The following is a 55,135-nucleotide window of genomic DNA, read 5'->3' as shown; positions in this document are numbered from 1 at the left end:
GCAGGATGTTGTGCTTGTCGCAGATCTCGCGCAGGCGCTTCAGATAGCCCTTGGGCGGCGGCAGCACGCCGGTGGAGCCGGCCATGGGCTCGACGATGACGGCCGCGATGGTCGAGGCGTCGTGCAGGGCGACGATGCGCTCCAGCTCGTCGGCGAGATGCGCGCCCCACCCCGGCTCGCCGCGCGAGAAGGCCTGCTCCTCGCGGTTGTAGGTGTGCGGCAGGTGATCGACGCCCGTCAGCAGCGAGCCGAAGAACTTGCGGTTCGGCACGATGCCGCCGACCGAGATGCCGCCGAAGCCGACGCCGTGATAGCCGCGCTCGCGGCCGATGAGGCGCGTCTTGGAGCCCTTGCCGGTGATGTTCCAGTAGGCGAGCGCGATCTTGAGGGCGCTGTCCACCGCCTCCGAGCCGGAATTGGCGAAGAAGACGTGGTCGAGGTCACCCGGCGCCAACGCGGCGATGCGGGCCGCGAGCGCGAAGGCCTTGGGCTGGCCGAACTGGAAGGCCGGCGCATAGTCGAGCTCGCCGGCCTGGGCCTGGATGGCCGAGACGATCGGGTCGCGGTTATGGCCGGCGTTGCAGCACCACAGCCCCGCCGCGCCGTCGACCACCTTGCGGCCCTCGGCCGTCAGGTAGTGCATGTCCTTGGCGCCGGTCACCATGCGCGGCTTCTTCTTGAAGGCGCGGTTGGCCGTGAAGGGCATCCAGAACGCTTCGAGGTCGTTCGGCGCGAGCGCGTGGTCGTGGGCGGCAGAGGCGGACATCGTGGCTCCCGTTCGGTTTGGGCCGCGGGAGACAGGGATCCCGGGCCAGTATTGCGCCAAGCTATCAAGAGCCGCGCCGAAGAGGAACAATCGAACCGGTTGCCCGCCATGCGACATATGCTGCGCCGGACGCCCCGGCCGCGCTTGACACGGCCGCCTCACGGCATTAGCGCCGGAGCCTCCGCCTCGCTCCCCATGGGTGGCCCCTCGACGGAACCGCCCCGGGGAGCTCTCTCGAACATGAAGCTCTCTCGCACATGACCGACCGGCCCGCTTCCCCGCCTCCGATCATCCAGGGACTTCGGACGATCGCCGATCGCTACGACGTCATCCTGTGCGACATCTGGGGCGTGCTGCACAACGGGCTCGAGGCCTTCGCCCCGGCCGGCGAAGCCCTCCAGCAGTTCCGCCAGCGCGGCGGCCAGGTCGTGCTCGTCTCCAACGCCCCCCGCCCGAACGGGGACGTCCTGACGCTGCTCGACGGTTTCGGCGTGAAGCGCGAGGCCTATGACGCGGCCGTCACCTCCGGCGACGTTACGCGCAGCCAGATTGCGGCCAGGCCGGGCGAGCCCCTCCTCCACATCGGGCCGGACCGCGACCTGCCGCTGTTCGACGGCCTCGACGCCCCCCTGACGGCGGCGGCCGAGGCCCGTTATGCGGTCTGCACCGGCCTCGTCGACGACGAGCGCGAGACACCGGACGACTATGCGGGCCTCCTCGCCGAGATGCATGCCGGCGGTGTGCCGATGATCTGCGCCAATCCCGATCTCGTCGTGGAGCGCGGCACGGCGCTGATCTATTGCGCCGGTGCCCTCGCCGCCGCCTATGAGGAGATCGGCGGGACGGTGACCTATGCGGGCAAGCCGCACAAGCCGATCTACGAGCGCGCCCTCGGCGAGGCGGAGCGCATCCGCGGCGCACACGTGCCGGTGTCGCGCGTGCTCGCCATCGGCGACGCGATCCGCACCGACGTCGCCGGCGCCCACAGCATCGGGGCCGATGCGCTGCTCGTCACGCGCGGCATCCACGCCGCCGAGATCAGCCCGCTCGGCGGCAGCCTCGACGAGATCGCCCTCGCCGCATGGCTCGAGGACGCGACGCATCGCCCGCAGGCCATCATCGAGAGCCTCGTCTGGTAACCGCGTCGCTATCGCTCGAGCGCGCGTCGCACCGCCTTCAGGCGATCACCGACACGCTGATCCGGTAGCGGCGTCGCTCAGACGCCGCAGACCGATTCGATCTTTGCCTTCAGCGTCTGGGCGTTGAACGGCTTCACGATGTAGTTGTTCACGCCCGCCTTCTTCGCCGCGATGACGTTCTCCGTCTTCGATTCGGCCGTGACCATGATGAAGGGAATGGAGCGCCAGGCCTCCTCGGCGCGCACCTCGCGCAGGAGGTCGTAGCCCGACATGGGCTCCATGTTCCAGTCGGAGATGACGAGCGCGTAGGTCTTCTCGCGCATCTTGGCGAGCGCGCTCGGACCGTCCGGCGCCTCGTCGACATCCTCGAAGCCGAGTTGGTGCAGCAGATTGCGGATGATGCGGACCATCGCCTGATAGTCATCGACGATCAGGATCGGCATCGAGAGATCAAGGGCCATGGTCTGCTCCGGTCAACGGCAACGGCACGTATGCCCGCCACGGCGTCCTGACCCGGCTGGCTGAGAAGAAACGGTTGTCGTCATGCCCCTACCTTAGAATGCCCCTGTTGCGATCAGGTTAATTACATCAGATCCGGTGAAATTTGGCATCAACCTTTGCGCATGCAGGTGGCCGAAAGTCGCATGGCATGGTGCGGCGCAATAAGTAGTATGATGCAGTGCCGCATCGAGAGGCGACACCTTAGCACCGCCGCACGGATTTGCCGCATCGGCCGCAACAGCGGGAAGGCATCATGTTGGAGGTCATGCGCAGCTTCTATTTCGAGGACCTCAGCATCGGCATGCGCGAGCGGCTGATGCGCACGGTCATGGAAGAGGACGTCACGGGCTTCGCCAGCGTGACGGGGGACCGCAACCCGATCCACATCGACGAGGCCTATGCGGCGCAGACCCGCTTCGGCCAGCGCATCGCCCACGGCATGTTCACGGCGAGCCTCATCTCCGCCGTCCTCGGCACGCGCCTCCCCGGCCCGGGCGCGGTCTATCTCTCACAGACGCTGCAATTCCTGGCGCCCGTGCGCATCGGCGACGTCGTCACTGCGACGGTCGAGGTGGCCGAGCTCGTGCCGGAGCGGCGGCGGGTGCGCCTGTTCTGCGACTGCGTCTGCGACGGCAAGGCCGTGCTCGAGGGCGAGGCCTGGGTGGCCGTGCCCTCGCGCGCCGGCCTCTGATCGGCGCTTGACCAGCCGCCTGTGTTCTTGGCAGGGTCCGCCGCGCCCGCAACCGGGCGCATGTGCCCCGACCCGCGAGAGCCGATGCCCTCGACCATCCCGCCCGATTCGCCGTTCTCCGCCCGTAACGAGGCCTTCGTGCACTGGCGCGGCGAGGGTGACGTGCCCGCGGCACTGCGGGGCGCGGTGGTCGCCATCGGCAATTTCGACGGGCTGCACCGTGGGCACCGCTCCATCGTCGCGGCGACCGTCGCCCTGGCGGGCGAGCACGCCGCGCCGGCGGCGCTCCTGACCTTCGAGCCCCATCCGAGACGCTTCTTCGCGCCCGACAAGCCGCTCTTCCGCATCACGCCGCCGGACGTGAAGGCGATGGTGGCGGCCCGGCTCGGCCTTGCAGGCATGATCGAGCTGCACTTCGATGCCGCGCTCGCGGCGACGAGCGCGCACGACTTCCTCGAGAAGCTGCTCGTCGAGCGGCTCGGCGCCAGGGGCGTGGTCGTCGGGCACGACTTCCATTTCGGCAAGGGCCGGCAGGGCACGCCTGACTTCCTCAGCGAGCACGGCGCCGCGCTCGGCCTTGCCGTGCGCATCCTGCCCCCGGTCACGGAGGCCGGCGAGGCCGTGTCGTCGAGCGCCATCCGCGCGAGCCTCGCGGCGGGCGACATCGCCCGGGCAAACCATCTCCTCGGCTATCGCTGGCTGGTGCGGGCCACCGTGCGCCACGGCGACAAGCGCGGCCGCGATCTCGGCTACCCGACCGCCAATCTGGCGCTCGCCCCCGATTGCGGGCTGCGCCACGGCATCTATGCGGTGCGGGCCGCCGTGGACGGCACTGTCCACGCGGGGGTCGCGAGCTTCGGCCGGCGGCCGACCTTCGACAACGGCGCGCCGCTGCTCGAGGTGCACCTGTTCGATTTCCGCGGCGATCTCTACGGGCGCACGATGGATGTGGAATTCGTCGCCTTCCTGCGCCCGGAGGAACGTTTCGCCACGGTCGAGGCTCTCATCGCGCAGATGGACAAGGACAGCGCCGAGGCCCGCCGCCTGCTGAACCATCCCGCCGCCGGCGTGCCGTCGCTGCTTTCTCCCCAGCAATCCTGATCCGAAAAGGACTTTGTTCCACCAATCCTTAACCCGTCTCGGCAAGGATCGCCGCATTCCGATCCGCTCATTGCCAAGACGATGCCCAAAATGCCGTTTTCTCAGATTGCCGTAGAAAAACATTCTTCCCTGTTCTTGCGCGCCGGGGGTTTTTTCCTCGGCACCGTCGCCATTCTCGCGGTCCAGCAGGCCGTGGCCATGGAAAGCGACGAGCATTTCCTGCTTTTTCTTCTCGCAGCTGCCGTTCTCATCACGCTCGTCGCGGTCGGTTTCGCGCCGCGCCCGCCGCGTTCCCGCACGGTCCTCGACGACAGCCTCGCCCGGCTTGCCGAGGGAAGGCTCGACATCCTCGTGCCCCACACTGGCGACGACGGCCCCACGGGCCGGCTCGCGCGCGCGGTCGAGGAGCTGCGCCGGCGGCTCATCATCGCCCGCGAACAGGAGGGCGAGCTCGCGGCCCTGCGGCGCGAGCTCCTCACGCTGCGCGACGCCCGGGACCGCGCCCGCGACATGGACCGCGCGCATCTGGCCGAGGCGCTCGGCCTCATCAACGGCCGGGCGGGCCAGCTCGCCACCGAGCTCGAGACGCTGCGGCACCAGTTCACGATTTCGTTCGAAGAGACGCGCCGTCTGCCTCGCCGGCCGCTGAACGGCGGCGTCCAGACGGCCGCCGCCGCCGCCGTCGAGCTGACGAGCTCCATCTCGGAGATCGGCCGCCAGCTGCAGCAGGGCTCCGGCATCGCGGCGCGGGCCGTGCGCGAGGTGCGCGCGACGAGCGATCTCGTCAAGGCGCTCGACAAGTCGAGCGCCAAGATCGGCGAGGTCATCACCCTCATCACCGCGATTGCCGAGCAGACGAACCTCCTCGCGCTCAACGCCACCATCGAGGCGGCCCGTGCGGGCGAGGCCGGCCGGGGCTTCGCCGTCGTCGCCCAGGAGGTCAAGGCGCTCGCCAACCAGACCGCCCGTGCCACCGACGAGATCCGCGGCCAGATCGCCGCCATGCAGACGGCGACGGCCCAGGCGGTCGAGGCCATCGACACGATCTCGGGCACCATCACCTCGATCGATTCCATGACGATGACCATCGCCGAGGCGGTCAACCAGCAGAGCAGCGCCACCCAGGAGATCGCCCGCTCGATCGAGGCGGTGGCCGCAGCCGGCCGGCGGGGAGAGCCTCAGGATGCGCCGGCGGGCGCGGCCGAACGCGACCTTCTCGGCTGCATCGAGCGGCTCGACGACCTCATCCGCGACCTCGGCGCCCAGGCGCAGGCGCTCGCGGGCGAGCCCGAGGCCGGCGAAAGGCCCCTGCGCGTCGCCTGACGCCGCCCCGGGGGGCCGCGGGCCGACGGGCCGGCTTGTGCCGACGGCGGTTTTGTTCGAAAACCGGTGGCCTCTTTGTGGAAAGATGCGTAGAAGACGGCCATGACCGAGCCTCGATTCAAGCTGCGAATTAACGGCCCGGCCTTCGCCTGAGGCACCCGAGAGCGGGTACCCGCGAAGGTCCGGGGTCACGCGGGCCCATGCGGGCCCCTCAAACGCTTGCTGCAACATCCCGGGCGCCGCACGGGCGCTGCGCCTACCCGAATCGGCCGATCCATGAACGCTCCCTCCCCCACCGCTCGCGATTATTCCGAAACGCTGTTCCTGCCGCAGACATCGTTCCCGATGCGCGCGGGCCTGCCCGAGCGCGAGCCCGACATCCTCGCCCACTGGCAGCGCGTCGGCCTCTACGAGGGCCTGCGCGAGGCCGGCAAGGGCCGCCCGCGCTTCGTGCTGCACGACGGCCCGCCCTACGCCAACGGCCACATCCACATCGGCCATGCGCTCAACAAGGTGCTGAAGGACCTCGTCGTGCGCTCGCAGACCATGCTCGGCCACGACGCCAACTACGTCCCCGGCTGGGACTGCCACGGCCTGCCGATCGAGTGGAAGATCGAGGAGGAATACCGCGCCAAGGGCCGCAACAAGGACGAGGTGCCGGTCGTCGAGTTCCGCCGCGAGTGCCGCGCCTTCGCGCAGAAGTGGATCGACGTGCAGCGAGAGGAGTTCAAGCGCCTCGGCATCGAGGGCGACTGGGCCCATCCCTATCTCACCATGGCCTATCCGGCCGAGGCGCAGATCGCCCGCGAGCTGATGAAGTTCGCGGCGAGCGGCCAGCTCTATCGCGGCTCCAAGCCCGTCATGTGGTCGATCGTCGAGCGTACGGCGCTCGCCGAGGCGGAGGTGGAGTACCAGGAGCACACCTCGCCGACGATCTACGTGAAGTTCCCGGTCAGGGCCCGCTCGGGCACGCCGCTCGACGGGGCCGCCGTCATCATCTGGACGACGACGCCCTGGACCATCCCGGGCAACCGCGCCATCGCCTATGCCGACGACATCGCCTACGGCCTCTACGAGGTCAGCGATGCGCCGGCCGGCAACTGGGCGATGAAGGGCGAGCGCTACGTGCTCGCCGACAAGCTCGCCGACGAGGTGATGAAGGCCGCCCGCGTGGAGCGCTGGCATCGCATCGCCGCCGTCGCGCCGAAGGACCTTGCCGGCCTCCTGTGCGCCCATCCGCTCGCGGGCCAGGGCTACGACTTCGGCGTGCCGCTCCTTGCCGGCGACTTCGTCACCGACGACGCGGGCACGGGCTTCGTCCACACTGCCCCCGGGCACGGCGCCGACGACTACAACCTCTGGGCGACGCACAAGGCCGCCTTCGCCGCCGCCGGCACGCCGGACGTGCCGCATACGGTCGGGCCCGACGGCGCCTATTATCCGCACGTGCCGCTCTTCGCCGACGCTCGGGTGCTCGACGACAAGGGTCGCGAGGGCGACGCCAACGAGCGCGTCATCAAGGCCCTGATCGAGGCCGGCAGGCTCGCCGCGCGCGGCCGGATGAAGCACCAGTATCCGCATTCCTGGCGCTCCAAGGCCCCGCTCATCTTCCGCAACACGCCGCAGTGGTTCATCGCCATGGACAAGCCGCTCGGCGGGCCGGGCGACACGCTGCGCGCGCGGGCGCTGAAGGCCATCGCCGCGACGCAGTGGGTGCCGCAGGCGGGCGAGAACCGCATCAACGGCATGATCGAGAACCGGCCCGACTGGGTTATCTCGCGCCAGCGCGCCTGGGGCGTGCCGATCACCGTCTTCGTGCGCGAGGACGAGAGTGGCAGCGTCGTCGAGCTCGCCCCCGGTCCCGATTTCGCCGCGAGCGAGGAACTGTCTTCCCGCATCGCCGCCGCCTTCGAGGCGGAGGGGGCGGACGCCTGGTTCAGCGCCGACCCGCGCCGCTTCCTCGACGGCCTCGTCGACGATCCGTCCGCCTGGACGCCGGTGATGGACATCCTCGACGTGTGGTTCGATTCCGGCTCCACCCACGCCTTCACGCTCGAGGTGCGGCCGGACCTCAAGACCAGGCGCCGCGTCGACGGCGGGCATGACCGGGTGATGTATCTCGAAGGCTCGGACCAGCATCGCGGCTGGTTCCACTCCTCGCTGCTCGAGAGCTGCGGCACGCGCGGGCGTGCGCCCTACGACGTCGTCGTCACGCACGGCTTCACGCTCGACGAGCAGGGCCGCAAGATGTCGAAGTCGCTCGGCAACACGGTCGCCCCGCAGGACGTCATCAAGCAGTTCGGCGCCGACATCCTGCGCTTGTGGACCGCTTCGGTCGATTATTGGGACGACCAGCGCATCGGGCCGGAGATCCTGAAGAGCGTCGTCGACCAGTACCGCAAGCTGCGCAACACCATCCGCTGGATGCTCGGCACGCTGCACCATTTCGACGCGCGCGAGCTCGTGACGACGAACCGCATGCCGGAGCTGGAGCGGCTGATGCTGCACCGGCTCTGCGAGCTCGACGGCGAGGTGCGCAAGGCCTATGCCGCCTACGACTACAAGCGCGTCGTCGCCCTGCTCGCGGCCTTCATGACGTCGGACCTGTCCGCCTTCTATTTCGACGTGCGCAAGGACGCGCTCTATTGCGACCCGGCGTCGAGCCTGACGCGCCGCAGCGCGCTGACGGTCATCGACCAGCTCTTCCGCTGCGTCGTGACCTGGCTGGCGCCGGTCCTCGTCTTCACGGCGGAGGAGGCCTGGCTCGCCCGTTTCGGCAGCGACGCGGGCTCGGTGCACCTGGAGCAGTTCCCGATCATCCCGCCCGAGTGGCGCAACGACGAGCTCGCCGCCCGCTGGGCGAGGATCCGGCGCGTGCGCCGCGTCGTCACCGGCGCGCTCGAGATCGAGCGGGCGCAGAAGCGCATCGGCTCGAGCCTCGAGGCGGCGCCCGTCGTGCACGTGGCGGATCCCGAGCTGCGCCGGCTGCTGGCGGATGTCGACTTCGCCGAGATCTGCATCACCTCCGCCATCACCGTCACCGACGGCGAGGGCCCGGCGGAGGCCTTCCGGCTCGACGACGTGCCCGGCGTCGCCGTGGTGCCGGCGAAGGCCGAAGGGCGCAAGTGCGCCCGCTCGTGGAAGATCTCGCCCGACATCGGCAAGGATGCCGACTATCCGGACGTGACGCCGCGCGATGCCGCGGCGCTGCGCGAGTGGGACGCCCGCCACAAGGCCGCCTGACGCATGACGCCCGCCCGGCTCGGCTTCCTCATCGCGCTCATCACGCTCGCGCTCGATCAGGCGACGAAGCTCTGGCTCTATTTCGTCGCCGAGATCACGACGTGGACCGAGCCGGTCGTGCTCGCCCCCTTCGTGTCGCTGACGCTCGTCTGGAACCGGGGCATCTCCTACGGCCTCTTGCAGCAGTCGAGCGAGGCCGGCCGCTGGGCGTTGATCGTCGTGTCCTTCGCGGCGGCGATCGGCCTGTCGGTCTGGCTCACGCGCGGCGTGCACCGGGCGGTGGCCATCGGGCTCGGCCTCCTCATCGGCGGGGCGGTCGGCAATGCCATCGACCGGCTGATCTACGGCGCGGTGCTCGATTTCGTGCATCTGCACGCCGGCTCCTTCAGCTGGTACGTGTTCAATGTCGCCGACGCGGCCATCGTTGCGGGCGTGATCCTCCTTCTGTATGACTCCTTCTTCCTCGAGCGCAGGCGCTCGGCCGCGCCGCGCGGCTGAGGGCCTGCCTCGCGTCGGCCGCGGCGCCTCACTCTCGCCGCACCGATCGTCGAAACGTGGCGTGCCGGCATGAGGAAGCCGGTTGTAGTTGATGGGATAGGATCATGACGCGAAACGACGTGACGTCCGGCCTCGTAAAGCCCGGCCTCATGAAGGCGGGGCTTCTGGCCGCCATCGCCGCATTCGCGTTTGCCCTTGCCCACCCCGGGCCGGCGCAGGCGCAGGATGAAAGCGGCGTGTTCATGAAGAACCTGCTCGGCTCGCTCGGCATCATCGAAGGCGAAAAAGACGCCATCATCTATCGCGAGCGCGCGCCCCTCGTCGTGCCCCCGTCGACGAACGCCCTGCCCCCGCCGCGCGATGGCGAGCGGCTGACCGCCAATCCCGCCTGGCCGAAGGATCCCGACGTCTCGAAGGCGCGCGAGGCGGCCGCCGCCGCGCGCCGGCCGGTGCCCGTGCGCAACGAGCAGATGGTGTCGCAGGGCGCACGCCTTTCGGGGCAGGAGCTGCTCTCCGTGCGCGGCACGGGACCGAACAGCGCACCCCAGCCGATCGCCAACCCCTGCTACGGCGACAACTGCCGCGAGACCCACTGGGTCAATCCGAACCAGCTGCGCCACTCCAACGGCAGCAACCCCGACGCGCCGCCGATCGCCTACGGCCAGGAGCCGCAGCGCCAGGCGCTGACGGAGCCGCCGGCCGGCTACCGCCTGCCCTCGGCCGACGCCCCCATCGGCAAGGGCCAGCGCGCTCCCGCGACCTCCGCGCCCGAGGACGGGGACCCGCGCGGCTTCATCAATCAGGAAGCGCGCCGCAACCGGTGACAAGCGCGACCCTGCAACCTATCTCCTAGGGCGAAGGCCGCGCGCGGCCGGCGCCCGGATCGTCCGGATACCCGGTCTTGCCGCGCCGGCTGTCGCATGCAGCCGGCGCGTTTTGTTTCCCGCGTCCCGTCCGTTCCAGCCGTTTTTCGACCGGAAAGCACCATGACAGACACCGCTCCCGCCGATCTCACGCCCACCGCAACCCGGCACCAGGCGCCGGAGGGCGCGGCGGCTCAGACCCACACGTTCCGGCTCGACAACGGCCTCGACGTCGTCGTCATCCCCGACCGGCGGGTGCCCGTCGTCACCCACATGGTCTGGTATCGCAACGGCTCGGCGGACGACCCGGCCGGCAAGTCCGGCATCGCCCATTTCCTCGAGCACCTGATGTTCAAGGGCACGGCGAAACATCCGGCCGGGGAATTCTCCAAGGTCGTCTCCGCCCTCGGCGGCCAGGAGAACGCCTTCACCTCCTACGACTACACGGCTTATTTCCAGCGCGTCGCCAAGGAGCACCTCGGCACGATGATGGAATTCGAGGCCGATCGCATGACCGGGCTCGTGCTCAGCGACGACGTCGTCAACCCCGAGCGCGACGTGGTGCTGGAGGAGCGGCGGATGCGCGTCGAGACCGACCCTTCCGCCCAGCTCGGCGAGGCGATGGAGGCGGCGCTCTACGTGCACCACCCCTACGGCACGCCCATCATCGGCTGGATGCACGAGATCGAGGGCCTGAACCGCGCCGATGCGCTCGCCTATTACGAGCGCTTCTACACGCCCGAGAACGCCATCCTCGTCGTCGCCGGCGATGTCGAGGCGGAGGAGGTGCGCGCGCTCGCCGACAAGACCTACGGCAAGGTCAAGCCGCGCGGCGCCCGGCCCGAGCGGCAGCGCACGCGCGAGCCGGAGCCGCGCGCCCTGCGCAAGGTGACGGTGGCCGATCCCAAGGTCGAGCAGCCCTACGTGCAGCGCGCCTATCTCGTGCCCTCAGCCCGCACGCAGACGGGCAGCGAGGCCTATGCGCTCGACGTGCTCGCCGAGATCCTCGGCGGCGGTGCGACCTCGGTGCTCTACCGCGAGCTCGTGATGAAGCGGGACATCGCAGTGTCGGCCGGGGCCTACTACCTGTCCGGAATGCTGGATGACAGCCGCTTTCTCGTCTATGCGGTGCCCAAGCCCGATATCTCCCTCGATGCCCTCGACGAGGCGCTCGACGGCGTCATCGCCGATTTCGTCGCCCGCGGCGTCGAGCCGGCGGAGCTCGCGAGCGCCAAGACGCGTCTCATCGCCGAGATGGTCTATGCGGCCGACAACCAGGCCCATCTCGCCCGCATCTACGGAGCGGCCCTCGCCGTCGGCGAGACGGTGGAGGAGGTCGACGCCTGGCCGGCCCGCATCGAGGCGGTGACGGCCGAGGAGGTGGTGGAAGCGGCCCGCCGCTTCCTCGTCGCGCGCCGCGCCGTCATCGGCCACCTCGCCCACGCCGATTGATTCATCGTATCCCGCTCCCTGTTTTTCGACTGGATCCGCCATGACAACGAGTGCCGTCACAAAGACCGCCGAACAGCCCTCCCGGGCGACGCATCGCGTGCAGCGCGTGGTATCGCCGGGCGGGATCGAGGCCTGGCTGGTCGAGGAGCATGCCGTGCCGCTGGTGGCGCTGGAATTCGCCTTCCTCGGCGGCACGGCGCAGGACGGCGCCGGCAAGGGCGGCACGGCGACGATGCTCGCCGGCCTGCTCGACGAGGGCGCCGGCCCGTACGATTCCGCCGCCTTCCAGCAGATGCTCGCGGACCGGGCCATCGAGCTGCGCTTCTATGCCGACCGCGACACCCTGCGCGGCTCGCTCAAGTCCCTGCGCCGCAATGCGGACGAGGCCTTCGACCTGCTCAGGCTCGCCGTCTGCGAGCCGCGCTTCGACGCCGACGCCATCGCCCGCGTCAGGGCCCAGGTCGAGGCCGGCCTGCGCCACGTCCTGAAGGACCCGGACGCCGTCTCGCAGGAGCAGTTCTTCCGCCATGCCTTCCCGGGCCATCCCTACGGGCGCCCGCCGCAGGGCACGCTCGCCGAGGTGCCGGCGATCACGCGCGAGGATATTGCCGGCATGCGCAGCGCGACCGTGGCGCGGTCCAACCTCTTCGTCACGGCCGTCGGCGCCATCGACGCGGAGACGCTCGCTGCGCGGCTCGACGAGATTTTCGGCGCATTGCCGGCGACCGCCGAGGTCGCGCCGCCGGCCGATATCGTGCCTGCGACCGCGACGGCGCCCGTGGTCGTCGACATCGACGTGCCCCAGTCGGTGATCCGCTTCGGCGGCCCGGGCGTCGCCCGCCGCGATGCGGATTATCTGCCCGCCTATGTCCTCAACCACATCCTCGGCGGCGGCGCCTTCACCTCGCGCCTGTTCCAGGAGGTGCGCGAGAAGCGCGGCCTCGCCTATGGCGTCCACACGGCCTTGCTGCCGCTGCGCAACAGCGCCCTCTTCACCGGCTCGACGGCGACCAAGAACGAGCGCGCCGCCGAATCGCTCTCGGTGATCCGCGCCGAGATCGCGGATCTGCTCGCCAAGGGGCCGGGCGAAGACGAACTGGAGAAGGCCAGGCAGTTCCTCATCGGCTCCTATGCGCTGCATTTCGACACCTCGACGAAGATCGCGCGGCAGTTGCTGCAGATCGCCATCGACGGGCTCGGCATCGACTATATCGACCGGCGCAACGCCCTCGTCGCCGCCGTGACGATAGCCGACGTGCGCCGGGCGGCGGAGCGGTTGTTCGCGGGCGGCGAGATGCTGGTCGTCGCGGTGGGCCGGCCCGAGGGGCTGTGAGCGGCCGCGCGCCTTGCGCGGGACGGCCCTGCGCGGTTCTGCCGCCGAAGGTGCCATGCACCGGTAGCCCCGCGCCGCCTGGCACATTATCGTCGCCTTCATGCTTGATGAGTCTCGCCGGGCGCCGAGCGTCCGGACGACCCGTCCCGAGAGCCGTGTCATGAGAGGCCTCCGATGACCTTCACGCAGTCGATCGATCTTGCCCGCGCCGCCACCGTCGGCGGCAACGGCCTGCCGGATACCGCCATCGATGCGGCGCTCGCCGCCGTCGAGACCGCCGCCGGCCGGCTCGCCAGCGAGCACCGGGCGGGCACGCTGCCGCTCCTTTCCGTGCCGGGCGAGACCGGCGACCTCGCCGCCATCCGCGCGGCCGGCGCCCGGCTCGCGGACGGGGCGAGCGACGTCGTCATCCTGGGCACCGGCGGCTCGAGCCTCGGCGGGCAGACGCTCGCCCAGCTCGCCGACTACGCCGTGCCGGGCCTCGGCCGCTTCGCCGACAAGCCGCGCATCCACTTCCTCGACAATCTCGATCCGCTCACCTTCGGCAGCCTTGTCGAGCGCCTGCCGCTCGCGACGACGCGCTTTGCCGCCGTCTCCAAGTCCGGCGGCACGGGCGAGACGCTGCTGCAGACCATGGCCGTGCTCTCGGCGCTCGACCGCGCGGGGCTGCGCTCGCGGGCCGGATCGCTCTTCGTCGGCCTGTCGGAGCCGCAGGTGGACGGCGGCAAGCGCAATGCCCTGCGCGCCCTGCTGGAGCCGGAGGGCGCGCCCTTCCTCGACCATCACACCGGCGTCGGCGGGCGCTATTCGGTGCTGACCAATGTCGGCCTCCTGCCGGCGGCCGCCCTCGGCCTCGACATCGCCGCGATCCGCGCGGGCGCGGCCGAGGTGGTGGCGCCCTTCATCTCGGGCGGGGACGTGCGCGAGGCGCCGAGCGCCATCGGCGCCGCGCTCAACGTGGCGGCGACGCTCGAGGGCAAGGCCATCTCCGTCTTCATGGGCTATGCGGACCGGCTCGAGCGCTTCGCCCGCTGGTGGGTGCAGCTGTGGGCCGAAAGCCTCGGCAAGGACGGCAAGGGCACGCAGCCGGTCGCTGCGCTCGGGCCCGTCGACCAGCACAGCCAGCAGCAGCTCTACCTCGCCGGCCCCAAGGACAAGCTCTTCACCGTCGTCACCACGGCCGCGCGCGGCCGGGGACCGGCCATCGACGCCGGGCTCGCCGAACGCGCCGGCCAGGCGGATTTCGCCGGCAAGACCATCGGCGACCTCGTGGCGGCGCAGGGCATCGCCATGATCGACACCTTCGTGCGCAACGGCTGCCCCGTCCGCCACATCCATGTCGACCGCATCGACGAGCGCACCATGGGCGCGCTGCTCATGCACTTCATGCTGGAGACGATCCTGACCGGCTTCGCGCTGGGCATCGACCCCTTCGACCAGCCGGCGGTGGAGGAGGCGAAGCTCCTCGCCAAGCGCTATCTCGCCGAAGGGCGCGGCTGAGCATCGGAATCCCCTCCCCCTTGCGGGGAGGGACAGGGGTGGGGGTGGCGCCGCCCGGACCTGCCACCGCCCTCCCTCGTCACGGCCCCCACCCCCAACCCCTCCCCGCAAGGGGGAGGGGAGAACCGTACCTCGTCGATGGACCAGGAGCGCAACGAAAGATCCCCCATGGCGGTGCGCCGTCTCGACCCCATCCTGATCGACCGCATCGCCGCCGGCGAGGTGATCGAGCGGCCGGCTGCGGCCGTGAAGGAGCTCGTCGAGAACGCGCTCGATGCCGGGGCCGCGACGGTCGAGGTGGTGATCGAGGCCGGTGGGCGGCGCCTCATCCGCGTCAGCGACGACGGCGCGGGCATGACGCGCGAGGACCTCATTCTCGCCGTCGAGCGCCACGCCACCTCCAAGCTGCCGACCGGCGACCTCTTCGCCATCGCGACCCTCGGCTTCCGGGGCGAGGCGCTGCCGTCCATCGGCGCCGTCGCCCGCCTGTCGATCACGACGCGCCACCGGGACGAGCCGCACGGCTGGGAGATCGTGGTCGATGCCGGCGTCAAGCACGAGCCGCGGCCCGCCGCCGCCGTGGGCGGCACGCGCATCGAGGTCACGGACCTCTTCGCGGCCACGCCGGCCCGCCTCAAGTTCCTGAAGACCGACAGGGCGGAGGCCCAGGCCGTCGCCGAGACGGTGAAGCGCCTCGCCATGGCGCACCCCAACGTGCGCTTCGTGCTCGCCGGCGACAATCTCTCGCCGCTCGACCTGCCGGCGGAGGGGGATGACGAGGAGGCACGCCTCAGGCGCATCACGCGCCTCATCGGCCCCGATTTCGCGCCCAACGCCCTGCCCGTCTCGGCGAGCCGCGAGGGCATCGACCTCGAGGGCTTCGTCAGCCTGCCGACCTACCACCGCGGCACGGCGGCGCATGTCCACACCACGGTCAACGGCCGGCCGGTGCGCGACAAGCTCATCCTCGGCGCCATCCGCGGGGCCTACATGGATTTCCTGCCGCGCGACCGGCACCCGGCGCTGGCGCTCGCCATCACCTGCGATCCGCGCGTCGTCGACGTCAATGTGCACCCCGCCAAGACGGAGGTGCGCTTCCGCGACAGTGGCCTCGTGCGCGGCCTCGTCGTCGGCGCCTTGAAGGAGGCGCTCACGCGCGCCGGCCATCGGGCGACGACCACGGGCGGCCTGCGGACGCTGGAAGCGGTGCGGCCCGCCCTCGGCCCATCGCCTGCGGCCGTAATGCCGCGCGCTGTCCCCTCCCCCGTGCTGCAGCAGCGCGAGCCGGCCCCCGCCGCCTGGCGCGGCTGGCAGGCCCCGCTCGCCGGGCTCGACGAACCGGGACAGCCGACGCTGGGCGACCTCGCCGGGCCGTCCGCCGATGCGCGGGCGGATGCCATGGCGCCGGAGGCGGAAGCGTTGGCGCAGCCGCTCGGCGCCGCCCGGGCGCAACTGCACGAGAACTACATCATCGCGCAGACCCAGGACGGCGTCGTCATCGTCGACCAGCACGCGGCGCACGAGCGGCTCGTCTACGAGCGGCTGAAGCGCGAGCGCGCCGCCACGGGCATCACGCGGCAATTGCTCCTCATTCCCGAGATCGTCGAGCTCGACCCGGTCGAGGCCGACAGGCTCATCGCCCATGCCGAGACGCTGGAGGCGCTCGGCCTCGTCGTCGAGGGCTTCGGGCACGGCGCCGTCGCCGTCCGCGAGGTGCCCGCGGCGCTCGCCGGCGGGGCGGTCAAGCCGCTCGTCCGCGATGTCGCCGACGCCCTGACCGAATGGGGCGACGCGCGCGCGCTCGAAGAGCGCCTCGACCATGTGCTCGCCACCATGGCCTGCCACGGCTCGGTGCGCTCCGGCCGCAGGCTGCGCGCGGAGGAGATGAACGCCCTCCTGCGCGAGATGGAGGCGACCCCGCATTCCGGCCAGTGCAACCACGGCCGGCCGACCTATGTCGAGCTCAAGCTGGCCGATATCGAGCGCCTCTTCGGCCGCCGCTGAGCTCAATCGACTTCGATCGCAGTGATGGCGCCGGCCCCATGCCGGGGCCTGCCGTCGGTCCCCGCCTCGGCGGCGGGGGCGACGCCGCAACATCGATCGACGGCCTGCGGCCTTATCCAGCCCCATCCACATTCACCGGTGCCTGGCGCAGGGACGATCGTTCGCCGATCCTCCGACATCTCGCACGCCAGCTTCCCGATGGGGAAATAATACATTTCCCAATCGAGCATGAGCAACGTCTGGACAAACCACAGATCTCTGCTAGTTTCCGCCCCGTCGACGCGCGATATACTGCTTATATGAAAACGCCAGAACGCAATACAACGCTCCGCTTCGTAGATAATATTCGAATACTTAATTTCTTCATCTATTTAGATATCACCAACACATATAATCGAAAGGAAATTACCATGGGTTGCTGCATCAGAGTTTGCCGTCCTGCGCCTGTCATGTGCCCGCCGGTGTGCCTGCCCAAGTGCCCACCGCCTCCGCCTCCTCCTCCGCCTCCGCCGCCGCCGCCTCCTCCGCCGCCACCTCCTCCTCCGCCGCCGCCGCCGCCTCCGCCGCCGCCTCCGCCGCCCAAGCCGTGCCCATGCCCGCCGAAGCCGCAGTGCCCACCGCCGCCGCCCAAGCCGGGTCCGTGCCCGCCCAAGCCGCAGTGCCCGCCGACGCCGCCCAAGCCGGGCCCATGCCCGCCGAAGCCGGAGTGCCCGCCGGCGCCGCCCAAGCCGTGCCCGCCGAAGAACTGCGGCTGTGACGACAAGGGCCTCAAGAAGTTACAAAACGATATCAAGAATACGCTCGAGAACTTCAGAAAGGAGATCAGCGACTTTTCCGAGAAGCTCGCCGAGCTGTTCGGCAAGGGCAATCGTCGCAAGTGCCACAACAAGTGCGATCACCATAACAAGAACGACATCGGCAACCTCCTCGCGAGGCTCCTCATCGGCCTGAAGCTTTCGGCGTAAGGACATTGTCCTCCGGAGCGGGACAGATCCCGCTCCGGACTATTTCCGGTCGCCGACACGAGCTCCGCCTCGGTGATCGCGCCGATCACGACGCACCGGCCGTCGCAGGACAGCGACGGCCGGTGCGTCGTTTCTTGCCGTTCGTCCTGAGGCGACGCGCCGGGTGCGGTCGTTGGAAGCCCTTCGGAGCGCGAGGCCGCTGCTTCACGCGCGGGCGATGTTGCCTGGTTCCTCGACGCCGCCGGCTAAGCGCATGACGAGCGCTTTGGTGTCGCCGTACTGCCGCTCCTCGAGCAGTTCGAAGCCCTCTGGCGGAACGAAGGGCGCCGATGCCGCCTCCTCCACGACCACCAGCGCGTCCGGCGCCAGCCAGCCGCCTTCGCGGGCGCTCGTGAGCGCACGCTCCGCGAGGCCCTTGCCGTAGGGTGGGTCGCAGAAGACGAGCGAAAAGGCCTCGAGGGGCTTTGCGGGACCGAGCTTCGTCGCGTCGCGCCGGAAGATGCGCGTCAGTCCGGCAGCGCCGAGCGCATCGACATTGGCGCGGATCACGCCCCGCGCCTCGGCGCCGTTGTCGACGAGAAGTGCAAAGGCCGCGCCGCGCGACACGGCCTCCAGCCCCATGGCGCCGGTGCCGGCGAAGAGATCGAGCACCCGCGCCCCCGCGACAGGGTCGTCATAGGCGTGGGTCAGCACGTTGAAGAGGGCTTCGCGCAGCCGGTCGGAGGTCGGCCGGATGGCCTCGCTCCTCGGTCCGGCGAGCCCGCGGCCCTTGAACCGCCCGGCGACGATGCGCATGGCGCCGCCCCTCAGCCCCTGCGCGGGCCGGACGGCTTGCGCGGGCCGCCGGGACGCGGCGGACGCCCGCCGGGCTTGCCGCCGGGCCTTCCACCGGCCGGCTTGCCGCCAGTGGGTTTGCCGCCGGAAGGCCTGGCACCCGAAGGCTTGCCGCCGAAGGGCTTGGCGCCGAAGGACTTGGTTCCGAAGGACTTGCCCGGCCGCTTTCCGTCAGCCGGCCTGTCGGACCGCTCGTCGCCGCTCCTGTCGAACCGCCCGGCCGCGCCGGCGCGGCCGCGCGGCGCGGGACGGTCACCTGTCGAACGACGCGGCGGCCTGTCGTCGGTCCATGCCCGGTCGGCACCACCGCGACCTGCGCGTCCGCCCTCCGCCGGCCCGCGGCGGCGCGGCAGGGGTGCCTCGCGCGCCGGCTCCTCGGCGTGGCTCACGATGCGCTCGACCAGCACCTTGCGGCCGCGGGCGTCGGCGATGCGGCCGGCACGGGCATGTTCCTTCTCCGCGCTCGCCTGGCGCTCGGCCCTGGGGTCGGCCCCGCGGCGCGGCGGGCGCGCGCGGCCGCCCGTGCCCTCGTCGGCACGCCACACGCTGCGGCCCTTCGTCTCCTCCCGCCGCGCAGCCTCCTTCGGCTCCGCCGCGGGGGCGCGGCGGGCGTCCGCCGGCCTGCGGGTTCGTCCCGGCCGCTCGACGATGTCGGTGTCCGGCGCGAAGACCGGCGCCTCGAAGTCCGTTCCCGCTTCCGCCGCCAGCTTGTCGCCGAGCTGGTCCTTCAGCACGCGCGTGCGCACCTCCTCGACGGCCCCTTCGCCGAGGTCGCCGAGCTGGAAGGGGCCGAAGGAGACGCGAATGAGCCGGTTCACGCGGAGGCCGAGGTGCTCGAGGATGCGCTTGACCTCGCGGTTCTTGCCCTCGCGCAGGCCGAGCGTCAGCCAGACGTTGTCGCCCTGCTGGCGCTCGAGCCGCGCCTCGACGGGGCCGTAGTGCATGCCCTCGATGGTGACGCCGTCGGCGAGGCGATCGAGCGCCGCCTGGTCCGTCTCGCCGTAGGCGCGCACGCGATAGCGCCGCAGCCAGCCGGTGTCGGGATGGGCGAGGACGCGCGCGAGGCCGCCGTCGTTGGTGATGAGCAGCAGCCCCTCGGTATTGATGTCGAGCCGGCCGATGGCGACGACGCGCGGCAGATCCTGCGGCAGGGCGTCGAAGACCGTCGGCCGTCCTTCCGGGTCGCGCGCCGTCGTCACGAGGCCGCGCGTCTTGTGGTAGAGCCACAGGCGCGTGCGCTCGCGCGTCGGCATCGGCGTCCCGTCGATCGTCACCCGGTCCTCCGGGCCGATCAGCGTCGCCGGCGTGTCGATGGCCTTGCCGTTCACGGCGACGCGCCCGGCGCGGATGATCTCCTCCGCATCCCGGCGCGAGGCGACGCCGGCGCGCGCCATGATCTTGGCGATGCGCTGGCGCCCGTCGCGATCGGGCAGGACCTCGCGCTGGGCCGCGGCTCGCGCCGGCCGGCGCGGCGCGGCATCGCGCATTTCCTCGCGTCCGGGCCGCGCCTTGCGCATCAGGGGGCGGTCGCCCTCCTCACCGGCGGCGCGGCGGGGCGCCCTGTCGCCGGCTCCCCGGTCAGCGAAACTCTTGCCGGCGGGACCTTTGCCGGCAGCCCCCTTGCCGGCATAACCCTTGCCAGCCGGGCGCTTGCCCGCCGGGCCTCTCCCGGCCGGACCCTTGCCGCCGGTGCGGCGCGGGCCGCGATGATCATCAGACTTGTCGTTCATGGCGCGGTGATAGCAGAGTGCAGGCAGCGAAGCGAGGAGGAGCATCGGGCTTCGACATGAATAACAGCGCGCGCACGGATGCGATGGCCATCGCCCTCGCCGAGGCCGAGGCGGCGGCGGCGCGCGGCGAGGTGCCGGTCGGCGCGGTCGTCGTCCGCGACGGCTTCGTGCTCGCCCGGGCCGGCAACCGCACGCGCGAGCTCAACGACCCGTCGGCGCATGCCGAGATGCTCGCCATCCGCGCGGCCTGCGGCGTGCTGGCCGACGAGCGGCTCACCGGCTGCGACCTCTACGTGACGCTGGAGCCGTGCCCCATGTGCGCGGCCGCCATTTCCTTCGCCCGCATCCGGCGGCTCTATTTCGGCGCCGGCGATCCGAAGGGCGGCGCCGTCGAGAACGGCGTCAGGCTCTATGCCTCCCCCACCTGCCACCACGCGCCGGAGGTCTACGGCGGCATCCGCGAGAGCGAGGCCGCGCGCCTGCTCAAGGACTTCTTCCGCGAACGGCGCTGATCAGGTCGCGAGCAGCCACGCGCCCGCCGCGATAAGGGCCGCACCGGCCACGCGCGCCAGCAGCGCGCCGAACGGCAGCACCTTCTCGCCGAGCACCAGGATGGCGAGCCCCGCCACCCACAGCAGGTTCATCACGCCGCCGACGAACAGGAGAACCATCAGCGCCACGCAGCAGCCGATGCAGTAGAGGCCGTGCCGCAGCCCGAGCGCGAAGGCCCCGCCGGGATCACGCCGGAAGCCGCCGTGCGACTGGATGAACACGAGAGGAGAGCGGCATTTGCTGAGGCAGGCGCCCTTCAGCGGCGTGAACTGGTAGAGCCCGGCCGCGATCAGCACGAGCCCGCCCATGCCGCGGCTCGCCAGCGCCGCCATCGGCGTGAGCAGCGCCAGGCTCTGCAGCGTCCATTGCGCGGTCGTGGCGAGAAGCGAGAACAGCGCCCAGGCGGCGAGATAGCCGCCCGCGAACCAGCCGGTGGCGGCGAAAGGCTTGCCCGAGGCCTCGGCCTGCCGGCCGACGCGCGCATAGAGCAGCAGCATGGGAGCGGCCGACGGCAGCATCATGCCCACCATCATCACGAACCACATCGTGGCCATCAGCGCCGCCTCGCCCGGACGCCACGGCGCGAGGGCGGGTGCGAGCGGCGCCTTCGGCGTCCCCATGTCCATGCCGCCCATGTCCATGGTTTTATCCATGGTCTTGTCCATGGTGCCGCTCATGTCCATGCCGGCGTGGCTACCCGTCGGCGCCTCCGTGCCCGGCGCGGCGGGCATGGTGTGGCCCATGTTGCCATGATCCATGCTGCCATGATCCATGCCGGCGTGATCCATGCCGCCGTGGTCCATGCCGCCGTGGTCCATGGCTGCCGCCAGCCACGCCAGATAGGCCCAGGCGAGGAGGACGACGACCGTGAGGGTGGCGATGACGACCGCCCTGTCGCGCTTCAGCACGCCCTCGAGGGAGACAATCCGTCCGTTGCTCATGGCGTGCTCTCGGCCGCTGTCGGGACGGGGCGAGGGGCAGGGTCAGCGGACAGGTCGAGGCGGGCGAAAAGGCCGTGGGCATCCGTGAGGCGCATGGGCATGGGACCGGACATGCGCGTCCAGCCGCGCCCGACCTCGGCCTGCCGGTGCTCGAAACCCTCCGGCATGTCGACGCGCACGCGGCGGACACGGCCCGACCCGTCGTGGAGCGGCTCGCCCCGGCTGTCGATGACGCCCGGAACGACGACGGCGGCGCGGCGCTGATCGATATCGATCTCGAACTCGATGGCCGAAAACAGCGGCCCGTGCCGCGTCTCGACGGTGGCCGCGAAGATGCGGAAGAAATCAGCGCCGGGGCTGGCATCCTCGCCGCCCATGATGCGCATGAGGGCGGCCCGCTGGTCGGGGGCGGCCCGTTCATCGATGACGGTGAGCACCTGGCCGCCGCCCTCGCTGATGGCGCCCGGCCAGGAGAAGGCGACGACGGCCTTGAGGCGGTCGAGTGCAACGGAACCGTACCGGCCCTCGTCGATCTCGAAGGCAGCCACGCCACGGCACGGGCCGTGAGAAGGCAGCATATCGAACTGGTAGGGGCAGTCGTGGGCGCAGTTAAAGTTGACGAAGAAACGAGCCCTGATCGACCACTCGACGGCGTCAGCCATCGCACCCTCCCGGTCGCAGCCCTCTAGTTTTTATTTATTTTAACATAAATTACGCGTGGCGACAGAAGACAGCCGGCAAGACGATGCCCGAAACACGGGCACCCGGTAACGAAAACGAGAGGTCGGGTTTGAGCGCCCGAGCGGCTTCATCCCGCCAGCGCGCGCGGGCGCGGGCCGCCGGTCGCCCAGTCGATGAGCTCCACCGTATGCACGACGGGAACCGGCCGGCCGCGGTCGGCGAAGCCCTTGCCGATCTGCGTCATGCAGCCGATGTTGCCGGTCGCGACGATGGTTGCGCCGGTCCTCTCGATGTTGTCGACCTTGCGTTCTCTCAGCTGCCCGGCGATCTCGGGCTGCAGGATGTTGTAGGTGCCGGCCGAGCCGCAGCAGATGTGGCCTTCCGGCACGTCCTTCACGGCAAAGCCCGCCTTGCGCAGCAATTTCTTCGGCTCCTCGCGGATCTGCTGGCCGTGCTGCATGGAGCAGGCGGAGTGATAGGCGACGGTGAGATTACCTACGTCGGTCTGCGGCGCGAGCGGCAGCGTGGCGAGATATTCGGTGATGTCCGTCGCGAGCTCCGACACCCGGCGTGCCTTGTCGGCATAGGCCGGATCGGCGCGGAACATGAAGCCGTAGTCCTTGATCGTGGTGCCGCAGCCCGAGGCCGTGATGATGATGGCGTCGAGCCCTCCCCCCTCGATCTCGCGCGTCCAGGCGTCGATGTTGCGCCGTGCGAAGGCATGGCCCGCCGCCTCGCGCCCCATGTGATGGACGAGCGCGCCGCAGCAGCCCTCCCCTTCCGCCAGCACCACCTCGACCCCGTGGCGGTTGAGCAGGCGGATGGTGGCGGCGTTGATGCCGGGGTCGAGCACCGGCTGGGCGCAGCCGGACAGCAGGGCGACCCGTCCGCGCCGTGGCCCCTCGGCCGGATGGACGGTGCGGTATTCGCTCTCCCCGGCCGGCAAGGCGGCGGGCGCGAGCTCCAGCATCGCCGAAAGCCTCGCGCCGACGCCCGGCAGGCGCGCGACGGTGCCGCGCAAGGGCTTTGCGAGGCGCGCGGCGATCAGGGCGGCGCGGAAACGGGCGGGATAGGGCAGCACGGCGGCGAGCAGCGTGCGCACCAGCCTGTCGTGCCACGGGCGCCGGTAGGTCTCCTCGATATGGGCGCGGGCGTGGTCGACGAGGTGCATGTAATGGACGCCCGAGGGGCAGGTCGTCATGCACGACAGGCACGACAGGCAGCGGTCGACGTGCTTCGTCACCTCCTCAGTCGCCGGCTTGCCGCTCTCCAGCATCTCCTTGATGAGATAGATGCGCCCGCGCGGGGAATCGAGCTCGTCGCCGAGCAGGAGATAGGTGGGGCAGGTCGCCGTGCAGAAGCCGCAGTGCACGCAGGTGCGCAGGATCTTTTCAGATTCCCGCATCTCAGGGGTCGTGAGCTGCTCGGGGCGGAAGTTGGTCTGCATCTAGATCCCGGCATACATGCGGCCGGGCTCGAAGATCCCGGCAGGGTCAACGGCGCGCTTGACGCCCTCGCTCACGCGCATCAGCGGCGCGGCCAGCGGCTGGAACGGCTGGACCGCCGCCCTGACATCGGCCGGCGCGCGCCACAAAGTGGCGTGGCCGCCATGCGGTGCAAGCGCTTCGCGGATCGTCGCGGCGCCGCAGTCTCCCTCCGCCGGCACCGACAGCCAGACGAGGCCGCCGCCCCAGTCGTAGAAGAAGCGGACATCGCCCAGGCCGGCAACGGCCGCGACGACGCGAGGGCCGGCGGTCGGCACCGTGGACAGCCGCCAGACGGCATGCTCGCGCGGCTCGGCGAGGAAGCGCGCGTCGCGCACGTCCTGCCACAGGCGCCGCGCCTCGGCGGCGTCGACGATGCGCTCGGCGGGGCCGTAGGCGGCCAGGAGATGGCGCAATTCGCCGACGCGATAGTCCACCGACGGCGAGAAGCCCTCGATGCGCAGGACGGTGCGCGCCCGCTCGCCGGCAAGGCCGGCCGGCAGGTGCGCCGCGCCGGTGATCTCGAAGGGCGAGCCGAGCGCCGCATTGAGCGCATCGACGCCGCGCGCATCGTCGAGGCCGTCGATGGCGAGGGTCGCCGAGCGCTCGGCCTTGGGCTGCACCTTGAAGGTGACCTCCGTCAGGAGCCCGAGCGTGCCCCACGCGCCGGCGGCGAGCTTGACGAGATCGAGGCCGGTGACGTTCTTCATCACCCGCCCGCCCGACTTCACCACCTCGCCGCGCCCGTTGACGAAGCGCACGCCGATGAGGGCGTCACGGCAGGCCCCGGCCATGATGCGGCGCGGCCCGGAGAGATTGGTAGCGGCGAGCCCGCCCACGGTCGCCTCACCCTCGCTGCCGAGCAGCACGCGCGCATCCGCCGGCTCGAAGGGCAGCATCTGGCCGCGGTCGGCCAGGGTGCGCTCGATCTCGGCGAGCGGCGTGCCGGCGCGGGCGGCGATGACGAGTTCGGCCGGCTCGTAGAGCGTGATGCCGGTGAGGGCCTGCGTCGACAGCGTCGCCTCGGCATTCACCGGCCGGCCGACGGCCGCCTTCGTGCCCCCACCGCGGATGGCGAGCGGTCGACTGGCCGCGGCGCAGGCCGCGACGAGCGCGGCGGCCTCCTGCTCGTTCTCGGGCGTCAGCACCGGCTCGGAGATGGTGGCGGACCTTGGCAGCGTCATTGCACCACCCGACCGTCGAGCGGGAAGACCTTGGCCGGATTGAGCAGCCACGCCGGATCGAAGACGCCGCGGATGCGCATCTGCTGCACGAGATCGACCTCGGAATACTGGTGCCGCATGAGATCGCGCTTCTCGATGCCGACGCCGTGCTCGCCGGTGAGGCAGCCGCCCACCTCGACGCAGAGCTTGAGGATGTCGGCGCCGGCCGCCTCCGCCTTCTCGAGCTCGCCCGGCTTGTTGATGTCGTAGAGCACGAGCGGGTGCAGGTTGCCGTCCCCGGCATGGAAGATGTTGGCGACGCCGAGGCCGTAGCCGGTGCAGATCTCGCTGATGCGCTTCAGCACATGGGGCAACTGGCCGGTCGGGATGGTGCCGTCCATGCACAGATAGTCGGCGATGCGGCCCATGGCGCCGAAGGCGGACTTGCGGCCCTTCCAGATGGCGGCGCTCTCGGCCTCCGAGCGCGAGACGCGCAGCGCCTTGGGCGAGAAGCGCTCGGCGATGGCGACGATGCGCTTCAGCGCGTCCTCGATCTCGGCCTCCGAGCCCTCCACCTCGAGGATGAGCAGCGCCTCGACGTCGAGCGGATAGCCCGCATGGGCGAAGGCCTCGCACACCTTGATGGCCGGCCGGTCCATGAATTCGAGCGCCACGGGGATGATGCCGGCCCCGATGATGGCCGCGACGCAGGCGCCCGCCGTCTCCACCGAATCGAAGCCCATCAGCGCCGGGCGCGCGCCCTCCGCCTGGCGCAGGATGCGCACGGTCGCCTCGGTGATGACGCCGAGCTGGCCTTCCGAACCGCAGACGAGGCCGAGCATGTCATAGCCCGGCGCGTCGAGATGGGCGCCGCCGATCTCCACCACCGTGCCGTCGAGCAGCACCATGGTGACGCCGAGCAGGTTGTTGGTGGTGACGCCGTACTTGAGGCAGTGGGCACCGCCCGAGTTCATGGCGATGTTGCCGGCGATCGTGCAGGCGAGCTGCGACGAGGGATCCGGCGCATAGAAGAAGCCCTCGTGCGCCACCGCCTGGCTGATGGCGAGATTGGTGATGCCGGCCTGGACGCGCGCCGTGCGGTTGACGAAATCGATGTCGAGCACGCGGTTCATCTTGGCGATGCCGAGGACGACCGCATCCTCCTGCGGGATCGCGCCGCCGGCGAGCGAGGTGCCGGCGCCGCGCGGCACCACCTTGACGCCCTCGGCATGGCAGAAGCGCAGCACGGCCGCGATCTCCTCCGTCGTCGACGGCAGGACGACCGCGAGCGGCATCTGGCGGTAGGCCGTGAGGGCATCGGTCTCGAAGGCGCGGCGCTCATCCTCGGAGGTAATGACCGCCTCGGCCGGCAACAGGCTTGCAAGGCCGGCGATGATGGCCTCGCGCCGTCCCATAACCGCCGCATCCGGCGCGGGAAAAGCGATGGTCGTCACGGCATCCTCCCTGCGTGCCCGAGAGAGCACCATTTTGATCCTCCCCCGCACGGGGGAGGTGGCGCTGTGCAGCAGCGACGGAGGGGGCGAAGCGCCCGAGACGGTGAGCGCCGTTCCCGGCTAGGCCCCACCCGTCTCGGTCGTTCGGACCGATCCACCCTCCCCTCAAGGGGAGGGATCAAGCCCACCTGCTCCGTACAACCTGCACAGCAAACCTTATCGAGAATCACTTTAATCGATTGACAATCCTTTGCCAGCGCAACCGAAAGCAGCAAGATTGTTTCGCTTTCGGAAAAAGTGGGGGCGTGCGGTGGACCATCTCGGCGATCTCGACGTCTTTGCCCGCGTCGTCGCGGCCAGGGGCATGTCGGCGGCCGGCCGCGAGCTCGGCCTGTCGCCAGCCGTCATCTCCAAGCGCATCCGGCGGCTGGAGGAGCGGCTCGGCGTGCGTCTCCTGCAGCGCACGACGCGCCAGATCGCTCTGACGGACATCGGCCAGGGCTTCTACGAGCGGGTCGTCGCCATCCTCGCCGCGGTGGAGGAGGCGGAGGGCTGGGCGACGAGCGGCGCGGAGACGGCGCGCGGCGTGCTGCGCGTCTCGGCGCCGACCTCCTTCGGGCGCATGCACATCGCCCCGCACGTCAAGCGCTTCCTCGACGAGCACCCGGGCGTGACCGTCGACCTCGAGCTGTCGGACGCCTTCGTCGATGTGGTGGCCGAAGGGTTCGACGTCGCCGTGCGCATCGCCGACCTGGCCGATTCGAGCCTCGTCGCCCGCCGGCTGGCGCCGAACCACCGCCTGCTCTGCGCCACGCCCGGCTATCTTGCCGCGCACGGGCGGCCGCAGGGCGTGGAGGACCTTGCCCGCCATACGCTTCTCGCCCACAACACCGACCATTGGCGGCTCGAGGGGCCGCAGGGCCTCGTCTCGATCAAGGTCACCGGCCCGCTCAGGACCAATTCGAGCGAGGTGGTGCGCGAGGCGGTGCTGGCCGGCATCGGCATCGCCCTGCGCTCGACCTGGGACATCGGTCCGGAACTCGAGGACGGGCGGCTCGAGGCCGTGCTGCCCGGCTGGCGCGGGGTGAGCCGCGTCGGCATCTACGCCGTCTATCCGAGCCGCCGCCACCTGCAGCCGAAGGTGCGCGCCTTCATCGACTTCCTCGCCGCGCTCTACGGGCCACGGCCCTACTGGGACGCCGGCCTCGGCCTGCCCGACGAAGCGGCATGAGCGACATTTCTCCCCTCCCCCTTGCGGGGAGGGGAATGAGCCGCGGCCTTCCAAACGCAATCGATCAAGGATGATCCTCCCCCGCATGGCGGCGGCGGATGCGGCGCACGACGAGCCAGACGGCGAGGACGGCGAGCGGCACGGCCGCCGCGGTGGCGATGCCGGGGTCCGGCACCGGCAAGCCGGCGTCCTTGGCGCCCTTGGCGAGATAGCCGAGAAGGCCGACGACGTAATAGCTGATAGCCGCGACCGAGAGCCCCTCCACCGTCTGCTGCAGGCGCAGCTGCAGGCGCGTGCGGTTGTTCATGGCGACGAGGAGGTCGCGGTTCTGCTGCTCAATCTCGACGTCGACGCGCGTGCGCAGCAGCGTCGCGGCGCGGGCGAGCTTGCGCGAGAGGTTGGCCTGGCGCTCCTCGAGCGTGTTCACCGTGCGCATGGCCGGCGCGAGGCGCCGGGCGAGGAAGGCGGCCCAGGTCGGCAGGCCCTCGTAGGGCTCCTCGCCGATGACGTCGAGCCGCTGCTGCACGATGCGGTCATAGGCACGGCTCGCACCGAAGCGGTAGCTCGACGAGGCCGCCTCGGCCTCCGAGGCGGCGGCGAGCGCCGTCAGCTCGTCGAGCAGGGCGGAGTTTGCGGTCGCCCCCACCGTCTCGCGCATGGCGCGGGTGATGCGGGCAAGCTCCTCCTCCATCTGCCTGAGGCCGGGGGCGAGGCGCTGGGCCTCGGGCAGGCCGAGGAGGGCGAGCGTGCGGTAGGTCTCGATCTCGACGAGCCGCTGGGTCAGCGCGCCGGCGCGGGCGGGGGTCAGGTCGAGGTCGAGCACGAGGATGCGCACGGCGCCGCGCTCGTCGGGGCGGAAATCCGTCGCCGCCAGCGCCGCCCCGCCGTCCATGATGGAGGCGGCGAGCGAGGCCTGGTCGAAGATGTCCTCCAGCGACAGGGCCGCCGCCTCGGGCAGAAGATGCAGGTCGAGCGCCACGAGCAGCGGGCCCGGGGCGGGCAGCCCGCTCATCGGGGCATGCGGCCGCTCGACGGCGGCAAAGGGCGTCCTGTGGTCGCAGGCGATGCGCCAGGTATAGGTGATGAACTCGCTGTGCTGCTCCCAGCGCAGGTCGCCGCCGGACAGGGGCACGTGGTGGAAGCGCGTGTCAGGCTGCGGCCCCGGCACGCCGCGGGCGAGGCAGAAGGCGCCGAGGCGCTCCCGGTCCTCGCGGCACGCGGCCGCATCGGCCATGAAGGCGAAATGCATGAGCCGCGCCGGCGTCGCGAGCGGCACGAAAGGCCGCGCATGCATCTCGCCCAGAACCGCCGCCCGTAACGGATGCTCCTGCATCGCCCCTCCGGCCAAGATATCCCGGCTCGCCCCGTGCCCCAGCATGCGCGGCGCCGCGCAGCCCTGCAACCGCCGGATGGCTGCCGTGCCGCGCGTCGAGGCCGCTTGCAACCGGCGCAACGGTTCGTCATGTTCTCGAACCGTTTAGAAAGCCTCGAAGCTGAACCGCCGGGAGACCGCACGTGAGGGACATCCGCCCGTGACTGCCGAAGCCGCCCCCGAAGTCGCCCGCCCCGGGCCGCGCGTCGGCCTCTTCGTCACCTGCCTCGTCGATCTCATGCGGCCCTCGGTCGGCTTTGCCGCGGTGAAGCTGCTGGAGGATGCCGGCTGCATCGTCGAGGTGCCGGTGCAGACCTGCTGCGGCCAGCCCGCCTACAATTCCGGCGATCGCGGCACGACCCGCGCCCTCGCCGAGCAGGTCATCGAGAACTTCCGCGGCTTCGACTATGTGGTGGCGCCCTCGGGCTCGTGCGCCGGCATGATCAGGAAGCACTATCCCGAGCTCTTCCACGACGACCCCAACTGGCTTCCGCGGGCCAGCGATCTCGCCGCCCGCACCCATGAGCTGACGAGCTTTCTCGTCGACGTGCTCAAGGTCCGGCACGTCGAGGCGCGCTACGAGGGGCGCGTGACCTATCACGATTCCTGCTCGGGCCTGCGCGAGCTCGGCGTCGCCCGCCAGCCGCGCCAGCTCCTGAAGACGGTCGCGGGCCTCGAGCTGGTCGAGATGCAGGAGAGCGACGTCTGCTGCGGCTTCGGCGGCACCTTCGCCGTGAAATACGGGGAAATCTCCGACGCCATCGTGACGAAGAAGGCGGAGAACATCACGGCCTCCGAGGCCGACACCCTGCTTGCGGGCGACCTCGGCTGCCTGATGAACATGGCGGGCAAGCTCGCCCGCGAGGGCAAGGCGACGAAGGTGCGGCACGTGGCCGAGGTGCTCGCGGGCATGACGGACGAGGCCCCCATCGCGGCCGCAGCGGCGCGGCGGAGCGGGAGCGCGTGAGCCCGGGCACACCACGGCACATTAGACTAAAGGCGAATTGCCCCTGATGCCGTCCCGTGGTGCCTCATCGTCCCGTGCTGCCGCCCTCGATTCCTGCGGGTCGATGGGCGTGATGCGTGAGCGCATCTCGCACCGGTCGGGCGATAACGACAAAGACAGCGACCGGCCGGCTGTCGGCCACAAGCTCCAAGAGGGGAGCGGCAAACCGCCACCGGGCAGGTGGGAGACCGTGCGCGGCCTCCCACCTGCCCATTGCCGCCGGAAACTGCGCCTCGCCTTTGCTCCCACGCCTTGCCCGTCCCTCTTCCGGAAGGTTCCGAGGAAGACGCTCGGCCTCTCTCGCGCGTCAGGTCTCGCGCAGGATCCTGCGATGGCGCGGCTGAACGGGGCGGGCGTTGTTCGGATAGAGCGCCGCGAAGCGGGCGACCTGCGTCTCCGCCACCTCCACGGGCGTGGTAAGCACGATCCAGTCCACGCCCTCGCTGCACGGGGGCGTCGTGAGCGAGCCGCTATAGCGCACATAGCGCCCGGCATCCGGCAGAAGGCCCGAGACATCGAGGCCCGTCAGGGCGGAGGAAGCGCCAGCCTGCTGCGGCGCATGCGCCAGGATCGTCTCGAAGGCCCCGTTGGCTCGCCCGCGCGCCAGGAGAACACCGAGCACGGCGAGGCCGCCGTCCGTACCGCGATGCACGAAGTGGCATTCCAGCGGAAAGCGCCTGCCGCGCAGGCGGTGCTCGCTCGGGTGGTGGAAGTGGAACTGGACGAGGTCGTAGACATCCTCGCCGACGACCAGCCTGTTGCCCGGTGCCGCATCGATCTGGACCGTATGGCCGTTGTTGGCGATGCGCGGGAAGCCGGCAGCATAGCGCGGATCGAGCTTCGGCAGGTCGGCGCGCCGGGGATGCTCGAGATCGATGGGCGATTGGCCGCGGCCGATGGCGCAGGCCCTGAACTCCTCCGACAGCTTGCCCCAGTATTCCGGCCCTTCGCCGCCCTCATACCCCCAATGCGGCTCGCCCGCCGCGGCGGCACCAGCGCAGATCGGGCAAAGCGCCAGGCCGGCAAAACCCTTGATGAAAGAACGGCGGTCCATGCAAGATCTCCAAATAATCAACGAGCATCGTATTCGGATACGGCGGCTTTCTCTGCGATAGCCGGATTGATATTGCCGGACTCTACTTCAGGAAGCTCCGCCATTGCTTGCACGGCGGGCACGGAAGGACAGCAGCGTGCGCCGGCGAAACGCTGCCCCACCGCAATTGGCCTCGCCTGTCGCACTTGACGCGCGGGACCCGTCCTCCTGATATGCTGACCGCCCGAGGGACGACAAAGACATGACGCTTCATCCCACCTCTCCGAAGTTCAAGGAAAACGCCCACCAGGCGCTCGGCGACACGCAGCTGCAGAAGGCGCTGGGCAATGTGCGGCAGGGCTTCATCGACAAGCGCGTGCACGCGGCCGAGCGGCTGCCCGAGTTCGAGGCGTTGCGGGATTCGGCGCGGGACATCAAGAATCACACCCTCGCCCATCTCGACCTCTACCTGGAGCGCTACGAGCAGGCGGTGACGGCGGCGGGCGGGCATGTGCATTTCGCCCGCACGGCGAAGGAGGCCTGCGACATCGTCGGCGCGATCTGCCGCCGCCTCGAGGCGAAGACCGTCACCAAGGGCAAGTCGATGATCGCCGAGGAGATCGGGCTCAACGCCCATCTCGAGGGCCTCGGCATGGAGCCGGTGGAGACCGACCTCGGCGAATACATCATCCAGCTCAGGAACGAGCCGCCATCGCACATCATCGCTCCTGCCGTGCACCTCACCAAGGAGCAGGTGGCGTCCGACTTCCGCCGTGTGCACAAGGGGCTCGACAAGGACCGCGACCTCACCGAGCCGGTGACGCTCCTCGGCGAGGCGCGCCAGGTGCTGCGCGAGCGCTTCCTCGCCGCCGATGTAGGCATCACGGGGGCAAACTTCCTCGTCGCGGAGACCGGTACCTCGATCATCGTCACCAACGAGGGCAACGGCGACCTGACGCAGACCCTGCCCAAGGCGCACATCGTGCTCGCCTCGCTCGAGAAGCTGGTGCCGACGCTGGAGGACGTCTCGCAGATCCTGCGCGTGCTCGCCCGTTCGGCGACCGGGCAGGACATGTCGGTCTACACCACCTTCTCCACCGGGCCGCGGCGGCCGGGCGACCCGGACGGGCCGGGCGAATACCACGTCGTCATCCTCGACAACGGGCGCTCGGCAATGCTGGGCACGGATTTCCAGGACATGCTGCGCTGCATCCGCTGCGGCGCCTGCATGAACCATTGCCCGGTCTATCACGCCGTCGGCGGCCACGCCTACGGCTGGGTCTATCCCGGCCCGATGGGCGCCGTGCTGACGCCGAGCCTCATCGGCGTCGACAAGGCCGGGCACCTGCCCAATGCCTCCACCTTCTGCGGCCGCTGCGAGAGCGTGTGCCCCGTGCGCATCCCGCTGCCGAAGATGATGCGCCACTGGCGCGAGCGCGAGTTCGAGCGGCACCTGACGCCGGCCACCGTCCGCTCGGGCCTTTCGGTATGGGGCTTCTTCGCCCGCCGGCCGACGCTCTATCGGCTCGCGACCGGCCTTGCCATGCGCGCGCTCGCCTTGGCCGGTGGCGGCAAGGGACGCCTGCGCTGGCTGCCGGGCGCCGGCGGCTGGACGCGCTATCGAGACTTCCCCGCCCCGCAGGGCGCCTCCTTCCAGGAGCGCTGGCGCAAGGAGCGCGCCAACCGGAAGGCGGCCTGACATGAGCGACCATCCCAAAAACGTTCCCCCCATGAGCAACGCCCGCGCCGAGATCTTCGCCAATATCCGCCGCTCGCTCGGCGTCACCGGCACCGAGGCGCCGCGCCGCGACGCGGTCGACGACCGCATCGAGCGCGCGCCCAAGGGGCTCATCCCCGGCCGTGGCCAGGTGACCGGCGCCGAGCGCGTCGCCCTCTTCAAGACTGAGGCCGAGCGGGCGCAGGCGAGCGTCGCCACGGTCGCTTCGGCGGACGAAGTGCCGGCGGCGGTCGCCGACTACCTGCGCCGCCACAACCTGCCGGCCACCGTGCGCATGGGCGCGGACGCGCGCCTCGCCGGCATGCCGTGGGGCGAGACGGCGCTCGAGATCGCCAGGGGCGTGAGCGACGGGCGCGACCTCAACGGCGTCAGCCATGCCTTCGCCGGTATCGCCGAATCGGGCACGCTCGCCCTCGTCTCGGGCGAGGACAACCCGACGACCATCAACTTCCTGCCCGACAACCACATCGTCGTCGTCAATGCGAAGGACCTCGCCGGCGACTACGAGGAGATGTGGGGCCGTATCCGCTTCACCTACGGCAAGGGGCAGATGCCGCGCACGGTGAACTTCGTGACGGGCCCGTCCCGCTCAGGCGACATCGAGCAGACGCTGCTGCTCGGCGCCCACGGCCCGCGACGCGTGCATATCGTGGTCGTGGAGGGATGAAGGAGGAGGTGCTCGGACGCGATACCGGCGGCTCTTTTGTCACATGTCATGCCCGCGCTCGTCGCGGGCATCCACGCCCTTAAAGGCTGCGCGACGTCGACGGCGTGGATGGCCGGGACGAGCCCGGCCATGACGAGAGCGGTTGCACTTCCCCGCCCCTAACCCAGGTCAGGCCGCCGGCGTGACGAGCTTCAGGCCGATGATGCCGGCGACGATGAGGCCGATGCAGGCGAGCCTGAGCGCGTCGGCGGCCTCGCCGAACAGCATGATGCCCAGCATCACCGTCCCGACCGTGCCGACGCCGGTCCAGATCGCATAGGCCGTGCCGAGGGGCAGGTTCTTGAGGGCAAGGCCGAGGAGGCCGAGGCTCACGATCATCGAGGCGACGGTGAGCGCCGTCGGCAACGGCCGGCTGAAGCCCTCGGTGAACTTGAGGCCGACGGCCCAGCCGACTTCGAACAGCCCCGCGAGAAAGAGATACGCCCAAGCCATGACGCATGATCCTGTCGTTGTGCCCGCCCGGCGCTGAACGCATGCGGGCGGGGCGGCGGCAGGGTCGTCCCGGCCAGGACAAGGCCCGGCCTGCGGCCGGGATGGGGTCGTCCCCACGCGGCAAGAGGTGGGACATGGGTCGCCGGTCGTCAAGGGCCAGCGGAGGTGGTGATCAGCCGGCCTGCCCCGCGATGAGGCGGGCGGCCGCGAGATCCTCCAGCGCATAGCCAACGGACTTGAAGAGGGTGATCTCGTCCTCGCCGGTGCGGCCCGGATGGGCGCCGGTGACGAGTTCCTTCAGGTCGGCGCGGATGTCGCTCTCGGCGATGATGCCGGCCGCCAGCGGCTGGGCGAGATCGCCGGCGAGAATGGCGCCGGGGCGCAGGTCGACGAACAGGCTCGCCCGCCGCACCGCCTCGTCGTCGGCCTCGCGCATGTCGCCCTTGAAGGCGCCGACGAGGTCGAGATGGGCGCCGGGCTTGAGCCATGCGCCGCGGACGACCGGCTGGGTCGCGCTCGTGCAGCAGGAGATGACGTCCGCCGCCGCGGCGCTTGCAGCGAGATCCTCGCAGACCTGCGCCGTCAGCCCCTCCTCCGCGAGGGCCGCGACGACCTGAGCCGCCTTGTCGGGGCTACGGCCATAGATCTCGATGCGGGTGAAGGGGCGCACGCTCGCATGGGCCGCCGCCATGTTGGCCGAGAGCTGCCCGGTGCCGACGACGAGGAGGTGCTGCGCATCGGCGCGCGCAAGGCGCTTGGCCGCGACCGCCGAGGCGGCGGCGGTGCGGCGGACAGTGAGTTCATCGCCCTCGTAGACGCCCTTGAGGCGCCCGTCGGCGCCGTCGAAGAGGAGGTAGGCGGCGTTGATGGTGGCGAGGCCGAGGGCCGTATTGCCCGGGAAGAAGGTGACGGCCTTGACGCCGATGCTGTCGCCGCCGATCCAGGCCGGCATCAGGAGCAGCGTACCGTCGTCACCCTTCGGGTTCGCGATGGTGAGGCTCTGGCGCTGGGGCACGTCGGCGCCTCTGGCGAACATCTCCTCGAGGGCGGCGATGAGGCCCGGCCACGGCAGGGCGGCACGGACCGCGGCGGCATCGAACATCTGCATGGTCAGATCGAATCCCGGTTGACGCTCACGCGATCTTTTGCGGAAACGGCGGCGGGCGGCAACCACCGTCGGCCCCTGCCTTTACACACGACCTCGCTTCCCGGGCGCATGCAGCGCGAGCGGAATGCGACCCGGGAACCGGCGTGAGGACTCGCCGAAGGCGCCGTATATCCCGCGGCGAATGGGCCCCGGATCAGCACCGCAGCATTTCATGCTGCAGCGCATCCGGGGCACGAGGGCGCCGCGACGCGCCCTCCCCTCACACCGCGCCGGTGAGCACCGGCTCTATCTGCTCCATCGCCCAGTCGATCTCCTCGCGACCGATGACGAGCGGCGGGGCGAGGCGGATGGTGTCGCCGTGCGTGTCCTTGGCGAGGACGCCGCGTGCCTGCAGGGCCTCGCAGTAGCGGCGGGCGCCGCCGGCTTCCGGATGGAGCTCGACGGCGATCATGAGGCCGCGCCCGCGCACTTCGCGCACGATGTTGCTGCGCAGGCCGGCGAGCGCCTGCTGGAAATAGGCGCCCTGCACAGCCGAGTTCTCGATCATGCCCTCTTCCGTCAGCACCTTGAGCGCAGCGCGCGCGACGGCGCAGGCGAGCGGATTGCCGCCGAAGGTCGAGCCGTGCTGACCGGGCTTCAGCACCCCGAGCACCTCGGAATTGGAGAGCACGGCCGAGACCGGATAGAAGCCGCCCGACAGGGCCTTGCCGATGAGGGTGACGTCCGCCTCGATGCCCTCATGCTCCTCGGCCAGCAGCTTGCCCGTGCGGCCGAGGCCGGTCTGGATCTCGTCGAGGATGAGGGTGACGTTGTGCGCGGTGCACAGCTCGCGCACGCGCTTGAAATAGCCGGCCGGCGGGATGACGACGCCGGCCTCGCCCTGGATGGGCTCGACGAGGAAGCCGACGGTGTTGGGCGTGATCGCCGCCTCGAAGGCGGCCGCATCGCCGAAGGGCACGACGCGGAAGCCCGGCGCGAAGGGGCCGAAGCCGCCGCGCGCGTCGGGGTCCGTCGAGAAGCCGACGATGGTGATGGTGCGGCCGTGGAAGTTGTTGGCGCAGACGATGATCTCGGCCTGGCCCTCCGGCACGCCCTTGACCTCGTAGCCCCACTTGCGCACGGCCTTGATGGCGCTCTCCACCGCCTCGGCGCCGCTGTTCATGGGCAGCACCTTGTGCGAGCCGGTGAGCGTCGCGACCTCCTCGTAGAACAGCGCCAGCTGCTCGTTGCGGAAGGCGCGGGAGGTGAGCGTCAGCTTCTTCGCCTGCTCGACCATGGCGGCGAGGATCCTGGGGTGGCAATGCCCCTGGTTGACGGCGGAATAGGCCGACAGGCAGTCGAGATAGCGCCGCCCCTCCACGTCCCACACCCAGACGCCCTCGCCGCGCGCGAGCACCACGTCGAGCGGCTTGTAATTGTGGGCGCCGAGTGCCTGTTCGAGGGCGATGAAATCGGCCGAGAGCATGGTCATGAGGTGGTCTCCGCAAAGGTCGCGGCGGCGCGGGCGATGCCGCGCTGGCCGGCGGGACGATCGAGCACCGAGCGGCCGAAGAGGCTCGCCGTCAGCTCGGCGAGCACCACGGCGCTGCGGCCGCGCTCGTCGAGGAAGGGGTTGAGCTCGACGATGTCGAGCGAGCCGACGAGGCCGCTGTCGTGCAGCATCTCCATGACGAGATGGGCCTCGCGATAGGTCGCGCCGCCGGGCACGGGGGTGCCGGCCCCCGGCGCCACCTCGGGATCGAGGAAGTCGACGTCGAGGCTGACGTGCAGGTGCGTCCGCGCCGGATCGAGATCGGCGAGGATGCGGCGCAGCAGCACCGAGACGCCGAACTCGTCGACGAGGCGCATGTCGATGCCGTCGAGGCCGTTGAGCGCGATCGCCCGCCGCTCCTCCTGGTCGATCGAGCGCAGGCCGAAGAGATGCACGTTCTCCGGCGCGAGCGGCGGGAAGCGATGCTCGCCGAGGAGCGGCCGCAGGCTCTCGTCGCCGCACAGCATGGCCACCGGCATGCCGTGGATGTTGCCGGACGGGCTGGTCGCCGGCGTGTTGAAATCGGCATGGGCATCGAGCCAGAGCAGCACGAGGTCACGCCCCGTCGCGGCGCAGTGGCGCGCGACGGCGCTCACCGTGCCCATGGAGATGCTGTGGTCGCCGCCCATGAAGACCGGCATCCGCCCCGCCTCGAGGATCGAGAGCGCCCGCTCGTGGGCGGCGCGGACGAAGCCCGCGACGGTGCCGGCGCTGCGGCAGCGCGCGGCGAGTTCCGCCGGCAGGTCGCGGTCGGCGACCGCGGCCGGCGTCACATCGCCGTGGTCGTGCACGCGATGGCCGAGCCCCGTCAGCCGCGCCGCGAGCCCGGCCGTGCGCAGGGCGGCCGGCCCCATCAGCGTGCCGGCGACGGCACCGCCGGCCTCGAGCGGAATACCGAGAAGGCCGATGTCACGCGGCCCTGCAATGTCCTTCACCCGTCTCGTCCCCTTCGCCAGAAGCTGATGCGTCGCGAGAGAATGGGGACCACGACCTCTAACGAAAAGGCAGCAATGTGTTACGATATGCCACCAAGCAAGCATATCGCCAGGACAAGAGAGCATTTCGCCAGATGGCCGACCTCGACGACACCGACCGCCGCCTGATCGACCTCCTGCGCAAGGACGGGCGCATGCCGGCGGCGACCCTGGCGCGCATCCTCGGCGTCTCGCGCGCGACGGTGCAGAACCGGATCGACCGCCTGATGAGCCGGGGGGTGCTCGTCGGCTTCACCGCGCGGCTGCGCAGCGACGTCGAGACGGTGCCCGTCCGGGCCCTGACGATGCTGGAGGCGCGCGCCACCGACAACCGGCCGGTCATCGCCGCCATCCGCCGCATCCCGGAGGTGGCGCGCATCTATTCCACCAACGGACGCTGGGACGTGGTGGTGGAGATCAACGCCGGCGACCTCGCCACACTCGACCGCGTGCTGACGGAGATCCGCTCCATCCGGGGCGTCACCCATACGGAAACGAATATCCTGCTGACGGAGCTTTAGCTGCCCATCCGCAGCCTTAAATATGCACAACATATCAACAGACAACTTCTGATTGTACCGACTCAGCCAATCCTCCTAGCCTGCACAAGACTTGGCGCAGCGGGAGGCTTCAGTGCTGACATCACGTTCAAGAAAACTATTTCTCTCAAGTGTCGCGGCAGCAATACTTCTTCCAGGCGCCGCACTCGCAGCCGATTTGCCGTGGATTACGGAAAAGCCACGCCCACAGGCGCCGCTCAGCTCGAATTTTTCCCTTGAGGTATTCACTGGTTACCTGACGGGCACCATCGAGCAGGCCGCCTACAACTGCTGCGGGGAGCAATTCGCCCATACCAGGTGGAAGATCGACGATGCCGGCATCGTCGGCGCGACCCTGACCTACCGTTGGGACTGGCTCGACCTGCGCCTCTCCGGCTGGACCGTGGCGTGGTCCGGCAATTCCTCCGATTCCTTCACGGATGCCATCATCTGCGACCTCGGCTGCCGGACGCGGGTGAACTGGCGCAACGACAAGGCCAAGCTGCCGACGATGTATCAGATCGATGCGTCCATCGGCATCAACATCTACCAGGACACGAGCTTCACCCTCTCGGGCCTTGCCGGTTACCGCTACCTGCGGGTCGGACTGAAGGACCGCGGCAGCCATGCCCTGTCCAACGAAGTGCTCGGCGACCTGTCCGACCTGCCGCTGTCGTCGTCCTACGACCAGTGGTGGCATACGCCATACATCGGCATCGGCGCCAGCTACGACGGCGGCAGCTACCGCCTCATGGCGGAGGTCATCGGCAGCCCGATCGTCTTCGCCAGCGACAGGGCCAGGATTAACAGCATCGCAGCCGACCAGAACTTCATCTACTACAGCAACTATATTTCGGAGGCGGACTATCAGACCTGGATGGTCGGCACGACCATCGGCGGCGAAGTCCGCCTCACCGATGCCTTGGCCCTGACCGGAAAGGCCCAGTACCAGTACTACGAGGCCAAGAAGGACAAGGCGACCATCAAGGGGGCCTGCTGCGGCACGGCCGCAGCCTCGCAGAGCGGGGATCTCTCCGCCCTCACCCTGACGGTGGGCCTCAAGGCCTCGTTCTGACGCCGCGCCTCAGCCCTTGAGCAGGCGGCCGCCCTCGTAGCGGGCGAAGGCGCGCTGGCCGGCCGGGCCGAACAGCAGGACCTCGTAGGTATCGGGCGCGACGCCCTCCACCTCCATGCCCGGCGAGCCGACCGGCATGCCCGGCACCGCAAGGCCGGTGCCGACCGGCCGCTCGGCAAGGAGGCGGACGACGGCATCCGCCGGCACATGGCCTTCGAGCACATAGCCGGCGACCTCCGCCGTATGGCAGGAGGCGAGGTCCTGCGGCACGCCGAGGCGCGCCTTGACGCGGTTGATCGCGGTCGTCTCGACGACCGTCACACGAAAGCCGGCTGCGCGCATGTGCTCCACCCAGGCCTCGCAGCAGCCGCATGCCGGATCGCGGCTGACCGTGACGGGCGGCAACGCCTCCGCCGCGGCGGCCGGGAGACGGGCGACGACAGCAAGAGCTGCGAGGCCCGCAAGAAGGCCGCGCCTGTCAATCGTTCTCGATGTCATGTCGGATATCCCTTCCGACGGGAGAGCGGGGCGGCGGCACGGCCGCCCCGCCCTTGCCGTCACTTCTTCTCGTTGGCCTCGAGCCAGGCCCTCATCATGGCGATCTCGCTCTCCTGCGCCTGGACGACGCTCTCGGCCAGCTCGCGGATCTTGGGGTCCTTGCCGAAGGCGAGGACCACCTTGGCCATGTCCACGGCACCCTGGTGGTGCGGGATCATGGCGCGCACGAAATCGGCATCCACATCGCCGGTGAAGGTCACGGCCATGTCGCGGTGCATCCGCTCGTTGACGGCATTGAACGCGAGGGAGGCGACGCTCTGGTCGCCCCTGGGCGTTCCCGCCATGCCGGAGCCCATGCCCTGGCCCATGCCAGAACCCATGCCGTGGCCCATGCCGCCGCGGCCCATCATGGCCTGCATCATGCCTTGCATCATGGGGCAGCCGCCCTGGCCGGCGCCCATCATGCCCATGCCCGGCATCGCCGCGGGCGCCTGGGCCTGGGGCGCCTGGGCTTGGGGCATCTGGACTTGGGGCGCCGTGGCCTGTCCGCTCTCGGCAGGTGCGCCGTGGTGGGCGCCGTGCCCGGCATCCGGAGGCTGCTGGGCAAAGGCAGGGGCGGCCATGCCCACGGCGAGCGCGAGCGCAATCATGGAAATCTTCATCATTCTTCTCCTCGATCGGATCGATATGCCTGGCGCCGCAGGGCATCGCCCGCGGCCGCCTTCAGGCGCGAGGAGGAGGCGTTGCCGTCTCCGGCGATATGCCCTCCGGGAGGGCCGCAGCCATCCAGGGCCACAGGCCGCCGGGGCGGGATGAGAACGCGGGCGCGCCGACCGACGGCAGCACGGAGGCCGAACAGGCCGACATGAGGCAGACGGCGAGGCAGTCGCGCCCGGCCGCGGCCGGCGGATGGCCGGGGCAGCAGCCCTCGTCCACCGAGGCCTCGCCCGCCGCTGCCTCGATCGCCATCGCGTGCTCGCGCCCGACGTCGTGCTCAGCCGGCCGAACGGCGCCGGCGGAATGGCCGGCATGCGCCCGGTGACCCGCATGCGCTGATATCGTCGCCTTGGGCGTGACTTGCTCGGGCCTTGCGTCACCGGCCCTCGCCTCGGCCATGCGACCTCCCCCCGCGAGGCCGCCGAGAAGGACGGCCATGGAGGCGAGGAGCGCAAGGGAGCGGGCGCCGCGCAGCAGCTTCAACATGGGGTCATCTTAGCACAGCGCCTCGCCCGGTCATCGCGCTTCCGCGCCGCGGGGAGCGATGCGCCGCTCGCACCTCTCGACGCCGGCGCTCAGCTGTCCGTCTCCGAGGTCAGTTCGTCCGGCGGAATGAAGTCGTTGCGGCGCGCCCTGAGGCGAACGCCGGGCCCGCCGACGGTTGCCGCGCCGTCGTCGAGGAAGACGATGCCCGCCTCCTCCAGCACCCGCCGGATGGCGGCGAGATTGTTGACGATGGGCAGGGTGCGGCCGGTCTCGAAGTTGCGCACCGTGGACAGGCCGACGGCGGCGGCCTTCGCCAGATCCTCCTGGGACAGATCCACCATGGCACGTGCCGCGCGGCACTGGGCTGGGGTCATCGGAGCTCTCCGTGACGATTTCCGATCATGATAACGAAAACCGTCGTCCCGAGCTATCGGTTCCGCCCCGCGCCCGATTGTCGAAAGGCTTTGTCAGGGCGCGACGTCCACCTTCAAGCGCGCGAAGGCGGCTCGCAGGCGCGGGATGGCGAAATCGACGAAGGCGCGCACCTTCGGCACGGAGAGGCGGCGCTCGGGGGTGATGAGGTGGACGGGAAGCGGTGGCGGCTCGTCGGTCTCGAGAATGATCGCGAGCTCCCCGGCCCGCACCTTCTCGGCCACATGATAGGAGAAGAGCCGCACGATGCCCCGCCCCTCGGCGGCCGAGGCCACGGCAGCCCGGACGCTGTTTACCACCAGGCGCGGCGCGAACGAGACGGCCCGGGGAAGGCCGGACCGGCCGGCGGGTGGAAAGCTCCACGAGTCGATCCCGCCGAGCGGCACCGTCACGATCCGGTGCCCAGCGAGGTCGGCCGGGGTCCTGATCGGCGGGTGGGCCGCAAGATAGCGCGGGGCGGCGGCGACCACGCGGCGCACCTCGCCAAGGTGCACGGCCACCATGGAGGAATCGGGCAGGTGCGCGATGCGCAGCGCGACGTCGATCCCCTCGTCGATGAGGTTGACCGGACGATCGAGCAGATCGAGCCGCGCCGAGACCTCCGGAAAGGCATCGAGAAAGCCGTCGAGGACGGGGCGCAGCACCTCCTCCCCGCTCACCACGGGCGCCGTGACGGCCAGGGTGCCGCGCGGCGCCGAGCGCTCGCCCGCGGCCAGCATGTCGGCCTCCTCGAGATCCGTGAGCACGCGCCGGCAGGCGGCGGCATAGCGCTCGCCCGCCTCGCTCAGCCGGATGGAGCGGGTGGTGCGGTGGAGGAGAGGCACGCCGACATGGCTTTCGAGAAAGCTGATCGCACGGCTCACGGCGGCCGGTGAACGGCCGAGCCGCCGCCCGGCGCCGGCAAGGCTGCCTTCATCAAGGGCGGCGACGAACACCCTCATCGCGTCGATGCGATCCATGGCCATTCCGAGATGCGGAAGAGTGACCGCCTATTGTCGTGCATTCCGACGAAAGCGGCAATGATGGAAGGTGGCTGCAACGGGCATCGGCCCGGCAGATACCGGAGAGAAATGATGACCAGCGCCCCTCCCATCGCCCTGCGCACGGCCCATGTCGGGCCGGTGACGGTCTTCTACCGAGAGGCGGGCGACCGGCGGAACCCGACGCTCCTGCTGCTGCACGGTTTTCCGACCTCGTCGCACATGTTCCGCCAGCTGATCCCGCTGCTCGCCGACCGCTATCACATCGTCGCACCGGACCTGCCCGGCTTCGGCTACACATCGGCGCCGCCGCGCGGCGAGTTCGCCTATACGTTCGACAACCTGGCGCAGGTCGTCGAGCGCTTCACCGGTGCCATCGGTCTCACCCGCTATGCGATCTACGTCTTCGACTACGGCGCCCCCGTGGGGTTCCGCCTGGCACTCGCCCGCCCCGAGCGCATCACCGCCATCATCTCGCAGAACGGCAACGCCTATGAGGAGGGCCTCGGCGAGGACTGGGCGCCGGTGCGCCGCTACTGGCAGGACCCGAGCCAGGACAACCGGGATGCGCTCCGCCCCATGCTGACGCTCGACGGCATCAAGTGGCAGTATGTGCACGGGGTGCCCGATGCCAGCCAGGTCGCGCCGGAGGCCTACTGGCTCGATTACGCGCAGATCAACCGCCCGGGGAACGACGAGATCCAGCTCGACCTGTTCGGCGACTACGCCAACAATATCGCCATGTACCCCCAGTTCCAGGCCTATTTCGCCGCCCGCAAGCCGCCCTTGCTGGCGGTGTGGGGACGCTGGGATCCCTTCTTCCTGCCGCCGGGGGCCGAGGCCTACAAGCGCGACAATCCGAATGCCGAGGTACACCTGCTCGACACCGGGCATTTCGCGCTCGAAACCCACGCCGAGGAGATCGCCACCTTCATCCGGCGGTTCCTCGAGCGAAGCGTGCCGCGGAGCTGAACAGCCTCGACAGCCAGCGCCGAAGACGGCGGGCGGCCATGCGAATGCGCCGCCCGTAATAACGAAAATCGTCCTGGCCAGGAAACGTCGGCCGGCGTCGGGGTTGCGCCCTCTCAGCTTGCGCAGAGCTTCCTGAATGCTGTCATTGCAGCAGCCGCCCTGGCGCGGATCTCGGCTTCCGGCAGGGCAGCCATCGCGCGGATGACCCGCCGGATCTGCTGATCCCCCACCAGCAGGCTCAGAAACCATTCGGCTGCGACACGGGCGGAGGGTGCAGCCAGAACGTCAGTCTCCAGGCCTTGCCCGATCAGCGCCTCGATCAACGGCAGCACACTGTCCCGACCAGCGGCGGCGATGGTCGCGCCCAACTCGCCGCTCGGGTCGGACGCCGCTGCCCGATTGAGCGAGATGGCTCGCTCGCCCAGCAGCATGGACAGGAGGAGGGGGGCAACCTCATCGAGTGTCGCCAGCGGATCTGCGCCGCAACCGATCGCCGCCTTGAGGGCGGCAGTTGTCGCTGCGGCGTTGCCCGCCACCATCGCCTTGAAGAGGCCGCGCTTGTCGCCGTACCAGCGGTAGAGCGTCTCGTTCGAAGCCCTTGCCTCCTTCGCGACGGCGAGCATCGAGGTGCCGCCATAGCCCCGGTCCTTGAGGAGCCTGTACGCGGCCTCCTCAATCTGCCGGCGCCGTCCGGATCTCATCTCCTCGCGCATCGAACCCTTCCAACATTGCCTTGACGCGGAGCGTACACATCTGTACGAAAAACAAAAAGGCGTACATAGAAATACGGATTTTACGGAGGCTGCAATGCACCGACTGGTCCGGGCACTGTCGGTTGCGTCCATCGTCTTCTGCGGTGCGATCTTCGGCTTCTTCTACGCATGGGTCTGCTCCACCATGTGGGGGCTCGACCGGGTGGACCCCCGCATCGCAATCGAGGCAATGCAGGCGATGAACGCCTCCGTGCGCAATGCGGTCTTCTTTCCGGCGTTCTTCCTGACGCCGGTCGTCCTGCTGACCGCGGCGGCCGCAGCGCGCCTTGGCGGCGAAGGCGCCGCTGCCTTCTGGTTCCTTGCCGCAGCCGGCATCTACCTGGTTTTCGGCCTTGCCCCAACGATGGCCGTCAACGTGCCCATGAACGAGGCGCTCGCGGCAACGACAGTACCGGCCAGCCGGGAGAGCGCGCAGGATGTCTGGATCAGCTATTCGGAACGCTGGCAGTTCTGGAACCAGCTGCGAACGCTCGGAGCCGGCATTGCCCTCGCCCTTGCCGGGATCGGCGCGACCTGTTTGCGGCTCCCCCTGGCCGATACCGGCCCTTCCCGCCGGTAACAACGGCAAGCGGCAGAGACGAAATGCCCCGCCGGGCCGGGCGGCCGGGCGGGGCAAGTGAGGCAACAGGCAGAGTAGGCGGAAGCCACTCCGCATCCGGGCGGTAGGCCCGGACCTCATGGGGTGCAGCGCACCGATTCATCGTACGACAGGATCCACGCCGAAGCTGGTGCGAGGCGTGCCGGCGCTTCGCCTCAGGGCGCGGCAAGCGCTCCGGCCGCTGCAGGCGGATTGGCGATGCCGTGGACGAGGACGTCGATGAGCTGCCGGGCCACCGTATCGACGTCGAGGGGGCCTGCGGGATTGTACCAGCGGGCGATCCAGCTGAGCGCGCCGGCGCCGGCGAAGGCGATGAGCTTGGGGTCGCAGGCGCGGATGGAGCCGTCTGCGATGCCGTCCTCGACGACGCTGCGGAAGCGATGGTCGATCTTGCTCTTGAGGGCGCGCAGCTGCCGCCGCGTCTCGACCGGCAGCGGGTCCTCGCCGACGAGGATCAGGCAGCGCCCGAAATCCTCCGTGACGATGCGCGCATATTCCGTCCACAGCGCGACCAGCCGCGCGAGGCCGGTGCCGCCCGGCAGCACCGTGCGGGACGCGGCGTCGAGACGCTCGAGGCCGATGCGCACGCATTCGAAGAGGATCTCGTCCTTGCTCCTGACGTAATAATAGATCGTCGGCTTCGAGACGTTCAGCCGCTCGGCGACATCGTCGAGCGAGGTCTTGTGGAAGCCCTGCTCGTTGAAGGCGCGCGCGGCCGCGCGCAGCACCGCCTCGCGCTTCATCTCACGGTCGCGTTCGCGCTCCTTCCGCGTCTTCCAGGGGGACAGGCCCGCGCTCGTCATCGCCGTCCCTCTCACGCCACGCGCGCGGCGGGCGCATAGAGCGCCTCGATCTCGGCGGCGTATTTCTTCGCGATATTGGCGCGGCGGACCTTCATCGTCGCCGTCACCTCGTCGTCGTCGTGGTCGAGCTCCTTGGTGAGGAGGTGGAAGCGCTTGATCTGCGCCACCGGGGCGAGCTCGGCATTGGCGCGTTCGACCTCCAGGGTGACGAGCTCGCGCACGCGCGAGTGCTCGGCAAGGCTGCGGAAGTTGCTGAAGCCGATGCGCTGGCTCTCCGCCCATTGCGCCACCGTCTCGCCGTCGATCTGGATGAGCGCGGTGACGTAGCGGCGCCCGTCAGCCACCACGATGCATTCCTTGATATAGGCGCTCGTCTTGACCGTGTTCTCGATCTCCGACGGGCTCAGGTTCTTGCCGCCTGCCGTGATCATGATGTCCTTGAGCCGGTCGACGATACGCACCTGCCCGTCGACGAAGGCAGCCACGTCCCCCGTATGCAGCCAGCCGTCGCGCAGCACCGCGCGCGTCGCCTCCTCGTTGCGGTAATAGCCCGCGAAGACGAGGTCGCCCCGGACCAGCAGCTCCCCCGCCTCGCCGAGCCGGACCTCGGCGCCGGCGACGGGCTCGCCGACGGCGCCCGGCACGAGGTGGCCGAGCCGCTGCCCGGTGACCATGCCGGAGGTCTCGGTGAGGCCGTAGACTTCGACGAGCGGCACGCCGAGCGTGCGGAAGAAGCGGACGATACGCTGCGGGATGGGCGCGGCGCCGGTCAGCGCCACCTTCACCTCGCGCAAGCCGATGAAGTTCTGCAGCGCCCGGAAGATGAGCGCGTAATAGAGGGCGAAGACGGCCCGCTCGCGCCAGGTCCTCTGTCCCTTCGGCTTCTCGGCGAAGGGCTCGCAGGCGCGCATGCCGGCCTCGAACAGGCGTTTGCGCCAGCCGCCGGCCTCGGCGAGCTTGATGTGGATGGCGGAGTGCAGCTTCTCCCAGATGCGCGGCACGCCAAGGAAGAGGCTCGGCGCGACCTCGCGCAAATCCTCCTGCACCGTCCTGATCGACTCGCCGAAGGAGACGCAGGAGCCGGCATAGATCGGCGCCATGGTGCTCAGCATCTGCTCGGCGACATGGCACAGCGGCAGGTAGGACAGGCTGGTCGTCGACGCGTCGAAGCCGAGGCGCTCGATGGTGCCGGCCGCCTCGGCGCGCATGTTGCGGTAGCTGAGCATCGCCCCCTTGGGCTTGCCGGTGGAGCCCGAGGTGTAGACGATGAGGGCGGTGTCGCCGAGCTGCTGGCGGGCGAGGCAGGCATCGATCGCGCCGGGCTCAGAACGTTCATGTTCGGCACCCAGCCGCTCGAGCTCGGCGAAGGTCGTGATGCGGTCCTGCGGATAGTGACGCAGGCCCTTGGGCTCGATGACGATGATGCGCCGCAGGTGGGGCAGTTCGTCGAGCCGCTCCAGCACCTTGTCGGTCTGCTCCTGGTCCTCGCAGACGACGATCTCGACGCCGGCATGGCCGAGGACATAGGCGACCTCGTTGGCCGGGCTCGTCGGATAGACGCCGATGGTGACCGCGCCGACCAGCCCGGCCCCGAGCTGCGCAATGACCCATTCGGCGCGGTTTTCGGACAGGATGCCGACATGGCCGCCCTCGCCGAGGCCGAGCGCCCTGAGGCCGAGGCCGACATGGGCGGCGCGGCTGTAGTAGCCGGCCCAGGTGATGGGCTGCCAGATGCCGAAGTCCTTCTGCCTGAGGGCCAGGCGGTCCGGCATCGTCCGTGCGTTCTCGCGCAGCATCTGCGGCAAGGTCAGCGGCGGCAGTTCGGAAGCGGCCTGCATCTGGGCAACCTTTCTCAGGACAGCCAGCGCTTGCGGCGCTTGTAATGCTTGACGTCGCGGTAGCTCCTGGCGTCGCCCCCGCCGCCGAGGCCGAGATAGAACTCGCGCACGTCCTGATCGTGGATGAGCTTGTCAACCGATCCCTCGATCACGAGCTTGCCCGTCTCCATGATGTAACCCTGGTGCGCTACGGCGAGTGCGACCGTGGCGTTCTGCTCGACGAGCAGCATGGAGACCCCCTCCTCCGCATTGATGCGCGCGATGATCGTGAAGATCTCCTCCACCATCTTGGGCGCGAGGCCGAGCGAGGGCTCGTCGAGCAGGATCAGCGACGGCTCGGCGACGAGGGCCCGGCCGATGGCGAGCATCTGCTGCTCGCCGCCGGACAGGTAGCCGGCGAGCCCCTTCCGCCGCTCGTGGAGGCGCGGGAAATAGCTGTAGACGCGCTCGAAGGACGGCTTCGACGCGCCGCGCCCGGTGAGGGCGAAGGTCGCGGCCGTCAGGTTCTCCTCGACGGTGAGGTCCTCGAAGATGCGACGCCCCTCCATGACGTGGAAGAGCCCGCGCCGCACCAGCCTGTGCGGCGCGAGCGCAGCGATGTCCTCTCCGGCGAAGCGGATCGCGCCGCTCGTCACCGCCCCGTCCTCGATGGCGAGCAGGTTGGAGACGGCCTTCAAGAGCGTCGACTTGCCCGCGCCGTTCGAGCCGAGCAGGGCGACGATGCGCCCCTTCGGCACGACGAGCGACAGGCCGCGCAGCACCTGGATCGTGCGGTTGTAGACGACCTCGATGTTGTCGACCTCGAGCAGGTGCGGCGCGGCCATGGCTTCTTGTCTCCGTGCTGCCGTCACGCCTCGAGGCGGATCCAGTCGGACGCCGGCTTCATCTGCTTCGCCTTGCCGTCGAAGGCATAGATGCGCCCGACCGGCACGGAATTGCCGGGGATCGAGATCGGCACGCCGAAGAGGCCGCCGGTATCGAAATCCTTGATGCTCTTGAGGCCGGCCTTGAGATTGGCGCCGGTCAGTTCCTTGCCGGCGGCGAGCGTGCGCTTCACCGCCTCGCACATCAGGAGCGCGGTGACGAAGCCCTGCAGGTAGGCGGTCGACTGGTATTCGGGCCGCATCTGCCGGATCTTCTCCAGCATCGGGCTCTCACCCTCGGTGTCGTAGTAGTAGCGATAGGGCATGACGCCCATGAAGCCGTCGGCCGCCTCGCCCATGCGCTCGACGGTGGAGTTGTCCATGCTCCAGAAGGTGCCCATGAACCGGCTGGCGAGGCCCATCTGCTTGGCCTGGGTGATGAACTCCGGTATGGGCGCCAGCACGTAGCCGTGGAAGATCGCGAAGTCCGGCCGCGCACGGCGCAGCTTCAGCACCTCGGTCGAGACGTCGACACTGCCCGGCGGCGTCACGATCTTCTCCACCACCTCGAGGCCGAGCGTCTTGGCGAGCGCCTCGCTCGGCACGATCGGATCGCGGCCGAATTCCGTGTCGGAATAGACGAAGGCGAGCTTGGCGCCGGCCTTCTCGTTGGCGATGTAGCGCAGGAGGATGCCGAACATCTCCGAATAGTCGGGCCCGGCCATGAACTGCAGCGGATATTTCTTGGGGTCGTTCAGCTCGCTCGCGAAGGAGGCACCGGCCATGAGGATGGAGCCGCGGCGCTCCAGCTCCGGGTTGATCGTCTTCGAGAAGCCAGTCGAGTCGCCGTAATAGAGCGACACCTTCTCCTGGCTCGTGATCTTGTTGAAGGCCGCGACCGAGGCATCGACCTTGTAGCCCGTGTCCTCGGCGACGTACTTCACCTTGCGGCCCTCGACGCCGCCGGCGTCGTTGACGATCTTCAGGTAGTCCTGGATGCCGGCGTGGATGCCGATGCCCGCGAAGGCGAAGACGCCGGTCAGCGGGATCGAGCCGCCGAGCACGATCTCGTCCGCGCCCTGCGCCCCGAGCGGCCGGATGCCGAGGGCGAGCCCCGCCCCCGCCGCGGCGCCCGCCGAAAGCACATGTCTTCTCGTCCAATCCCTCATCATCTGCCTCCCTATTCTTGGCCGCTCTTGCCGGCGGCTCCACGCGAGATTGCCGGCTCCTCAGGTCCTGAAGGGCCAGAGATGGAAAAAGCGGCGGATGCGGCGCCAGATCTCCGCGAGCCCGTGCGGCTCGAAGATCAGGAAGCCGACGATGAGCGCGCCGAAGACGATGGTGCGCACCGGCGCGAGCAGCGCGAGCGCATCCGGATAGAAGGGCGTGACCAGGCCGGCGACGAACTTCAGCAGCTCCGGCACCATGGTCATGAAGACGGCGCCGAGGATGCCGCCGAGGATGGTGCCCATGCCGCCGACGATGATGGCGGCGAGGTAGAAGATCGAATTGACGAGCGGGAAGCTCTCCGGCGTCACGACTCGGAAGAAATAGGCCCACAGCCCGCCCGCGAGCCCGGCGTAGAAGGACGAGACGGCGAAGCTCATCAGCTTGTAGCGCAGCAGCGGGATGCCGAGCACCTCGGCCGAGATGTCACGGTCGCGGATGGCGATGAAGGCCCGGCCGACGCGCGTGCGGAAGAGATTGGCGGCGCCGAGCACCATGAGCACCGTCACCGGCAGGATCAGCCAGTAGAGCTGGAACGGCTGGTCGAGCGCCAGGCCGAAGAGGCGGGCCGGCGGCATCGACAGCCCCTGCATGCCGCCCGTGAGCGGCCAATGCGCGAAGACGAAGTGGAGGACGACCGAGGCGGCAATGGTGGCGATGGCGAGATAGAGCCCCTTCACCCTGAGGCTCGGGATGCCGACGCCGATGCCGACGAGCGCCGTCAGAAGCCCGCCGACGAGCAGATTGAGGAGGAAGGGCGTGCCGACATGGATCTCGAGCACGGCGACCGTATAGGCGCCGACGCTCATGAAGGCCGCCTGGCCGAGGCTGACGAGGCCCGTATAGCCCGTGAGGATGTTGAGCCCCGTCGCGCTCGCGACATTGATGGCGCACAGGCAGGCGAGGAACAGCCAGTAGGGGCTGGCGACGAAGGGGAAGAGGACGGCCGCGGCGCAGGCGAGGAGGATGAGGAGCTTCTGCAGGCGCGTGTCGAACAGCGCCTCGTCCGCCGCATAATCCGTCTTCAGCGTGCCGATGCGCATCGTCAGAGCCTCTCGATCTCGTGCGTGCCGAAGAGGCCGTAGGGCCGGACCATCAGGATGAGGATCAGGATGCTGAAGGTGACGAGGAACCGGTACTCGCCCCCGAGGAAGGTGCCGGCGAAAGCCTCCACCACGCCGATGAAGAGCCCGCCGACGAGCGCGCCCGCCATGGAATCGAGCCCGCCGACGATGACGACGACGAGCACCGAGAGGCCGAAGACACCCATGGTCGGCGAGATGCCGCCGATGGCCCCGACGAGGACGCCCGCCCCGGCGGCGACGCCGCAGGCGACGATCCAGCTCAGCGAGAAGACCCGCGGCACGTCGATGCCGACGGAATAGGCCGCCGCCTGGTCCGCCGCCGTCGCCTTGAGCGCCACGCCGCCGCGCGAGAAGCGCAGCCCCAGCACGAAAGCCGTGACGACGACCATCGCGGCGAGGAAGCCGTAGGCGACCTTGGGCGCGACATAGGCCTCGCCGATGAAGATCGGCGCGCTCGGCAGGAATTCCGGCAGGCGCAAGGGATCGGCGCCCCAGACGATCTGCACGAAGCCGGCGAGGATGGAGCCGAGGCCGATCGTCACCATGAAGACGGAGATGGGGCTTTCGCCCAGCATCGGCCGGATCAGCCCGCGCTCGACGACGGCGCCGACGAGCGCCCCGGCGAGGATGGCGACCGGCAGCGCCATCCAGGCGGGAAGGTGCCAGCCGGCGGCGGCGCCGAAGAAGGCGTAGCCGCCGAGCATCAGGATCTCGCCGATGGCGAGATTGACCACGCGCGTCGCCTTGTAGATCAGCACGAAGGCGACGCCGGTCACGGCATAGAGCGCGCCGGAGCCGAGCCCGGCCAGGAACACCTCGGCGAGGAAGAGCCAGTCCGTCATGCCGCCTCCGGTCCGCTGATGCGGCGGCCGAGGTCGCCGGCACCGAGATAGGCCGCGACGACCGCCGGATCCGCCTGGACCGCGGCCGGGCCGCCCTCGGCGATCACCTGGCCGAAATTGAGCACGACGACGTGATCGGAGATGTCCATGACCATGCCCATGTCGTGCTCGACCATGAGGATGGTGACGTCCCATTCCTCCTTCACGTCGAGGATGAAGCGGGCCATGTCCTCCGTCTCCTCGCGGTTCATGCCGGCGACGGGCTCGTCGAGCATGAGCAGGCGCGGGCGCATGGCGAGGGCACGGGCAAGCTCCACCCGCTTGCGCAGGCCGTAGGGCAGCGTCGCCACCGGCGCGTTGCGGATGTGCTGGATCTCGAGGAAATCGATGATGCGCTCCTCGATCTCGGCCCGCAGTTCCAGCTCCTCGCGCCGCGCGCGGCCGCGGTAGACGAGCGCGTCGAGAAGGCCGGTGCGCATATGGGCGTGGCGGCCGAGCTTGATGTTGTCGAGCACCGTCATGCCGCGGAAGAGCGCGATGTTCTGGAAGGTGCGCGCGAGGCCGAGCCTCGCCCGCTCTGGCGGCGCCGTGCCGGCGAGGCTCCGGCCGTCGAAGGCGATGTTGCCGGAGCGGGGGCGGTAGAAGCCCGAGATGGTGTTGAAGAGCGAAGTCTTGCCGGCGCCGTTCGGCCCGATGACCGCGGTGATCGACCCGCGCCGCACCGAAAAGGACACATCGGTCAGTGCCCGCACGCCGCCGAAGGCGAGCGACACGCCCTCGACGTCGAGGATCACGTCGCGCGCCGCCTCCGTCACGGGCAGCCCTCGCATCGCGGCGTCCGTCCGCCGATCGCGTCGGGGAAGCACGGCCGGCTTGGCGCGACGACAGCGTCGGTGCACGCCGTCGCCCGCGGGACCGGCCTCTCGGCCTGCTCCATCGGATCTCCTCCCGCCGTGGCTCCCGCGATCGTTATGCGCCGCCGGTAGCTACGTTACCGAAGGATCATGAGGCTACTCACGAGTAGCGTCAACGGCCCCGCCGCGTGCGCGGATGCCCAGCCGAGGATTGCCATCGCTGCGCCGGTGGAGCTAGCGGAACGAAGCGCGCAGACGGGCCGGCGAGGTTTCGTGCAGCCGGTTCCAGACCCTGCGGAACTGGCGCGTCGAGGAGAATCCTGAGCGCTCGGCGACGCTCTCCATGTCGAGCCGCGAGCCGATCACCAGCTCCCGCGCGAGGGCGATGCGCATCCGGTTGACATAGTCGGTCACGCTCATGCCGGCGTGGTCGTTGAACAGCCGCGACAGGTTGCGCGGACTGGTGGCGGCGACCTCCGCCAGCGCCTCGACCGACCAGTCCCGGGCGGGATCGGCGCCCACCGCATCCTGCGCGCGGTGGATCGCCGGATGGAGATGGTTGCGCCCCTCCAGCCAGGGCGACAGCTGCGGATCGCCGCCGGCACGGCGCAGGTAGACGACGAGATCGCGCGCCACGGCGAGCGCCGCCGCATGGCCGGCCTCGCGGGCGACCAGCGCCAGCATGAGGTCGATGCCGGCCGTGACGCCGGCGCTGGTCAGCCGCTCGCCATCCTCGACATAGAGCCGGTTCTCCCTGACCCGCGCCCTTGGGGCAAGGCGCATCAGCTCGCCGAGCGTCGCATGGTGCGTGGTGCACTCATGGCCGTCGAGCAGCCCCGCGCGGGCGGCGAGCAGCGCGCCGGAGCAGATCGAGACGAGGCGGATGCCCGGGCGGATCACGCGCTGCAGCCAGGAGACGATCTCGGCCTCGAGCGGAGCGTCATCGGCACGCGAACCGGCCGGGGCGCCAAGGGGCTCGTCGGCCGATCCGGAGATGACGACGAGGGCATCGTCGGGAAGGCCGTCGGGCAGCGGCGCGACATTCGCCACATCGAGCCCCACCGAACTCGTGACGCACGGCGCCGGGCCGACATAGCTGACCACGAAGCGCACGGCGGCCTGATCGATATTCGCCCGCCGCAGCACCTCCATCGGCCCGGCGATGTCGAGCAGCAGCGTCCGTGGCGGCACCACCACGATGACGGGGACGATGCGCGGCTGCCCGGTGAGGCTCATGCCGCCGCCTTGTCCGTCCGGCCGGCGAGCGCCTCCTCGACGGTGGCGATGCGGGCGAAACGCCCCGCCAGCACCAGCTCCGTGCGGGCGCGGATCTCCGCCGCGCTCCACTCACGGCCCGCCGCATCGGTCATCGGGAAGGTCAGCGTGGCCTCGCCGACATAATCGACCGCATAGCCGAGGTCGGAGGCATGGCGCGCCGTCGTCTCGCAGCACTGCTCGGTACGGATGCCGGAGACGATCACCCGGCGGATGCCGTTCTCGGTCAGCCATACGTCGAGGCCGGTGCCGACGAGCGCGCTGTGGCGGCGCTTGCGGAAGACGATATCCGGCGCGACCTGGAGCGGCGCGAGGGCCCTGATGAAGCCCGAGTCTTCCGAGAAGGCCCCCGTCCCTTCCACGTGGAAGATCTGGACGATGGACATGCCAGCCGCTTTCGCGCCATCGATCAGCGCCTGCTGGCGCGCGATGTAGGCCGGCAGGCCCTCCTCGCGGAAATAGGACCGGTGCCGAAAGGATTCCTGGGCGTCCACGACGAGAAGTGCCGTATCGCGAGCCATTTCGCTGTCTCCTGAGCTGACCACGACGCGACAATAGCGCCCACCCGGCGAAGCGAAATGGTCGACCCGGACGAAAGAGGGACAATTCGCGCCATGGACTTCGTGGCCCGCGGCGGGAGGCCGGCGCCCGGACGGCGATGCCGGGCGCCGCGACGGGCCCGTCACATGCGGGGCTGGGGCACGATGCGGATGTAGGGCCGCGGGGCGGTCCAGCCGTCGGGATAGATCGTCCTCGCCTCCTCGTCGGGCACCGAGCCGGCGATGATGACGTCGTCGCCCGCCTTCCAGTTCACCGGCGTGGCCACCCGGTGCTTGGCGGTGAGCTGGAGCGAGTCGATGACGCGCAGCACCTCGTCGAAGTTGCGGCCCGTGGTCATCGGATAGACGAGGATGAGCTTGATCTTCTTGTCCGGCCCGATGACGAAGACGTTGCGCACCGTCTGGTTGTCCGCGGGCGTGCGCCCCTCGGAGGTGCTCCCGGCGCTCGCCGGCAGCATGCCGTAGAGCTTGGAGATCGACAGATCGGGATCGCCGATCATCGGGAAGTTCGGGGCATGTCCTTGCGTCTCGCGAATGTCGTTCGCCCAGCGGGCATGGCTGTCGACCGGATCGACGCTCAGCCCGATGATCTTGACGTTGCGCCGGTCGAACTCGGGCTTGACCCGGGCCATGTAGCCGAGCTCGGTCGTGCAGACGGGCGTGAAGTCCTTCGGATGGGAAAACAGCACGCACCAGGAATCACCGATCCAGTCGTGAAAGCGGATACGGCCTTCAGTGGTCTCGGCCTCGAAATCCGGCGCGACGTCACCGATCATGCGTGTCATGGAGCATCCCTCCCCATCAACAAGCCCCCCTGCCACGCGAGGCAATATACACCCCGCCACCCCCACCATGAAGCCGAGGCGTTGGAGCAGCGCCCGGGCCGCCCCTCGGCGCGCCGGTGAAGACCTTTCGGTTGCCGCGGCTGTCCGCCTTTCGTTCGACCCGCGCCAGGCAAGAAGACCGAATTTACGGAAGAGCCTTGGATTGCCTTGCTGGCGCCCTTGCACGCCGGGACGCCGACGCACATCAATAACAAAACAGCCGACTTGCAATCCATTATGCAAACAATACTTGCGTGAAGGACATATATTGATGCCCATCGGTAGATATACGCCGCACGATCTTGCGGCATACAACAGCTCCACCCCCGCAGCGGACGCACCGATGTTTCGGCCCGACGATTCCTCCGGTTTCGGACGCCCGAACTGGCGGTCGCCGGCTTTCCATCCGCCCGATGCGAGAACGGTGGCCATGACCGAGAGGCTGATCGCGGAAGCGCAGCAGCAGATGGAGGAGATGTTCCCCGATCTGCAGCGCATGCCGTCCAGCGGGGACGAGCTACCAT

At 69.8% G+C, this 55,135-nt stretch carries 54 protein-coding genes (2 of these 54 cut by a window edge); 21 read left to right on the top strand and 33 right to left on the bottom strand.

From position 1 onward, the window contains the following. On the bottom strand, positions 1–766 hold the 5' portion of the coding sequence (locus AL346_RS12735) for an aspartate aminotransferase family protein (RefSeq protein ID WP_019401319.1). It extends 578 nt beyond the left edge of the window; only the first 766 of its 1,344 coding nucleotides appear in the window; the start codon lies at positions 764–766; the stop codon falls past the left edge of the window. Between the two features lie 257 nt (positions 767–1,023). Between AL346_RS12735 and AL346_RS12730 the strand changes: the two genes are divergently transcribed. Beyond that, positions 1,024–1,905: a TIGR01459 family HAD-type hydrolase gene (locus AL346_RS12730; protein WP_019401320.1), complete on the top strand. Its 882-nt coding sequence runs from the start codon at positions 1,024–1,026 to the stop codon at positions 1,903–1,905. 77 nt (positions 1,906–1,982) lie between these two features. Here AL346_RS12730 and AL346_RS12725 read toward each other — a convergent pair whose 3' ends face one another. Next, complete coding sequence (locus AL346_RS12725; protein WP_019401321.1) at positions 1,983–2,366, bottom strand: response regulator; 384 nt, start codon at positions 2,364–2,366, stop codon at positions 1,983–1,985. Between the two features lie 293 nt (positions 2,367–2,659). Here AL346_RS12725 and AL346_RS12720 point away from each other — a divergent pair, with 293 nt between their 5' ends. The 10 genes from AL346_RS12720 to mutL all read left to right on the top strand — a co-directional run bounded on the left by AL346_RS12720 (position 2,660) and on the right by mutL (position 16,414). Then, positions 2,660–3,097 carry a MaoC family dehydratase gene (locus tag AL346_RS12720; RefSeq protein WP_019401322.1) on the top strand — a complete coding sequence of 146 codons (438 nt, stop codon included), beginning with the start codon at positions 2,660–2,662 and terminating at the stop codon, positions 3,095–3,097. An 84-nt stretch (positions 3,098–3,181) separates the two neighbouring features. Further along, complete coding sequence (locus AL346_RS12715) at positions 3,182–4,198, top strand: bifunctional riboflavin kinase/FAD synthetase (RefSeq protein WP_019401323.1); 1,017 nt, start codon at positions 3,182–3,184, stop codon at positions 4,196–4,198. A 198-nt stretch (positions 4,199–4,396) separates the two neighbouring features. Further along, positions 4,397–5,521, top strand: coding sequence for a methyl-accepting chemotaxis protein (locus AL346_RS12710; RefSeq protein WP_245303202.1), 1,125 nt, complete (start codon positions 4,397–4,399; stop codon positions 5,519–5,521). A gap of 276 nt (positions 5,522–5,797) precedes the next feature. Further along, on the top strand, positions 5,798–8,764 hold the full coding sequence (gene ileS / locus AL346_RS12705; protein ID WP_019401325.1) for an isoleucine--tRNA ligase: 2,967 nt from the start codon (positions 5,798–5,800) through the stop codon (positions 8,762–8,764). Between the two features lie 3 nt (positions 8,765–8,767). Continuing rightward, a complete protein-coding gene (lspA, locus tag AL346_RS12700) occupies positions 8,768–9,262 on the top strand; it encodes a signal peptidase II (RefSeq protein ID WP_019401326.1) in 495 nt (164 codons plus the stop codon). A gap of 104 nt (positions 9,263–9,366) precedes the next feature. Continuing rightward, positions 9,367–10,086 (top strand): hypothetical protein, encoded by a 720-nt coding sequence (locus AL346_RS12695; RefSeq protein WP_019401327.1) that lies wholly within the window; start codon positions 9,367–9,369, stop codon positions 10,084–10,086. Positions 10,087–10,248: 162 nt separating this feature from the next. Continuing rightward, positions 10,249–11,577, top strand: a complete 1,329-nt coding sequence (locus AL346_RS12690) for a pitrilysin family protein (protein ID WP_019401328.1) — start codon at positions 10,249–10,251, stop codon at positions 11,575–11,577. 40 nt (positions 11,578–11,617) lie between these two features. Next, positions 11,618–12,910 carry a pitrilysin family protein gene (locus AL346_RS12685; protein WP_019401329.1) on the top strand — a complete coding sequence of 431 codons (1,293 nt, stop codon included), beginning with the start codon at positions 11,618–11,620 and terminating at the stop codon, positions 12,908–12,910. Positions 12,911–13,084: 174 nt separating this feature from the next. Further along, on the top strand, positions 13,085–14,410 hold the full coding sequence (locus AL346_RS12680; protein ID WP_019401330.1) for a hypothetical protein: 1,326 nt from the start codon (positions 13,085–13,087) through the stop codon (positions 14,408–14,410). 168 nt (positions 14,411–14,578) lie between these two features. Beyond that, positions 14,579–16,414 (top strand): DNA mismatch repair endonuclease MutL, encoded by a 1,836-nt coding sequence (gene mutL, locus AL346_RS12675; RefSeq protein WP_019403685.1) that lies wholly within the window; start codon positions 14,579–14,581, stop codon positions 16,412–16,414. A gap of 447 nt (positions 16,415–16,861) precedes the next feature. Here the strand turns inward: mutL and AL346_RS25390 are convergent, their stop codons facing one another. From AL346_RS25390 to AL346_RS12650, 4 genes are all read right to left on the bottom strand, one after another. Then, entirely contained in the window at positions 16,862–17,008 is a 147-nt protein-coding gene (locus AL346_RS25390) for a hypothetical protein (RefSeq protein WP_210168018.1), read from the bottom strand. Between the two features lie 182 nt (positions 17,009–17,190). Further along, entirely contained in the window at positions 17,191–17,385 is a 195-nt protein-coding gene (locus tag AL346_RS25385) for a hypothetical protein (protein ID WP_053193725.1), read from the bottom strand. Positions 17,386–17,583: 198 nt separating this feature from the next. Continuing rightward, entirely contained in the window at positions 17,584–18,174 is a 591-nt protein-coding gene (rsmD, locus tag AL346_RS12655; protein ID WP_019402021.1) for a 16S rRNA (guanine(966)-N(2))-methyltransferase RsmD, read from the bottom strand. An 11-nt stretch (positions 18,175–18,185) separates the two neighbouring features. Further along, positions 18,186–19,730: a pseudouridine synthase gene (locus tag AL346_RS12650; protein WP_197286562.1), complete on the bottom strand. Its 1,545-nt coding sequence runs from the start codon at positions 19,728–19,730 to the stop codon at positions 18,186–18,188. A gap of 269 nt (positions 19,731–19,999) precedes the next feature. Here AL346_RS12650 and AL346_RS12645 point away from each other — a divergent pair, with 269 nt between their 5' ends. After that, positions 20,000–20,455, top strand: coding sequence for a nucleoside deaminase (locus tag AL346_RS12645; RefSeq protein ID WP_019401723.1), 456 nt, complete (start codon positions 20,000–20,002; stop codon positions 20,453–20,455). On the opposite strand, the gene AL346_RS12640 is transcribed toward AL346_RS12645, so the two are convergent. From AL346_RS12640 to AL346_RS12620, 5 genes are all read right to left on the bottom strand, one after another. Further along, positions 20,456–21,436 carry a DUF2182 domain-containing protein gene (locus AL346_RS12640; protein ID WP_019401722.1) on the bottom strand — a complete coding sequence of 327 codons (981 nt, stop codon included), beginning with the start codon at positions 21,434–21,436 and terminating at the stop codon, positions 20,456–20,458. After that, entirely contained in the window at positions 21,433–22,098 is a 666-nt protein-coding gene (locus AL346_RS12635) for a DUF1326 domain-containing protein (RefSeq protein ID WP_019401721.1), read from the bottom strand. Before AL346_RS12635 ends, AL346_RS12640 begins: the two co-directional genes overlap by 4 nt. 146 nt (positions 22,099–22,244) lie before the next feature. Next, positions 22,245–23,564: a glycolate oxidase subunit GlcF gene (gene glcF, locus AL346_RS12630; protein WP_019401720.1), complete on the bottom strand. Its 1,320-nt coding sequence runs from the start codon at positions 23,562–23,564 to the stop codon at positions 22,245–22,247. Then, the gene (gene glcE / locus AL346_RS12625; protein WP_019401719.1) at positions 23,565–24,785 is read right to left on the bottom strand and encodes a glycolate oxidase subunit GlcE; all 1,221 of its coding nucleotides are present in this window, start codon (positions 24,783–24,785) and stop codon (positions 23,565–23,567) included. It lies immediately after the preceding gene. Next, positions 24,782–26,179 (bottom strand): FAD-linked oxidase C-terminal domain-containing protein, encoded by a 1,398-nt coding sequence (locus AL346_RS12620; protein WP_019401718.1) that lies wholly within the window; start codon positions 26,177–26,179, stop codon positions 24,782–24,784. The genes glcE and AL346_RS12620 overlap by 4 nt, the downstream gene beginning before the upstream one ends. A 349-nt stretch (positions 26,180–26,528) precedes the next feature. On the opposite strand from AL346_RS12620, the gene AL346_RS12615 reads away from it, so the two are divergent. Continuing rightward, positions 26,529–27,449, top strand: coding sequence for a LysR family transcriptional regulator (locus AL346_RS12615; protein WP_019400300.1), 921 nt, complete (start codon positions 26,529–26,531; stop codon positions 27,447–27,449). Positions 27,450–27,513: 64 nt separating this feature from the next. On the opposite strand, the gene AL346_RS12610 is transcribed toward AL346_RS12615, so the two are convergent. Next, positions 27,514–28,782, bottom strand: a complete 1,269-nt coding sequence (locus tag AL346_RS12610) for a DUF3422 family protein (protein WP_050996430.1) — start codon at positions 28,780–28,782, stop codon at positions 27,514–27,516. 199 nt (positions 28,783–28,981) lie between these two features. Between AL346_RS12610 and AL346_RS12605 the strand changes: the two genes are divergently transcribed. Beyond that, positions 28,982–29,788 (top strand): (Fe-S)-binding protein, encoded by an 807-nt coding sequence (locus AL346_RS12605; protein ID WP_019400302.1) that lies wholly within the window; start codon positions 28,982–28,984, stop codon positions 29,786–29,788. 346 nt (positions 29,789–30,134) lie between these two features. Here AL346_RS12605 and AL346_RS12600 read toward each other — a convergent pair whose 3' ends face one another. After that, positions 30,135–30,881, bottom strand: coding sequence for a carbonic anhydrase (locus AL346_RS12600; RefSeq protein ID WP_019400303.1), 747 nt, complete (start codon positions 30,879–30,881; stop codon positions 30,135–30,137). Positions 30,882–31,122: 241 nt separating this feature from the next. On the opposite strand from AL346_RS12600, the gene AL346_RS12595 reads away from it, so the two are divergent. Next, positions 31,123–32,559 (top strand): LutB/LldF family L-lactate oxidation iron-sulfur protein, encoded by a 1,437-nt coding sequence (locus tag AL346_RS12595; protein WP_019400304.1) that lies wholly within the window; start codon positions 31,123–31,125, stop codon positions 32,557–32,559. A 31-nt stretch (positions 32,560–32,590) separates the two neighbouring features. Further along, positions 32,591–33,265 carry a lactate utilization protein gene (locus AL346_RS12590; protein ID WP_019400305.1) on the top strand — a complete coding sequence of 225 codons (675 nt, stop codon included), beginning with the start codon at positions 32,591–32,593 and terminating at the stop codon, positions 33,263–33,265. A 168-nt stretch (positions 33,266–33,433) separates the two neighbouring features. Here AL346_RS12590 and sugE read toward each other — a convergent pair whose 3' ends face one another. From sugE to rocF, 4 genes are all read right to left on the bottom strand, one after another. After that, positions 33,434–33,757: a quaternary ammonium compound efflux SMR transporter SugE gene (sugE, locus tag AL346_RS12585; protein ID WP_019401762.1), complete on the bottom strand. Its 324-nt coding sequence runs from the start codon at positions 33,755–33,757 to the stop codon at positions 33,434–33,436. 172 nt (positions 33,758–33,929) lie between these two features. Then, positions 33,930–34,865 carry an ornithine cyclodeaminase family protein gene (locus AL346_RS12580; RefSeq protein ID WP_019401761.1) on the bottom strand — a complete coding sequence of 312 codons (936 nt, stop codon included), beginning with the start codon at positions 34,863–34,865 and terminating at the stop codon, positions 33,930–33,932. Positions 34,866–35,124: 259 nt separating this feature from the next. Then, a complete protein-coding gene (gene rocD, locus AL346_RS12575; protein ID WP_019401760.1) occupies positions 35,125–36,336 on the bottom strand; it encodes an ornithine--oxo-acid transaminase in 1,212 nt (403 codons plus the stop codon). Continuing rightward, on the bottom strand, positions 36,333–37,331 hold the full coding sequence (rocF, locus tag AL346_RS12570) for an arginase (protein ID WP_245303201.1): 999 nt from the start codon (positions 37,329–37,331) through the stop codon (positions 36,333–36,335). Before rocF ends, rocD begins: the two co-directional genes overlap by 4 nt. A 134-nt stretch (positions 37,332–37,465) precedes the next feature. Here rocF and AL346_RS12565 point away from each other — a divergent pair, with 134 nt between their 5' ends. Together AL346_RS12565 and AL346_RS12560 are read left to right on the top strand one after the other, a co-directional pair. Next, positions 37,466–37,891 (top strand): Lrp/AsnC family transcriptional regulator, encoded by a 426-nt coding sequence (locus AL346_RS12565; RefSeq protein WP_019404000.1) that lies wholly within the window; start codon positions 37,466–37,468, stop codon positions 37,889–37,891. 196 nt (positions 37,892–38,087) lie between these two features. Beyond that, positions 38,088–38,984 carry an omptin family outer membrane protease gene (locus tag AL346_RS12560; protein ID WP_019403999.1) on the top strand — a complete coding sequence of 299 codons (897 nt, stop codon included), beginning with the start codon at positions 38,088–38,090 and terminating at the stop codon, positions 38,982–38,984. Between the two features lie 9 nt (positions 38,985–38,993). Here AL346_RS12560 and AL346_RS12555 read toward each other — a convergent pair whose 3' ends face one another. The 5 genes from AL346_RS12555 to AL346_RS12535 all read right to left on the bottom strand — a co-directional run bounded on the left by AL346_RS12555 (position 38,994) and on the right by AL346_RS12535 (position 42,076). After that, positions 38,994–39,482: a DUF411 domain-containing protein gene (locus tag AL346_RS12555; protein ID WP_040405319.1), complete on the bottom strand. Its 489-nt coding sequence runs from the start codon at positions 39,480–39,482 to the stop codon at positions 38,994–38,996. A 59-nt stretch (positions 39,483–39,541) separates the two neighbouring features. After that, a complete protein-coding gene (locus AL346_RS25950) occupies positions 39,542–40,147 on the bottom strand; it encodes a DUF305 domain-containing protein (RefSeq protein WP_019403997.1) in 606 nt (201 codons plus the stop codon). Between the two features lie 58 nt (positions 40,148–40,205). Next, positions 40,206–40,685, bottom strand: coding sequence for a hypothetical protein (locus AL346_RS12545; protein WP_053193719.1), 480 nt, complete (start codon positions 40,683–40,685; stop codon positions 40,206–40,208). 89 nt (positions 40,686–40,774) lie between these two features. After that, positions 40,775–41,059, bottom strand: a complete 285-nt coding sequence (locus AL346_RS12540; RefSeq protein ID WP_050996730.1) for a DNA-binding transcriptional regulator — start codon at positions 41,057–41,059, stop codon at positions 40,775–40,777. 93 nt (positions 41,060–41,152) lie between these two features. Then, positions 41,153–42,076 (bottom strand): LysR family transcriptional regulator, encoded by a 924-nt coding sequence (locus AL346_RS12535; protein ID WP_026015446.1) that lies wholly within the window; start codon positions 42,074–42,076, stop codon positions 41,153–41,155. 111 nt (positions 42,077–42,187) lie between these two features. On the opposite strand from AL346_RS12535, the gene AL346_RS12530 reads away from it, so the two are divergent. Further along, positions 42,188–43,069 (top strand): alpha/beta fold hydrolase, encoded by an 882-nt coding sequence (locus AL346_RS12530; protein WP_019403993.1) that lies wholly within the window; start codon positions 42,188–42,190, stop codon positions 43,067–43,069. Positions 43,070–43,182: 113 nt separating this feature from the next. Here the strand turns inward: AL346_RS12530 and AL346_RS12525 are convergent, their stop codons facing one another. Next, the gene (locus AL346_RS12525; RefSeq protein WP_019403992.1) at positions 43,183–43,782 is read right to left on the bottom strand and encodes a TetR/AcrR family transcriptional regulator; all 600 of its coding nucleotides are present in this window, start codon (positions 43,780–43,782) and stop codon (positions 43,183–43,185) included. A gap of 94 nt (positions 43,783–43,876) precedes the next feature. Here AL346_RS12525 and AL346_RS12520 point away from each other — a divergent pair, with 94 nt between their 5' ends. Next, the gene (locus AL346_RS12520; protein WP_019403991.1) at positions 43,877–44,401 is read left to right on the top strand and encodes a DUF1772 domain-containing protein; all 525 of its coding nucleotides are present in this window, start codon (positions 43,877–43,879) and stop codon (positions 44,399–44,401) included. 194 nt (positions 44,402–44,595) lie between these two features. On the opposite strand, the gene AL346_RS12515 is transcribed toward AL346_RS12520, so the two are convergent. The 10 genes from AL346_RS12515 to AL346_RS12470 all read right to left on the bottom strand — a co-directional run bounded on the left by AL346_RS12515 (position 44,596) and on the right by AL346_RS12470 (position 54,572). Continuing rightward, positions 44,596–45,243, bottom strand: a complete 648-nt coding sequence (locus AL346_RS12515; RefSeq protein WP_019403990.1) for a TetR/AcrR family transcriptional regulator — start codon at positions 45,241–45,243, stop codon at positions 44,596–44,598. 11 nt (positions 45,244–45,254) lie between these two features. After that, positions 45,255–47,081, bottom strand: coding sequence for a long-chain fatty acid--CoA ligase (locus AL346_RS12510; protein ID WP_019403989.1), 1,827 nt, complete (start codon positions 47,079–47,081; stop codon positions 45,255–45,257). Positions 47,082–47,095: 14 nt separating this feature from the next. Next, entirely contained in the window at positions 47,096–47,905 is an 810-nt protein-coding gene (locus AL346_RS12505; RefSeq protein WP_019403988.1) for an ABC transporter ATP-binding protein, read from the bottom strand. A 23-nt stretch (positions 47,906–47,928) separates the two neighbouring features. Further along, positions 47,929–49,089 (bottom strand): ABC transporter substrate-binding protein, encoded by a 1,161-nt coding sequence (locus AL346_RS12500; protein WP_019403987.1) that lies wholly within the window; start codon positions 49,087–49,089, stop codon positions 47,929–47,931. An 84-nt stretch (positions 49,090–49,173) separates the two neighbouring features. Continuing rightward, positions 49,174–50,214 (bottom strand): branched-chain amino acid ABC transporter permease, encoded by a 1,041-nt coding sequence (locus tag AL346_RS12495; protein ID WP_019403986.1) that lies wholly within the window; start codon positions 50,212–50,214, stop codon positions 49,174–49,176. 2 nt (positions 50,215–50,216) lie between these two features. Continuing rightward, positions 50,217–51,098, bottom strand: coding sequence for a branched-chain amino acid ABC transporter permease (locus AL346_RS12490; RefSeq protein ID WP_019403985.1), 882 nt, complete (start codon positions 51,096–51,098; stop codon positions 50,217–50,219). Next, positions 51,095–51,928: an ABC transporter ATP-binding protein gene (locus AL346_RS12485; protein WP_019403984.1), complete on the bottom strand. Its 834-nt coding sequence runs from the start codon at positions 51,926–51,928 to the stop codon at positions 51,095–51,097. The genes AL346_RS12490 and AL346_RS12485 overlap by 4 nt, the downstream gene beginning before the upstream one ends. 258 nt (positions 51,929–52,186) lie before the next feature. Further along, complete coding sequence (locus AL346_RS12480; protein WP_019403983.1) at positions 52,187–53,188, bottom strand: GlxA family transcriptional regulator; 1,002 nt, start codon at positions 53,186–53,188, stop codon at positions 52,187–52,189. Next, positions 53,185–53,748, bottom strand: coding sequence for an isochorismatase family protein (locus AL346_RS12475; RefSeq protein WP_019403982.1), 564 nt, complete (start codon positions 53,746–53,748; stop codon positions 53,185–53,187). Before AL346_RS12475 ends, AL346_RS12480 begins: the two co-directional genes overlap by 4 nt. Before the next feature lie 161 nt (positions 53,749–53,909). Continuing rightward, positions 53,910–54,572, bottom strand: coding sequence for a peroxiredoxin (locus tag AL346_RS12470; RefSeq protein WP_026015443.1), 663 nt, complete (start codon positions 54,570–54,572; stop codon positions 53,910–53,912). Between the two features lie 469 nt (positions 54,573–55,041). On the opposite strand from AL346_RS12470, the gene AL346_RS12465 reads away from it, so the two are divergent. Then, on the top strand, positions 55,042–55,135 hold the start of the coding sequence (locus AL346_RS12465; protein WP_019403980.1) for a hypothetical protein. It continues 2,345 nt past the right edge of the window; only the first 94 of its 2,439 coding nucleotides appear in the window; its start codon is at positions 55,042–55,044; the stop codon falls past the right edge of the window.

The organism is Chelatococcus sp. CO-6, from assembly GCF_001271345.1.
In the GTDB taxonomy this organism is placed as follows: Bacteria; Pseudomonadota; Alphaproteobacteria; order Rhizobiales; family Beijerinckiaceae; genus Chelatococcus_A; species Chelatococcus_A caeni.
This window is presented reverse-complemented; position numbering and strand designations above follow the sequence as displayed.

What these genes read in the sequence shown, in the direction of transcription:
- AL346_RS12730 (WP_019401320.1), top strand. Translation starts at nt 1,024, where the DNA reads ATGACCGACCGGCCCGCTTCCCCGCCTCCGATCATCCAGGGACTTCGG.
- AL346_RS12725 (WP_019401321.1), bottom strand. Translation starts at nt 2,366, where the DNA reads ATGGCCCTTGATCTCTCGATGCCGATCCTGATCGTCGATGACTATCAG.
- AL346_RS12720 (WP_019401322.1), top strand. Translation starts at nt 2,660, where the DNA reads ATGTTGGAGGTCATGCGCAGCTTCTATTTCGAGGACCTCAGCATCGGC.
- AL346_RS12715 (WP_019401323.1), top strand. Translation starts at nt 3,182, where the DNA reads ATGCCCTCGACCATCCCGCCCGATTCGCCGTTCTCCGCCCGTAACGAG.
- AL346_RS12710 (WP_245303202.1), top strand. Translation starts at nt 4,397, where the DNA reads ATGGAAAGCGACGAGCATTTCCTGCTTTTTCTTCTCGCAGCTGCCGTT.
- ileS (WP_019401325.1), top strand. Translation starts at nt 5,798, where the DNA reads ATGAACGCTCCCTCCCCCACCGCTCGCGATTATTCCGAAACGCTGTTC.
- lspA (WP_019401326.1), top strand. Translation starts at nt 8,768, where the DNA reads ATGACGCCCGCCCGGCTCGGCTTCCTCATCGCGCTCATCACGCTCGCG.
- AL346_RS12695 (WP_019401327.1), top strand. Translation starts at nt 9,367, where the DNA reads ATGACGCGAAACGACGTGACGTCCGGCCTCGTAAAGCCCGGCCTCATG.
- AL346_RS12690 (WP_019401328.1), top strand. Translation starts at nt 10,249, where the DNA reads ATGACAGACACCGCTCCCGCCGATCTCACGCCCACCGCAACCCGGCAC.
- AL346_RS12685 (WP_019401329.1), top strand. Translation starts at nt 11,618, where the DNA reads ATGACAACGAGTGCCGTCACAAAGACCGCCGAACAGCCCTCCCGGGCG.
- AL346_RS12680 (WP_019401330.1), top strand. Translation starts at nt 13,085, where the DNA reads ATGACCTTCACGCAGTCGATCGATCTTGCCCGCGCCGCCACCGTCGGC.
- mutL (WP_019403685.1), top strand. Translation starts at nt 14,579, where the DNA reads ATGGCGGTGCGCCGTCTCGACCCCATCCTGATCGACCGCATCGCCGCC.
- AL346_RS25390 (WP_210168018.1), bottom strand. Translation starts at nt 17,008, where the DNA reads ATGGGCACGGCTTGGGCGGCGGAGGCGGCGGCGGAGGCGGCGGCGGCG.
- AL346_RS25385 (WP_053193725.1), bottom strand. Translation starts at nt 17,385, where the DNA reads ATGTCCTTACGCCGAAAGCTTCAGGCCGATGAGGAGCCTCGCGAGGAG.
- rsmD (WP_019402021.1), bottom strand. Translation starts at nt 18,174, where the DNA reads ATGCGCATCGTCGCCGGGCGGTTCAAGGGCCGCGGGCTCGCCGGACCG.
- AL346_RS12650 (WP_197286562.1), bottom strand. Translation starts at nt 19,730, where the DNA reads ATGCGCAAGGCGCGGCCCGGACGCGAGGAAATGCGCGATGCCGCGCCG.
- AL346_RS12645 (WP_019401723.1), top strand. Translation starts at nt 20,000, where the DNA reads ATGAATAACAGCGCGCGCACGGATGCGATGGCCATCGCCCTCGCCGAG.
- AL346_RS12640 (WP_019401722.1), bottom strand. Translation starts at nt 21,436, where the DNA reads ATGAGCAACGGACGGATTGTCTCCCTCGAGGGCGTGCTGAAGCGCGAC.
- AL346_RS12635 (WP_019401721.1), bottom strand. Translation starts at nt 22,098, where the DNA reads ATGGCTGACGCCGTCGAGTGGTCGATCAGGGCTCGTTTCTTCGTCAAC.
- glcF (WP_019401720.1), bottom strand. Translation starts at nt 23,564, where the DNA reads ATGCAGACCAACTTCCGCCCCGAGCAGCTCACGACCCCTGAGATGCGG.
- glcE (WP_019401719.1), bottom strand. Translation starts at nt 24,785, where the DNA reads ATGACGCTGCCAAGGTCCGCCACCATCTCCGAGCCGGTGCTGACGCCC.
- AL346_RS12620 (WP_019401718.1), bottom strand. Translation starts at nt 26,179, where the DNA reads ATGGGACGGCGCGAGGCCATCATCGCCGGCCTTGCAAGCCTGTTGCCG.
- AL346_RS12610 (WP_050996430.1), bottom strand. Translation starts at nt 28,782, where the DNA reads ATGCAGGAGCATCCGTTACGGGCGGCGGTTCTGGGCGAGATGCATGCG.
- AL346_RS12600 (WP_019400303.1), bottom strand. Translation starts at nt 30,881, where the DNA reads ATGGACCGCCGTTCTTTCATCAAGGGTTTTGCCGGCCTGGCGCTTTGC.
- AL346_RS12595 (WP_019400304.1), top strand. Translation starts at nt 31,123, where the DNA reads ATGACGCTTCATCCCACCTCTCCGAAGTTCAAGGAAAACGCCCACCAG.
- AL346_RS12590 (WP_019400305.1), top strand. Translation starts at nt 32,591, where the DNA reads ATGAGCAACGCCCGCGCCGAGATCTTCGCCAATATCCGCCGCTCGCTC.
- sugE (WP_019401762.1), bottom strand. Translation starts at nt 33,757, where the DNA reads ATGGCTTGGGCGTATCTCTTTCTCGCGGGGCTGTTCGAAGTCGGCTGG.
- AL346_RS12580 (WP_019401761.1), bottom strand. Translation starts at nt 34,865, where the DNA reads ATGCAGATGTTCGATGCCGCCGCGGTCCGTGCCGCCCTGCCGTGGCCG.
- rocD (WP_019401760.1), bottom strand. Translation starts at nt 36,336, where the DNA reads ATGACCATGCTCTCGGCCGATTTCATCGCCCTCGAACAGGCACTCGGC.
- AL346_RS12565 (WP_019404000.1), top strand. Translation starts at nt 37,466, where the DNA reads ATGGCCGACCTCGACGACACCGACCGCCGCCTGATCGACCTCCTGCGC.
- AL346_RS12555 (WP_040405319.1), bottom strand. Translation starts at nt 39,482, where the DNA reads ATGACATCGAGAACGATTGACAGGCGCGGCCTTCTTGCGGGCCTCGCA.
- AL346_RS25950 (WP_019403997.1), bottom strand. Translation starts at nt 40,147, where the DNA reads ATGATGAAGATTTCCATGATTGCGCTCGCGCTCGCCGTGGGCATGGCC.
- AL346_RS12545 (WP_053193719.1), bottom strand. Translation starts at nt 40,685, where the DNA reads ATGTTGAAGCTGCTGCGCGGCGCCCGCTCCCTTGCGCTCCTCGCCTCC.
- AL346_RS12540 (WP_050996730.1), bottom strand. Translation starts at nt 41,059, where the DNA reads ATGACCCCAGCCCAGTGCCGCGCGGCACGTGCCATGGTGGATCTGTCC.
- AL346_RS12535 (WP_026015446.1), bottom strand. Translation starts at nt 42,076, where the DNA reads ATGGATCGCATCGACGCGATGAGGGTGTTCGTCGCCGCCCTTGATGAA.
- AL346_RS12530 (WP_019403993.1), top strand. Translation starts at nt 42,188, where the DNA reads ATGATGACCAGCGCCCCTCCCATCGCCCTGCGCACGGCCCATGTCGGG.
- AL346_RS12525 (WP_019403992.1), bottom strand. Translation starts at nt 43,782, where the DNA reads ATGCGCGAGGAGATGAGATCCGGACGGCGCCGGCAGATTGAGGAGGCC.
- AL346_RS12520 (WP_019403991.1), top strand. Translation starts at nt 43,877, where the DNA reads ATGCACCGACTGGTCCGGGCACTGTCGGTTGCGTCCATCGTCTTCTGC.
- AL346_RS12515 (WP_019403990.1), bottom strand. Translation starts at nt 45,243, where the DNA reads ATGACGAGCGCGGGCCTGTCCCCCTGGAAGACGCGGAAGGAGCGCGAA.
- AL346_RS12510 (WP_019403989.1), bottom strand. Translation starts at nt 47,081, where the DNA reads ATGCAGGCCGCTTCCGAACTGCCGCCGCTGACCTTGCCGCAGATGCTG.
- AL346_RS12505 (WP_019403988.1), bottom strand. Translation starts at nt 47,905, where the DNA reads ATGGCCGCGCCGCACCTGCTCGAGGTCGACAACATCGAGGTCGTCTAC.
- AL346_RS12495 (WP_019403986.1), bottom strand. Translation starts at nt 50,214, where the DNA reads ATGCGCATCGGCACGCTGAAGACGGATTATGCGGCGGACGAGGCGCTG.
- AL346_RS12490 (WP_019403985.1), bottom strand. Translation starts at nt 51,098, where the DNA reads ATGACGGACTGGCTCTTCCTCGCCGAGGTGTTCCTGGCCGGGCTCGGC.
- AL346_RS12485 (WP_019403984.1), bottom strand. Translation starts at nt 51,928, where the DNA reads ATGCGAGGGCTGCCCGTGACGGAGGCGGCGCGCGACGTGATCCTCGAC.
- AL346_RS12480 (WP_019403983.1), bottom strand. Translation starts at nt 53,188, where the DNA reads ATGAGCCTCACCGGGCAGCCGCGCATCGTCCCCGTCATCGTGGTGGTG.
- AL346_RS12475 (WP_019403982.1), bottom strand. Translation starts at nt 53,748, where the DNA reads ATGGCTCGCGATACGGCACTTCTCGTCGTGGACGCCCAGGAATCCTTT.
- AL346_RS12470 (WP_026015443.1), bottom strand. Translation starts at nt 54,572, where the DNA reads ATGACACGCATGATCGGTGACGTCGCGCCGGATTTCGAGGCCGAGACC.